General features: G+C 70.0%; 49 protein-coding genes (1 of these 49 running past the window's edge). 22 read left to right on the top strand and 27 right to left on the bottom strand.

Translation table 11 applies throughout. The features are described 5' to 3' along the window. Positions 1-845, top strand: the 3' portion of a protein-coding gene (locus JHE00_RS32990; protein WP_200325860.1) for a Gfo/Idh/MocA family protein. Its footprint begins 268 nt before the window's first position; the window shows 845 of its 1,113 coding nt (coding positions 269-1,113); its start codon lies off the left edge, out of view; the stop codon is at positions 843-845. 64 nt (positions 846-909) lie between these two features. Here JHE00_RS32990 and JHE00_RS32985 read toward each other — a convergent pair whose 3' ends face one another. Genes JHE00_RS32985 through JHE00_RS32975 form a run of 3 tightly spaced genes read right to left on the bottom strand, consistent with a single transcriptional unit; the run spans position 910 to position 3,815 of the window. Then, positions 910-1,326: a type II 3-dehydroquinate dehydratase gene (locus JHE00_RS32985; RefSeq protein ID WP_200325858.1), complete on the bottom strand. Its 417-nt coding sequence runs from the start codon at positions 1,324-1,326 to the stop codon at positions 910-912. Further along, entirely contained in the window at positions 1,323-2,039 is a 717-nt protein-coding gene (locus JHE00_RS32980; protein ID WP_200325856.1) for a hypothetical protein, read from the bottom strand. The genes JHE00_RS32985 and JHE00_RS32980 overlap by 4 nt, the downstream gene beginning before the upstream one ends. Positions 2,040-2,054: 15 nt before the next feature. Further along, entirely contained in the window at positions 2,055-3,815 is a 1,761-nt protein-coding gene (locus JHE00_RS32975) for a thiamine pyrophosphate-binding protein (RefSeq protein ID WP_200325853.1), read from the bottom strand. A 98-nt stretch (positions 3,816-3,913) separates the two neighbouring features. Here JHE00_RS32975 and JHE00_RS32970 point away from each other — a divergent pair, with 98 nt between their 5' ends. The 3 genes from JHE00_RS32970 to JHE00_RS32960 are packed head-to-tail and all read left to right on the top strand — an operon-like array spanning position 3,914 to position 7,909. Further along, a complete protein-coding gene (locus JHE00_RS32970; protein WP_200325851.1) occupies positions 3,914-5,368 on the top strand; it encodes an aldehyde dehydrogenase family protein in 1,455 nt (484 codons plus the stop codon). Then, positions 5,365-6,972 carry an FAD-dependent oxidoreductase gene (locus tag JHE00_RS32965; RefSeq protein ID WP_200325849.1) on the top strand — a complete coding sequence of 536 codons (1,608 nt, stop codon included), beginning with the start codon at positions 5,365-5,367 and terminating at the stop codon, positions 6,970-6,972. The genes JHE00_RS32970 and JHE00_RS32965 overlap by 4 nt, the downstream gene beginning before the upstream one ends. 7 nt (positions 6,973-6,979) lie before the next feature. Continuing rightward, positions 6,980-7,909: an IclR family transcriptional regulator gene (locus JHE00_RS32960; protein WP_200325847.1), complete on the top strand. Its 930-nt coding sequence runs from the start codon at positions 6,980-6,982 to the stop codon at positions 7,907-7,909. 240 nt (positions 7,910-8,149) lie between these two features. Here the strand turns inward: JHE00_RS32960 and JHE00_RS32955 are convergent, their stop codons facing one another. From JHE00_RS32955 to JHE00_RS32945, 3 genes are all read right to left on the bottom strand, one after another. Continuing rightward, a complete protein-coding gene (locus JHE00_RS32955; RefSeq protein ID WP_200325845.1) occupies positions 8,150-8,650 on the bottom strand; it encodes a polyketide cyclase in 501 nt (166 codons plus the stop codon). 84 nt (positions 8,651-8,734) lie between these two features. Beyond that, the gene (locus JHE00_RS32950) at positions 8,735-9,403 is read right to left on the bottom strand and encodes a DNA alkylation repair protein (RefSeq protein ID WP_307832216.1); all 669 of its coding nucleotides are present in this window, start codon (positions 9,401-9,403) and stop codon (positions 8,735-8,737) included. A 155-nt stretch (positions 9,404-9,558) separates the two neighbouring features. Beyond that, on the bottom strand, positions 9,559-10,158 hold the full coding sequence (locus JHE00_RS32945) for a TetR/AcrR family transcriptional regulator (RefSeq protein ID WP_200325843.1): 600 nt from the start codon (positions 10,156-10,158) through the stop codon (positions 9,559-9,561). Positions 10,159-10,263: 105 nt separating this feature from the next. On the opposite strand from JHE00_RS32945, the gene JHE00_RS32940 reads away from it, so the two are divergent. Next, positions 10,264-11,010 carry an SDR family NAD(P)-dependent oxidoreductase gene (locus JHE00_RS32940; RefSeq protein WP_200325841.1) on the top strand — a complete coding sequence of 249 codons (747 nt, stop codon included), beginning with the start codon at positions 10,264-10,266 and terminating at the stop codon, positions 11,008-11,010. A gap of 596 nt (positions 11,011-11,606) precedes the next feature. On the opposite strand, the gene JHE00_RS32935 is transcribed toward JHE00_RS32940, so the two are convergent. From JHE00_RS32935 to codB, 3 genes are all read right to left on the bottom strand, one after another. After that, on the bottom strand, positions 11,607-12,467 hold the full coding sequence (locus JHE00_RS32935) for a VOC family protein (protein WP_200325839.1): 861 nt from the start codon (positions 12,465-12,467) through the stop codon (positions 11,607-11,609). Between the two features lie 321 nt (positions 12,468-12,788). Further along, a complete protein-coding gene (locus tag JHE00_RS32930) occupies positions 12,789-14,303 on the bottom strand; it encodes an amidohydrolase family protein (RefSeq protein WP_200325837.1) in 1,515 nt (504 codons plus the stop codon). Positions 14,304-14,312: 9 nt separating this feature from the next. Then, positions 14,313-15,611 (bottom strand): cytosine permease, encoded by a 1,299-nt coding sequence (gene codB / locus JHE00_RS32925; RefSeq protein ID WP_200325835.1) that lies wholly within the window; start codon positions 15,609-15,611, stop codon positions 14,313-14,315. Between the two features lie 222 nt (positions 15,612-15,833). Between codB and JHE00_RS32920 the strand changes: the two genes are divergently transcribed. Beyond that, positions 15,834-16,994, top strand: coding sequence for a PucR family transcriptional regulator (locus JHE00_RS32920; RefSeq protein ID WP_200325832.1), 1,161 nt, complete (start codon positions 15,834-15,836; stop codon positions 16,992-16,994). Positions 16,995-17,077: 83 nt separating this feature from the next. Here the strand turns inward: JHE00_RS32920 and JHE00_RS32915 are convergent, their stop codons facing one another. The 11 genes from JHE00_RS32915 to JHE00_RS32865 all read right to left on the bottom strand — a co-directional run bounded on the left by JHE00_RS32915 (position 17,078) and on the right by JHE00_RS32865 (position 29,378). Next, positions 17,078-17,881 (bottom strand): alpha/beta fold hydrolase, encoded by an 804-nt coding sequence (locus JHE00_RS32915; RefSeq protein ID WP_200325830.1) that lies wholly within the window; start codon positions 17,879-17,881, stop codon positions 17,078-17,080. 89 nt (positions 17,882-17,970) lie between these two features. Continuing rightward, entirely contained in the window at positions 17,971-19,554 is a 1,584-nt protein-coding gene (locus JHE00_RS32910; RefSeq protein ID WP_200325828.1) for an amidohydrolase, read from the bottom strand. 28 nt (positions 19,555-19,582) lie between these two features. Then, on the bottom strand, positions 19,583-20,581 hold the full coding sequence (locus JHE00_RS32905) for a dipeptidase (protein ID WP_200325826.1): 999 nt from the start codon (positions 20,579-20,581) through the stop codon (positions 19,583-19,585). Further along, positions 20,574-21,386 (bottom strand): ABC transporter ATP-binding protein, encoded by an 813-nt coding sequence (locus JHE00_RS32900; protein WP_200325824.1) that lies wholly within the window; start codon positions 21,384-21,386, stop codon positions 20,574-20,576. The genes JHE00_RS32905 and JHE00_RS32900 overlap by 8 nt, the downstream gene beginning before the upstream one ends. After that, positions 21,383-23,059, bottom strand: a complete 1,677-nt coding sequence (locus tag JHE00_RS32895; protein WP_200325822.1) for a dipeptide/oligopeptide/nickel ABC transporter permease/ATP-binding protein — start codon at positions 23,057-23,059, stop codon at positions 21,383-21,385. The genes JHE00_RS32900 and JHE00_RS32895 overlap by 4 nt, the downstream gene beginning before the upstream one ends. Further along, a complete protein-coding gene (locus tag JHE00_RS32890) occupies positions 23,052-23,990 on the bottom strand; it encodes an ABC transporter permease (RefSeq protein WP_200325820.1) in 939 nt (312 codons plus the stop codon). The genes JHE00_RS32895 and JHE00_RS32890 overlap by 8 nt, the downstream gene beginning before the upstream one ends. 63 nt (positions 23,991-24,053) lie before the next feature. After that, entirely contained in the window at positions 24,054-25,604 is a 1,551-nt protein-coding gene (locus tag JHE00_RS32885) for an ABC transporter substrate-binding protein (RefSeq protein ID WP_200325818.1), read from the bottom strand. A gap of 204 nt (positions 25,605-25,808) precedes the next feature. Beyond that, positions 25,809-26,198 carry a cupin domain-containing protein gene (locus JHE00_RS32880; RefSeq protein WP_200325816.1) on the bottom strand — a complete coding sequence of 130 codons (390 nt, stop codon included), beginning with the start codon at positions 26,196-26,198 and terminating at the stop codon, positions 25,809-25,811. Between the two features lie 42 nt (positions 26,199-26,240). Beyond that, complete coding sequence (gene solA, locus JHE00_RS32875; protein ID WP_200325814.1) at positions 26,241-27,365, bottom strand: N-methyl-L-tryptophan oxidase; 1,125 nt, start codon at positions 27,363-27,365, stop codon at positions 26,241-26,243. Positions 27,366-27,404: 39 nt separating this feature from the next. After that, a complete protein-coding gene (locus JHE00_RS32870; RefSeq protein WP_200325812.1) occupies positions 27,405-28,469 on the bottom strand; it encodes a C45 family autoproteolytic acyltransferase/hydrolase in 1,065 nt (354 codons plus the stop codon). A gap of 93 nt (positions 28,470-28,562) precedes the next feature. Further along, on the bottom strand, positions 28,563-29,378 hold the full coding sequence (locus JHE00_RS32865) for an IclR family transcriptional regulator (RefSeq protein WP_200325810.1): 816 nt from the start codon (positions 29,376-29,378) through the stop codon (positions 28,563-28,565). 72 nt (positions 29,379-29,450) lie between these two features. On the opposite strand from JHE00_RS32865, the gene JHE00_RS32860 reads away from it, so the two are divergent. Further along, the gene (locus JHE00_RS32860) at positions 29,451-30,665 is read left to right on the top strand and encodes a CaiB/BaiF CoA transferase family protein (RefSeq protein ID WP_200325808.1); all 1,215 of its coding nucleotides are present in this window, start codon (positions 29,451-29,453) and stop codon (positions 30,663-30,665) included. Positions 30,666-30,752: 87 nt separating this feature from the next. Here JHE00_RS32860 and JHE00_RS32855 read toward each other — a convergent pair whose 3' ends face one another. The 4 genes from JHE00_RS32855 to JHE00_RS32840 form a co-directional block, all read right to left on the bottom strand. After that, complete coding sequence (locus JHE00_RS32855; protein ID WP_200325806.1) at positions 30,753-32,315, bottom strand: CoA-acylating methylmalonate-semialdehyde dehydrogenase; 1,563 nt, start codon at positions 32,313-32,315, stop codon at positions 30,753-30,755. Positions 32,316-32,337: 22 nt separating this feature from the next. Next, complete coding sequence (locus JHE00_RS32850; protein WP_200325805.1) at positions 32,338-33,729, bottom strand: aspartate aminotransferase family protein; 1,392 nt, start codon at positions 33,727-33,729, stop codon at positions 32,338-32,340. Between the two features lie 191 nt (positions 33,730-33,920). Continuing rightward, the gene (locus JHE00_RS35725) at positions 33,921-34,682 is read right to left on the bottom strand and encodes a FadR/GntR family transcriptional regulator (RefSeq protein ID WP_200325803.1); all 762 of its coding nucleotides are present in this window, start codon (positions 34,680-34,682) and stop codon (positions 33,921-33,923) included. Positions 34,683-34,777: 95 nt separating this feature from the next. Beyond that, on the bottom strand, positions 34,778-37,027 hold the full coding sequence (locus JHE00_RS32840) for a sulfatase family protein (protein WP_200325801.1): 2,250 nt from the start codon (positions 37,025-37,027) through the stop codon (positions 34,778-34,780). A gap of 307 nt (positions 37,028-37,334) precedes the next feature. Between JHE00_RS32840 and JHE00_RS32835 the strand changes: the two genes are divergently transcribed. The 5 genes from JHE00_RS32835 to JHE00_RS32815 are packed head-to-tail and all read left to right on the top strand — an operon-like array spanning position 37,335 to position 43,908. Beyond that, positions 37,335-38,807, top strand: a complete 1,473-nt coding sequence (locus tag JHE00_RS32835) for an ABC transporter substrate-binding protein (protein ID WP_200325799.1) — start codon at positions 37,335-37,337, stop codon at positions 38,805-38,807. 1 nt (position 38,808) lies between these two features. Further along, a complete protein-coding gene (locus JHE00_RS32830; RefSeq protein WP_200325797.1) occupies positions 38,809-39,759 on the top strand; it encodes an ABC transporter permease in 951 nt (316 codons plus the stop codon). Between the two features lie 47 nt (positions 39,760-39,806). After that, entirely contained in the window at positions 39,807-40,667 is an 861-nt protein-coding gene (locus tag JHE00_RS32825; protein WP_372440526.1) for an ABC transporter permease, read from the top strand. Continuing rightward, entirely contained in the window at positions 40,664-42,481 is a 1,818-nt protein-coding gene (locus JHE00_RS32820; protein WP_200325793.1) for a dipeptide ABC transporter ATP-binding protein, read from the top strand. Before JHE00_RS32825 ends, JHE00_RS32820 begins: the two co-directional genes overlap by 4 nt. Continuing rightward, positions 42,478-43,908: an amidase gene (locus tag JHE00_RS32815; protein ID WP_230425442.1), complete on the top strand. Its 1,431-nt coding sequence runs from the start codon at positions 42,478-42,480 to the stop codon at positions 43,906-43,908. Before JHE00_RS32820 ends, JHE00_RS32815 begins: the two co-directional genes overlap by 4 nt. Positions 43,909-43,945: 37 nt before the next feature. Here the strand turns inward: JHE00_RS32815 and JHE00_RS32810 are convergent, their stop codons facing one another. After that, positions 43,946-44,851 (bottom strand): Rossmann-like and DUF2520 domain-containing protein, encoded by a 906-nt coding sequence (locus JHE00_RS32810; protein ID WP_200325791.1) that lies wholly within the window; start codon positions 44,849-44,851, stop codon positions 43,946-43,948. A gap of 346 nt (positions 44,852-45,197) precedes the next feature. Between JHE00_RS32810 and JHE00_RS32805 the strand changes: the two genes are divergently transcribed. The 4 genes from JHE00_RS32805 (at position 45,198) to JHE00_RS32790 (ending at position 50,073) form a co-directional block, all read left to right on the top strand. Beyond that, a complete protein-coding gene (locus JHE00_RS32805) occupies positions 45,198-45,926 on the top strand; it encodes an ABC transporter ATP-binding protein (protein WP_200325788.1) in 729 nt (242 codons plus the stop codon). Then, positions 45,923-46,777, top strand: coding sequence for an ABC transporter permease (locus tag JHE00_RS32800; RefSeq protein ID WP_200325786.1), 855 nt, complete (start codon positions 45,923-45,925; stop codon positions 46,775-46,777). Before JHE00_RS32805 ends, JHE00_RS32800 begins: the two co-directional genes overlap by 4 nt. Positions 46,778-46,870: 93 nt before the next feature. Further along, the gene (locus tag JHE00_RS32795; protein WP_200325784.1) at positions 46,871-47,851 is read left to right on the top strand and encodes an ABC transporter substrate-binding protein; all 981 of its coding nucleotides are present in this window, start codon (positions 46,871-46,873) and stop codon (positions 47,849-47,851) included. Continuing rightward, a complete protein-coding gene (locus tag JHE00_RS32790) occupies positions 47,848-50,073 on the top strand; it encodes an arylsulfatase (RefSeq protein ID WP_200325782.1) in 2,226 nt (741 codons plus the stop codon). The genes JHE00_RS32795 and JHE00_RS32790 overlap by 4 nt, the downstream gene beginning before the upstream one ends. 28 nt (positions 50,074-50,101) lie before the next feature. On the opposite strand, the gene JHE00_RS32785 is transcribed toward JHE00_RS32790, so the two are convergent. Further along, entirely contained in the window at positions 50,102-50,788 is a 687-nt protein-coding gene (locus tag JHE00_RS32785; protein WP_200325780.1) for a GntR family transcriptional regulator, read from the bottom strand. A 242-nt stretch (positions 50,789-51,030) separates the two neighbouring features. Here JHE00_RS32785 and JHE00_RS32780 point away from each other — a divergent pair, with 242 nt between their 5' ends. From JHE00_RS32780 to JHE00_RS32760, 5 genes are read left to right on the top strand one after another with little or no spacing between them, the layout of a single operon-like run. Then, positions 51,031-52,494, top strand: a complete 1,464-nt coding sequence (locus JHE00_RS32780) for an aldehyde dehydrogenase family protein (RefSeq protein WP_200325778.1) — start codon at positions 51,031-51,033, stop codon at positions 52,492-52,494. 8 nt (positions 52,495-52,502) lie between these two features. Further along, on the top strand, positions 52,503-53,273 hold the full coding sequence (locus tag JHE00_RS32775; RefSeq protein ID WP_372440525.1) for an SDR family NAD(P)-dependent oxidoreductase: 771 nt from the start codon (positions 52,503-52,505) through the stop codon (positions 53,271-53,273). A gap of 34 nt (positions 53,274-53,307) precedes the next feature. Then, entirely contained in the window at positions 53,308-54,240 is a 933-nt protein-coding gene (locus tag JHE00_RS32770) for a ketopantoate reductase family protein (RefSeq protein WP_200325774.1), read from the top strand. Between the two features lie 17 nt (positions 54,241-54,257). Next, the gene (locus tag JHE00_RS32765) at positions 54,258-55,466 is read left to right on the top strand and encodes a CaiB/BaiF CoA transferase family protein (protein WP_230425441.1); all 1,209 of its coding nucleotides are present in this window, start codon (positions 54,258-54,260) and stop codon (positions 55,464-55,466) included. Between the two features lies 1 nt (position 55,467). Then, positions 55,468-56,388 carry an HpcH/HpaI aldolase/citrate lyase family protein gene (locus tag JHE00_RS32760; RefSeq protein ID WP_200325770.1) on the top strand — a complete coding sequence of 307 codons (921 nt, stop codon included), beginning with the start codon at positions 55,468-55,470 and terminating at the stop codon, positions 56,386-56,388. Positions 56,389-56,485: 97 nt separating this feature from the next. Here the strand turns inward: JHE00_RS32760 and JHE00_RS32755 are convergent, their stop codons facing one another. Further along, positions 56,486-57,226 carry a FadR/GntR family transcriptional regulator gene (locus tag JHE00_RS32755; RefSeq protein ID WP_307832215.1) on the bottom strand — a complete coding sequence of 247 codons (741 nt, stop codon included), beginning with the start codon at positions 57,224-57,226 and terminating at the stop codon, positions 56,486-56,488. A gap of 141 nt (positions 57,227-57,367) precedes the next feature. Here JHE00_RS32755 and JHE00_RS32750 point away from each other — a divergent pair. Then, positions 57,368-57,671: PucR family transcriptional regulator ligand-binding domain-containing protein (locus JHE00_RS32750; protein ID WP_200325766.1), on the top strand; the 304-nt coding region annotated here is incomplete at its 3' end.

Genomic DNA, 57,671 nt, shown 5'->3' with positions numbered 1-57,671 from the left:
TGACCCCGCCCTCGGCCAGGCCCGACGTGGTGCCCGTCGTGTTGGAGGCAGGGCTGCCGATCCTGGTCGAGAAGCCTTTCGGCAACTCGGCGATCGAGGCGCTCGGCTACACCGAACTCGCGCGGCGTCAGGGCGTTCCGCTCGCGGTGAACCAGAACTTCCGCTGGTTCCCCGAGATCGAGGCGACCAAGGCGGCGCTCGCGGACCCGGACTTCGGCTCGCTGCGCTATCTGCACCACAGCAACTTCCAGGACCGCGTGCTGCCCGAGGGGGACTGGCGGGCCAGGGACGAGCGCCTCGAACTGGCGATCTTCGGCGTGCACATCCTTGATCGGGTGCTCTGGCTCGCCGACCGGCCCCCGGTCGCCGTCAGCGCTGTGCTGCGCCGCAGCCCGAGTCTCGGTTACCAGGGTGAGCTGTTCACGGCGATCCAGCTCTTCTTCGCCGACGACCTGGTGGCGTCGATGACCTCCAGCTGGCTCTCCGCCGGGCTGCCGGAGGCGCGGCTGCGCGTCGACGGCGAGCACGCGAGCATCGAGGCCACCCGCTGGCACGCTGCCCGAGGGGACGCTCGATGGTCTCTCGGCTACCGCGGAGCGGACCCGGTGTCGCGCTACTACCGTGACACCGGGCATTTCGCACCCGCTTTCGGCACCAGTCTGGCCAGGTTGCTCGACGCGATCGAGACGGGCACCGAGCCGGTGCACAGCGGCCGGAACAACCTGCGCACCATCGGCGCGCTCGACGCGGCGTACCTCTCGGCCTCCCGTGGGGGCGCGATCACCACGCTCGAGGAGGTGGGGCTCGACCCGGCGGCCCTGCTGCCGGGCGTACCCGTGGGATGACCACGCGCCGCACGGGGCCGGGCCCGCGAGGTGACCCGGCCCCGTCGAGGTCAGGCGAGCGCGCTCATCGGCTCACCAGCTCCTGGAGAGCGACGACGTAGCCATGGGACTTCAGGCCGCACAGGTAGACGTCGGCGAGATCGGCGAACAGATCCACCGAGTCGTACTTGAAGTACGCGGACATGTGCACCACCGCGACCGGGAGGTCGGCGTCGGAGAGGGTGTCGTAGAGGGACTTGCCGTAGGTGGTCAGCCCGGCCGGATTGACGATCACCCCAGCGACCTCGTCCTGCACCGTGCGGAACCAGTCGATCAGCGCACCCTCGTGGTTGGACTGAACGTGCACCGCCTCGACGCCCAGCTCGTCCGCGGCCTTGTCGATCTCCGCGGTGACGTCGTCGAGGGTCCGCGTTCCGTAGCGCTCGGGCTTGCGCCGCCCGAGCCGGTCCAGGTTCGGTCCCTGGATCACGGCGATCTTCATGCGTGCTGCTCCTTCCCGCCCGAGGACGACGGATCGGCGTCGGTGAGTGCGAAGTGGAGGGTGTAGACGGAGCGCGCGGCGGAGCGCACGCCCGCGATCGCGCCGAACTCGGCCACCAGTGCGTCGGCGGCGGCGACGGCGTCCTCGCGGCGGAGGCTCTCGACCATGGCCACGGCGGCGAAGGGCTCCTGGCCCGCGCCCGCGTTCCCGCGCAACCTGCTCTCGGTGGTCTGCCTGCCGAGTCTGCTCGTGTCGTAGGTGCCGGTGTGCGCCCCGACGAGGCCCGCGGCGCCGTCCGCGGCTCCGGTCACCTTGCCGACGACCGCCTCGATGTCGGCGGGGTCGGGCTCGCCGTAGAGCCGCACGGTGGCCAGATGGCCGCCGGTGCCGGTCCCCGCGGTGCTGCGCAGGACGCACATCGATCGCAGGTAGTTCCGGAACGAGCCCATGTTCTGTGCGCTCCACCGGGTCGGGCTGTCGAGGTGGGCGAGGTACTCGGCGCCGTCGAGGACGGTGAGGTCGTCGATCTCGTAGAGGCAGAAGTAGGGGTGCTCGGGGTCGGTGGGATCGAGCCAGCGCCGGGCCCGGCGGAAGCCGGGGGTGGCGATGCGCTCGGGAATGTGCTCGGCCGAGTGCCAGTGGCTCCAGGCCTCGTGGGTGCCGTCGGCGAGGTCGTTCCAGATCGCGAGGAACGCGCGTCCGATGAGGGCCATGATCGTCCTTTCTGGTCAGTAGTCCGGCCAGCCGAAGGCCGGTTCGGGATGTGGCAGGGGCGGCAGCGCCCAGGTGGCGACGGCGGGCGGGTGAACGGCGTCGTCGACCCGCACGTCGACCACAACGGGAGCGGGGGAGGCGAGTGCGGTTTCCAGCGCCGGGCCGAGATCGGCGGGATGGGTCACGGTGATGCCCTCGCCGCCCATCGACCTGGCCATGGCAGCGAAGTCGGTGCGGTGCGGCTCGCCGGTCGCGGCGATGCGGAACGTGGTGGCGAGCTCGCGGTCGGCGCCGAAGTACGCGTGCTGCTGGTCGCGGATCGACATGTACCCGCCGTTGTTCCAGACCAGCCACACGGCCGGGATCGCGTACTGCACCGCGGTCGCGACCACGCTCGGCAACATGAGGAACCCGCCGTCCCCGACGACCGCCACGGCGGCGCGCTCGGGGGCGGCGAGGTGGGCACCGAGCACCCCGGCCGGGCCGAAGCCCATCGAGGCGAATCCCCAGCTCTGCAGGAGAGTTCCGTGCTCGACGGGCCACTCCTGCACGATCCAGTTGTGGTGCACGCCCACGTCGCTGACCAGGATCGCGTCGGCTGGCAGCACTCCGCGCAGGTCCGCGAGCACCCGCTCGGGCCGGATGGGTACGGCGTCGCTGCTGCGGTGCGGCGCGACGTGCGCTTCCCACTCCCGTCGCCACCGCGCTGTCCGGTCCAGCCAGGCGTGCCTGCTCGGCGGCACCTGCCGGGGAACAGCGGCGGCCAGCTGGCGCAGCACTTCGCGCGGGCTCGCCGGGATCCCCACGGTGGGCGGGAAGTTGCGGCCGATCTCCAGGGGATCGACATGCACGTGGACCAACCGGGACTTGGGGAACGAGTAGGTGTAGCCCGGCAGCCACGAGCTGGTGGACCGGTCGTCGAACCGGGTCCCGAACGCGAGGACGAGATCGGCGTTGCGGGTGGCGCGGTTAGCCTGCAGCGTCCCGTTGCGGCCAGCGGCGCCGAGCGCGAGGGCGTGGCCGGAGGGCAGCGCCGGCTTGCCCAGCGGCGAGGTGACCACCGGCGCCTGGACGAGTTCGGCGAACGCCGCGAGCTCGGCCCTGGCCTCGTCCGTCTCGACCCCCGAACCCGCCACGATCACCACCCGCTCCGACTCGGCGAGCAGCTCGAGCACGGCGTCGACCTGCTCTGCGGCGGCGCCGGTGCGGGCGGCCGTGGTACCCGCCCACCCGGAGGTGTCGGCATCGGTCCGTTCGACGAACACGTCCAGCGGGACGTCCAGGTGCACCGGCCCGGGCCTGCCACCGCGCATCGTGTCGAAGGCCTGGCGCAGCATGACCGGCAGCTGCTCCGGGCGGGTGGCCTGGAAGCTGCGCTTGACGTAGGGCTTCACCACGCTGGGGAAGTCGGCCTGGAAGTGCCGCCCGGACTCCTGGAACGGCCCTCGGCTGAACTGGCTCGTGGCCACGTTGCCGGTGATGGCGAGAAAGGCCGAGTCGTCCATCAGGGCCGATCCGAGCGCGACCGGCAGGTTCGCCGAGCCCGGCCCGCACGAGGTGAACGTGGCCAGCGGGCGGTGCCGGATGCGGTAGTAGGCGTCGGCGACGAACCCCGCCGCCGACTCGTGGTGCATCGAGATCGTCGCGATCTCGTCCTGGCGGTCGTGAAGTGCGTCGAGCAGCCCGAGGTCCCCGTGCCCGCACAGGCCGACCACGTAGGGGACGTTCTCCCGGACCAGGTGCTCGACGATGACCTCGGCTCCGCTACGGGACATCGGCGACTCCTTCATCGTCGTACGTTGCATATAAGCCAACCCCTTGTCTCATGCGAGACAATAGGTAGTCTCGGGGTGACGACGCAAGGAGGGCCTCGATGACGGTGACCCGACCGACAACCCGATCCGCCTCCGCGGAGACCGGGGTGCTGATCGACGGCGAATGGCAACGAACCCGCGCGACCTTCCCGGTCCGCGACAAGTTCACCGGCGAGGTGCTGGCCGAGCTCGCGCAGGCCGCGCCGGAGCAGGTCGCGGAAGCGGTCACGGTGGCATCCAGGGCGAGCCGAGTGCCGCTGCCGCCAGCCGACCGCGAACGGATCCTGCGCCGCGCCGCGGAACTGGTGGCCGACAGAGCCGTCGATCTGAGGGAGACCTACGTCGCCGAGACCGGGTTCACGCCCGCGGACGCGGACGGCGAGATCGCCCGCACCGCCGAGCTGTTCCGGCTCTGCTCCGGCGAGGCCGTGCGGGTCGCGGGGGAACAGGTACCGGTCGAGGCGACCCCCGGCAGCGAGCACCGGCTCGCGTTCACGATCCGCGTCCCGGTGGGTGTGGTGGGAGCCATCGCGCCGTTCAACGCTCCGCTCTCGACGGTCGTGCACAAGGTCGGCCCCGCGATCGCGGCCGGCAACGCCGTGGTGCTCAAACCCGCCGAGCAGACCCCGCTGTCCGCCCTCGCCGTCGCCCGGATCCTGCTCGACGCGGGCCTGCCTGCTGGACTGCTGCAGGTGGTCTGCGGGCCGGGAGAGACGACCGGTGACGCGCTGGTCAGGGACAGCCGGATCCGGTTCTTCACCTTCACCGGCTCCACGGCCGTCGGCAGGAGGATCAAGGCGGCGTCCGGGCTTGCTCGGCTGCACCTGGAGCTGGGGTCCAACAGCGCGTCGATTGTCGCCGCCGACGCCGACCTAGACCTGGTCGCGCGCCTGGTGCGGCGGGCGGGCTTTCGGAAGGCGGGCCAGGTGTGCACGAGCGTGCAGCGGCTGCTGGTGGACCGGCGGGTCGCGGACGAGCTCGCCGAGCGGCTGAGCCGCGCCGTCGCGGAACTGCGTGCCGGAGACCCACGGGACCCGGCGACGGACGTCGGCCCGCTCATCGACGCAGCCGAGGCACGGCGGGCGGGCGATTGGGTCGCCGAGGCGGGGGGCGCCGTCGTCGGCGGAGCGGTGGACGGTGCGGTGCTACGGCCCGCACTGGTGGTCGATCCCGCGCCCGGGTCGCGGCTGCTGGAACACGAGGCGTTCGCACCGGTCGTGGCGCTGGTCCCGGTCGACGGCCCCGACGAGGCGGCCCGGATCGTCGACGAGGGCCCTTACGGCCTGCAGACCGGCGTGTTCACCCGCGACCTCGACCGGGCCTTCCATCTGGCCCGCACGCTGCGGGTCGGCGGCGTGATCGTCAACGACACTTCCAGCTACCACGCCGACCTCATGCCCTACGGCGGTGTGAAGGACAGCGGCCTCGGCGTGGAGGGTCCGCGCTACGCCGTCCAGGACATGACCGATCCCAAGATCATCGTGCTCAACCTGCGCCGACCGGAGGACTCGTGACCAACGTCGAGGACCACTACGACTGCCTCGTCGCCGGTTCGGGCGCGGCGGGACTCATGGCCGCGATCACGGCCGCGAGTGCTGGGCTCCGCGTACTCGTCGCGGAGAGCGGTGCGGAACTCGGCGGCACCACCGCGCTGTCCGGCGGCCGGGTCTGGATCCCCGGCTACCGGTCCGCGGCGGACACCGTGGAAGCGGGCATTCGTTACCTGGCACAGGTTTACGACCCGGCGCACCCGGAGTTCGTCGAGGCGCTCGCGCACACCGCACCCGAGATGGCGGAGTTCGTTGAGCGGACCACCCCGCACCGGTGGCGAGTGTGCCCGAACTACCCGGACTACCTGCAGCACCTCGATGGCGCGACCGCGGGCGGGCGCTGCTTCGACATGGAGCCGATCACGCTCGGCAACCTGGTCCCACAGGCCGGGCAGATCCGCGTCGCCCCGGGATACCGCCCGATCACCCACGCCGAGTGGGAACGCTGGCGGCGCCCTGATCGGTTCGACCACGCCTTACTCGAGCGTCGGATGGCTGCGGGCATCCGCACCGGAGGCCCGGCGTTGGCGGCGGCGCTCATCGACGGCGCGGTGCGGGCCGGGGTGCGAATCGTCGCCTCCTGTGAGGTCACCGGCCTGCGTGAGGACAAAGAGGACCTGGTCGTGACGCTCGGCGGGGCCCGCCAAGTGCGCGCCGGCGCGGTAGTCCTCGCGACCGGCGGCTACGACCGCGACGACGCCCATCGCGGCCGCATGCCATCCGCCTTGGCCGTGTCCGCTTCGGCGCCGGGCTGCACCGGAGCCTCGCTGGAGCTTGCCGAGCGGCTCGGCGCCGCGATCGACGACACCGGCGAGGGCTGGTGGATGCCGATGACCCAGGTGCCGGGCGAGAGCGTCGACGGGGCCGCCTACCCACGTTCCCTGGTGCGGGAGCGTGGGGTGCCCCGGCAGATCGTGGTCGACGCCGACGGACGCCGGTTCCTCAACGAGGCACTGCCGTACAACGAGATCGGCAAGGCGCTGCATGCCCACGGCGGGACCGCCCACCTTGTGGTCGACGAGGGCTTCCGGCGGCGTTATCCCCTGCCGGGGCTGCCCGCCGACGGCCCCGTGCCACCGCACGTGGCCCAGGGCGCCGACCTGCGCGAGCTGGCACTGGCGGCGGGGATCGACCCGGACGGCCTCACCGAGACCGTGGCGAGGTGGAACGGTGTGTGCGCCGAGGGCCAGGACCACGACCACGGTCGCGGCGAGTCGATCTACGACCGTTACTACGGCGACCCGGACCTGGCGCACGCGCCGAACCTCGGACCGCTCGACCGCCCGCCGTTCTACGCCATCCGGCTGCTGCCCGGCACGATCGGCTCCAAGGGCGGTCCCCGGACCTCGGTGGACGGTGAGGTCCTGCGCCCGGACGGGACCTCCATCCCTGGCCTCTACGCTGCGGGCAACGCGGCGGCCGCCTGGACCGGTGACGGCTACCCCGGTCCTGGGGCGACGCTCGCCGTGGGGATGACCTTCGGGTACCGCGCGGGCCGGGCGATCGCGCGCCGGGCCGGCAGCAGTACGCTCGACGCCGTCGTGAAAAGCGGATCACCGTCATGGTGAGCCGCGGGTGAACAAGCCGGTGACCGGCCGGATGGGGCGGACAATGGTGACGGAATCGACGGCCTCGGAGGGGCGTACGGCCGATCGACGGCTGGTCGGCGCCCTCCTCCACGGGCTTGTCGTGCTCGACATGTTCCGCAGGGACCGCCCGACGGTCGGGATCGGCGAGATGGCACGCCATCTCGGGGTCCACAAGTCCAGCGCGTCGCGCATCGCGGCGACCCTGGCACACGCCGGGTTCCTCGAGCCGGGCGACACCGTGGGGACCTATCGGCTGGGCGGCAAGCTGGCCGCGCTCGGTACGCTGGCCAGTCAGGACCTCGACCTCGAACGGGTTGTCGTACCGCATCTCGCCCGCCTGACCTGGCAGACCGGTGAGACCGGGCACATGGCCGTGCTCGAGGGGGGCAACGCTCGTACGGTGTCCGTCACCGACGGCTGGCACACCGTACGGATGCATTCCTGGGCAGGCAAGATCGCTCCCGCCTACGTCAGCTCGATGGGCAAGGCCCTGCTTGCGGGCCTCGACCCGGCCGAACTTGACGGTCTCTACTCCGGTGGGGAACTGGAGGCGCGGACGGAGCGGACGGTCCGGTCCGTCGACGCGCTCGTCGCGGACCTCACCCGGCTGCGCGCCGACGGGTTCGGGCTCGACGACGAGGAACTCGAGGAGGGCCTGCGGTGCGTGTCCGCTCCGATCGTCGGCCCTGAGGGCACGGTCGTGGCGAGCATCAGCGTGTCCGGTCCCGTGCAGCGGCTGAGCCTCGAACGCGTTCCGGCGATCGCCGGCCACGTGCGGTGCGCCGCGGCCGCCGCGAGTCGTGCGCTGGGAGGCCCACCGGTTCCGGCCGGCTGGGCTTCCGTGGACGACGTGAGCCCGGAGGCTTTGCCGTGGGTCGAGACCGTCAGGCCCGAGGATCTTCCCGCTCCTGCGTAGCTCCGCGTGGCCCGATCCGGCCCAGCTCGCGGTGGAGCCGTCGTTCGTCCAGTTCGGTGCCGCCGGGTCCTAAGTCGAGCTGGGAACCTCCGGTGCCGGTTCAGCCGTGGCGATGGTAGAAACGCCGCGCGCGTTCGTTGGTGCCGAGCACCCACAAACCGGCGTGGGTGAAGCCGCGGGACCGGAGCGACAAGAGGTGTTCGGCGGCGTTGTTTTTGTGGCCGCACAGCGGCTTGCGACTCAGTGCTGGTGCTGCTCGGCGAGCAGCTTGAAGTTGAGCAACTGCCGTCGAGCCATGACGAGATCGCCGATGGACAGCCCGACGGCCACGCAGCGGTTGGTGCGCATGACCAGCTTCAGCAGCAGGCGCGATGTGTCGTGAGCTTGCGGGACGAGCACATAGGACATGACGGCGCCCATGATGACGCCCGTCAACTGTTCTCCCGGGGCGACCGAGACGATCCGGCCGAGTTTGCGCCCGCCGGCGGCGGTGAACTTCTCTCCGACCCGAGGTTCGGGAAGCGCGACCAGCTCGCGGGGTGAGCGGCGGCCGAGGTTGTCGATCCAGTCGTACGAGTACGGTGCGAGCCGCACTTGCGCGACCCACGGCCACACTGCGTCGGCGGGCGCCTCGACACTCACCCCTCGCCAGGCCTGCAGCGTGGGTGAGGTGACGAAGTCGTCGCACGGATAGGTTCGCGCGATCTCGCTGTCGCTCACACCCCAGCGATCACCGATCATGCATCCATCCTCCACTAACCATTCCGGGGCGAAGCGTCGGCGGCCAACACGACGAGGACGGGACCGCGGCGACGGCTCGCGGGGTCAGGCGTGCTGGCGTCGCACGATCTCGGCGATCCAGGTCGGGGCGAACGGGGACGTGCAGTTCGGTGGCGTCGGATAGTCCTTGAGCACTTCCAGGCGCTCACCGATGTCGATCGCGCGAGCGCGGTGCTCGGCGTGCTCGATGCCGATCTGGGCCAGGCAGTGGTTCATCGCCCACTGCAGCCGGTCCGGGGCGTCCTTCAGCTCCACCTCGATGACATCGAGCAGCCCCGCGAAGTCGAGGCCCTCGGGTCGCTTCGCCACGCGTTCGGTGGTCAGCGCCCAGCCCGCGCTCGCGACCACCGGATCCGGATCGGCGGACCAGGCCAGGCGCAGGTCCTCGGCGTGCGGGCTCTTCTTCACCACGTAGTTCACGACCCAGTCGTGCACCTTGGGTGTGCCCGCCTCGCGCACCATGACGTCCAGCTCGTCGCGGTCGAACGCCTTCGGACGGCAGATCAGCAGCGCCAGCAGCCGCGCGGCGGAGTCGGTCGTCGCCCAGAGCTCGCGCGCCAGATCCTGCTGCGTCTTCAGCTGTTTCGCCAGCGCGCGCAGCTTGCTGAGGTTGACGCCGTGGTCGTCACCGTGCCGCTCGTTCACCGCGCGTGCCTTCGGGTCCTCGAGCGCGGCCAGCTCGGACATCACCTCGGCCACCGTCGTCTCGGCCACTCGCCCTCCTCCGTCGTACGGCGGATTTCAGCCTACGTCAGCGTCTCCGACCTCGATCGCGTCATTCGAGGGCACGGCACGCAGTCCGGCCCTGCACCGCGGGTTCACCCAGGTTGGCAAGGCTCAGTGCGAACGGTCCGGGTGCGCCTGCGGGTTCAGCCGCCGGTGTGGTCCGGCAGGAGTTGAGCCGCGAGTGATCGTGCTGTGGCAGTGAGTGTGGCCGTGTCCAGCCCGGTCCGGCTCATGAACACGAGCCCTTGTTGCGCGGCCAGGAGGGCCCGCGCCAGAGCGATCGGATCCGCTTCTGCCGGTAGGTCTCCCTCGCGTTGGGCGCGGGCGGCGCAGTCGGCGATCAGCGCGGTGGACGCCTCGTAGGTGCGGTGGGCGTGGTCGAGGACGTCCGGATCGGCGTTACCGAGTTCGCAGGTGCTGTTGGCCATCAGGCAGCCACGCCGCGGGCCGGCGCCGGTCGAGTCGTCGATCGGCGCATCGAGGAGCGTGCGTAGTGCGTCCAGGGCGCGTGGAGCCTCGGCGAGGGCTTCGCGAAGGTGGCCGAGGAGTTCATCGGTGTAGCTGGTCAGGACCCGGAGAAAGAGCTGACGCTTGTCGCCGAACGCCGCATACAGGCTGCCTTTGCCCAGGCCGCTGACCCGCATCAGGTCTGCTAGCGAGGTCGCGGCGTAACCGGCGTCCCAGAACTGATCACGGACGGCGTTCAGGACCTGCTTCTCGTCGAACGCTCGCGGACGTGCCATGCGAACCAGGATACGGATTCTTGACCGTACGGTCCACCATGCTTATGGTGGACCGTACGGTCAAGAACTCCGTGACACGTTGCATCTAGGGGAAATGAGAAGCACATGGGAAAGCTGGACAACAAGGTGGCGATCGTGACCGGAGGCTCGCGGGGGATCGGGGCGGCGTCGGCTCTGGCGCTGGCCGACGAGGGAGCCGACGTCGCGATCAGCTACTCGTCCTCGGCGGATCAGGCCAAAGCCGTGGTCGCCGACCTGGAGGCGAAGGGTGTGCGTGCGGTGGCTTTCCGGGCCGACCAGGCGGACGCGACGCAGGCGGCGGGCTTGATCCGGAGCGTGGTCGAGCAGTTCGGGAAGCTGGACATTCTGGTCAACAACGCGGCCGCGAGTGGTGGCGGCCTGGTCAACAGTGAGCTCGTCGACCAGGCTGCGATCGATCGGCAGCTCGCCATCAACTACACCAGCGTGGTGGCCGGGATCCACGCGGCGGTGCCGGTGCTACCCGATGAGGGACGGATCGTCAGCATCAGCTCGGGTGTCGCTACTCGGGCGGGTTTCCAGGGGATGGCGTACTACACGGGCACGAAGTCGGCCCTCGAGGGCTTCAGCCGGGGCGCAGCCCGCGATCTGGCGCACCGGGGCATCACGGTCAACGTCATCCAGCCCGGGTTCATCGACACCGAAGGAAACCCCGCCGACAGCCCGGCCGCGGCCATGTTCCTTCCGACAACGGCGATGGGGCGGTACGGCAGGCCGGAGGAGATCGCCGCAGGCGTCGTGTTCCTCGCCAGCCCGCAGGCCTCCTACGTCACCGGTGCGGTGCTGAGGATCGACGGCGGCTACGGCGCATAGTCCGGCCTCGCGGCAGGCGGCCACGGACGGCGGTGGCGGCTGGGCGACGGCCCCTTCATGACAGATTCCCGGGCCACTTCTGTCACAGCCGTCCGTGGCCGGCGTCGCCCCGAATCTGGAACTGAGCGGATCCGGATTGCGCGCCGGAAGCCGCCACTTCGCAGCCCGGGGGGCTCCGCAACGAGGCGGTGCCACCCGAGTGATCGTGGCAGTGTGGCTCCGGCTTGATCAGGCGTATGTCGACGACCAAGGCCGGCACCGGCACGACCACCAAGGAGCAGCTCGTGAGCGACCTACGCGGCTTCGTGGCCGCCAGGTTGTCCGAACACCCCGCTAGTGACGCCCGTCCGCATCAGCGACCACATCCGTGCGGCCCTGGCCCGCACCTGGTGTGAGCACCGTGACTACGACGTCGCCTGGAACGACCTTGCCGCCGTCCCCGCGCCGGGGGCGGAGCAGTGAATGCGTCCCCAGCGCGCCGTTGCCTCGGTGAGTCGGCAGTGAACGCCACCTTCAGTGGCCCCATGTCGAATTTGTAGCTCCCGCCGACCAACTGCTCGGTCACAGCTGTCCTTTCTCCCGACGCCGGAAATCCGTTATCCGTGGTTCTCGGCGGTTCCGTCGGGGGCGTCGGCCACGGTGAGGCTGACCGCGTTCGCCCACGGATCTTCGAAGTTGACCGTTCGGCCGTCGTCCTGAACGGGGACCTGGTAGTGCCGCATGCGTTCGATCAGTTCGCCGACGTCATCGGCGGACGGCACTTCGATGTCCACTCGGCCGAGGCCGAGGGTCTGCTGACGCCGGCCCGCACCACGGCTCTTCCATACGTTCATCGCCATGTGGTGGTGATATCCGCCCGCGCTGACGAACACCGCCTGATCACCCAGGGTCAGCGTCACGTCGAAGCCCAGCTTGGTGGCGTAGAAGTCGCGCGCCATTCCTACGTCGCCGACGGAAAGATGGATGTGGCCGACCCGCGCATCCCCGATCGGCTCTCCTGCGAGCCCGCGCTCGTCGAGGTGGTCACGCAGGAACACGTTCGGATCCAGGAAGAGAGTTCCCATCTCGAGCTGCCCGTGGGTCCAGCTCCACTGGGTGCGATCGCGGTCCCAGTACAGTTCGACACCATTGCCCTCGGGATCGTCGAAGTAGAAGGCCTTGCTGACCAGGTGGTCGCTGGAGCCGGTGAACGATGCGGGGCGCCGACGCGCGACAGAGTAGACCGCCGCGGCCAGCGCGGCCTCCGTGTCGAAGAGGATGGCGGTGTGGAACAGGCCGGCATCGCGAGGCGAGGCGTGCCGCAGGCCCGGGGTGTGCACGAGTACGACGACCGGCTGGCCAGACCGCCCGAGGGTCACCTGCGACCCTGTGTGCGCCAGCACGGCCAGGCCGACCCCATCGCGGTAGTACGCGGTCATGCCGTCCAGGTCTGCGACGTTCAGGGTGACGGCGCCCATCGACGTGTCGGCCGCGAGGCGTGTGTTTGTGCTCATGCCATCGTCAACTTTATTGAATGCTCAACTATTCCGCTGGATGTGAGTTCGTCGAGCCGACGGGAAGATCGGCGCATGGCAGGAGAGGGCGACGTCAGCGGTCGGGGTGGGAGGGGGCCGGGTTCACGAGGGACAGTGGGCCCGTGCCGGTTCGGTGGGCGCGCAGCACCAGGCACGCACGGTCGGCTGAGCCCTGCCGACCGGAGCCGGGCAGCGCGCCCGGCCGCGGTCTGGTGCGTCGATCACCGCGGCCGCCACCACCCTCACCGCGGACGCGGTGTCCGATCAGCTCGCGCCCGGAGGGCCAGACCACCGGTGCACGCCGACGTCCTCGGCCGCGCAGGTCCGGTACATGCGCTCGAACGCCTCGTGGAACACGGTGTTGCGGCTCTCCACCCGGTCCTGCTCGGCCTGGATCCCGGGCAGGCGGTCGCGCAGCTCGGCCAGCAACGCCTCCTCGTCGACGGTGGTGACCCGACCGTCGTCCACCACGATCTCGCCACCGACCATGACCTGCCGCAGCGAGCTGCCGTTCTCGGAGTACACCAGCTGCAGGTCGAGCCTGTTGCGCGGCGTGAAGGCGAGCGTGTTGAGGTCGTAGACCAGCAGGTCGGCCTTCTTGCCCGGCTCCAGGGACCCGATGTCGGTGTGCAGCCGGGCGCTGCGGGCACCGCCGAGCGTCGCGGCCCGCAGCACCTCGTCGGCGGTCGACCAGGCCGTGTGGTCGGGCTCGGTCACCTTGTGCAGCAACGCGGCCGCCTTGAGCACCTCGGGCAGTCGCGGGGTGTCGCTGCTGGAGCAGCCGTCCGAGCCGAGGCCGAGCGTGACCCCGGCATCGTGGTAGCGGCGCCACGGCGCGATGCCCGACCCGAGCTTGAGGTTGGACACCGGGTTGTGCGAGACGCACACGTCGTACTCGGCGAGCGTCGCGATGTCGGAGTCGGTGGTCCAGATGCCGTGCGCCAGCGTGGTGTTGGCCGACAGCGCGCCGATCCGGCGCAGGTGCTCGACCAGCGTGGTGCCGTAGAACTCGCGGCCGGTCACCGCCTGCGTCTTGGTCTCCAGCACGTGCACGTGGCATTCGGCGTCGTGCGCCAGCGCCAGCTCGGTCGCGCCGGCGAGCAGGTCGTCGGTGCAGCGCTGCGGCCCCGACGGGGCGAGCATGTAGCGCAGCCTGCCGTCCGCCCTGCCCGCGTAGCGGCGGAAGGCCTCCTGGCTGAAGTCCAGGTAGTCGGCCGCGCTCAGCAACGGCGTGGCCCGCACCTGATCGACCACATCGGACGGAAGCCACTCCGCCGCGTACGGCACGGTGTCGATGAACGGCCGGTTGATGACGTGGCCCGAGATGTTGGCCCGCACCCCGACCGCGTCGTAGGCGTCGAACACGGCGTCCAGCTGGGCGAAGTCCTGGCTCGGTGTCTCCAGGACGTCGTCGACGAGCGTGGTGACGCCCGAGCGCACGGACTCCACCGCGAACAGCAGGCTGCGCAGCCGAACCAGGTCCGGCGGCAGTGGCTTCCCGCCGAGGATCGGGTAGGAGTACAGCATCCACAGCTCGAGCGGGAGGTTGTCGTAGCGGCCCTTCGCCAGGTACTCCCACGAGTGGGTGTGCGCGTTGACGAAACCGGGGCACACCAGCCGGTCGCGGCCGTTCACGACGGTGTCGCCGTCCTGGACCCGGACGGTGGCGCCGAGCTCGGCGACCACACCGTCCTCGATCCGGATGCTGCGCGTGACGGGCGTGCTGCCCGTCCGCACGTCCATCGTGATGACCTCGGCGTCGCGGATGACGATGGCCATGCTCGTGTCCTACCTGCCTTCCTGCGTGTGCTCGCCACGGCCGGCCAGTCCTCGCAGGGCGGGGGCCAGCAGCATGGCGACGACGATTCCCTGTACCGCGGGTATTCCGACGTCGAAGGTGGCTCCCGCAATCGCCACCGCGGTGCCGCCCAGATAGGACAGCAGTCCGGGCCACAGCACCAGCGGCACCGAACCCAGGTCCGTGCCGGGGTCCTTTCGCTTCCACACGAACACGAACGTGCCGATGATGACGCCGCCCAGCGGCGGGATGAGCACCCCGAGCACCGTGAGGAACGCCGTCAGCGCGTCGGCGATCCCGGTGATCGCCATGATGATCCCGATGATCACACCGCCGACGACGAAGGGCCGCTTGTCGGGCTTGCCGGTCAGCTCCGCACCGGCGACCCCGAACGCGTAGGCCGCGTTGTCGTTGGTGGTCCACAGGTTGGAGATGATCAGTAGGACCGCGATCCCCACCGAGCCCATGAGCAGCAGCACGTTCGCGAAGTCGGGCTCGCCGTAGCCGACCGCGCCGATGCCGCCGAAGAAGAACATGGCCGCCTGGACGACCAGGATCGTGCAGGCGGTGACGACGAAGGCCAGCCGGCCACCGCTGGCGAACCGGGTCCAGTTTCCGATCTGGGTGCCGCCGCTGATGAAGGTGCCGATCATCAGGGTCAGTGCGACACCGATGCTCGTGCCGCCCGTGCCCACGTGGTCGAACAGGCCCGCCCAGCCGCCCGCTTCGTTCACGGCGGAGAACGAGATCCACACGCACAGCGCCGTCATGAGCGGGACGGAGAGCCAGGAGAGCAACTCGATGCCCTTGAAACCGTGGTAGGCCGTGACGGCCATCGCGATGCCGCCGACCACCACGATGGGCCACGTGGTGTCCCAGCCGAACGCGCCGCCCAGCAGCGTCGCGAGCACGCCGATGGTGATGCCGTACCAGCCCACCTGGGTGCCGCCCAGCAGCACCGAGGCCCACTTGCCGCCCAGCTTGCCGAGTACGAGGCGGGCCAGCAGGACCGTGGTGAGGCCGGTGCGGGCGCTCGCGACACCCATGGTCGCGATGTAGCAGGCCAGCACGAGCGCGGCGACGAGGGCGAGGCCCAGGAACTGGGCGAAGGTGAAGCCGACGGCGACCTGGCCGCCGGTCACCATCGTCGGTGTGAAGAAGCCGAAGCCGGCGATGACCACCGCCACGGAGGCGACGCCCTTGCGCTCGGCGACGGGGACCCGGTCGAGCGGGTAGTCGCGGTCGACGGGCGGTGATGGCGGAGCGGGAGTGGAAGGCACTGCTGTCACGATGGTTCCTCGGAAGCGGTGGGGGACCTGGACCCGCGTCGGCGCGGGAGTGGATCTCCGGATTAAAGGGCCATGAGGGCCGCGCGGTGAAGCCCCGGGGCGCAGATGTAGCAGAGCTGTACCACGGCCGGGCCGCCCGGTGTCCGATCGCACACCGGCGCGCAACATCACCGACCTCGGGGTTAACGTGCGAGTCACAGGACGCTCGTAGCGTCGCGCCGTATGACAGCGGCCCTCGACGACAGCGCGGCACCGGCGATCCGCGTACTCGACGTACTCGGCTGGGCCGAGGGGCTCCGGCTGGTCGGCCGTCCCGTCGGGCTGGAACGGCGGGTGCGCTGGGCGCAGGCCTCCGACCTGCTCGATCCGTCGCCGTACCTGCGGGGCGGGGAGCTCGTGCTCGTCACGGGTCTGCTGCTGCGCGACGCCAGGGCGTGCGCCCAGTTCGTGACGGCGCTGGCGGCCACCGGCCCCGCCGCGATCGGCTACGCCGTGCATGTCGTGCACGACTGCGCTCCCGACGCGCTGGTGTCGGAAGCGAACCGGCTCGGCATCCCGGTGTTCGAGATCCCGCCCACGGCGCCGTTCATCCTCTTCACCGAGCGGCTGGCCAGGGAACGGGTGCTGTACCGCGAGCGCAGGGAGAACGGCTACCTCGTCGAGCTGGTCCGCACGGGCAGAGCGCGTCCTGACGCACTGCTCGCGCGTGCGCCGTTCCTCGACGGCGCCGACCTGGAGGTGACGGGGCTGCAGACCGGCGACCTGTCCGGTGTGGACCTTCCCGAACAGGCGCTGGTCGCCGACCTGGGAGACGAGGTGCTGGTGCTGCACCGAGGGACGCTGCGGTGCCCGGCGAGCCTGGTGCACGCCGTGAGCGGGCGCGGGGAACCCCAGGACGTGCCGAGGCTGATCCAGCAGGCCCTCGACGCGCTGGCGCTGGCGCGCACCCGGCAGCTCCCGGCCACCGCGGCCGATCTCGCCTCACTCGACTCGCTGAGCCGGTGTCTGCCGGCCGGGTACCTGCAGCCGTTCCGTGAGTTCCTCTACCAGCCGCTGGCGCGCTACGACCGGTTGCACGACGCGGACCTGGTGGTGACGCTCGAGGAGCTCCTCCACTGCGACGGTTCGGTGACCGCGTGCGGCAGGAGGATGTTCCTGCACGCCAACACCGTCCGAAAGCGCCTGCGCAGGATCCACGCGCTGACCGGCAAGAACCCGGCGGTGCCCACCGATCTGGCCGCGCTGGCGCTGGCGCTGCCGAGAACCGAGGTCGCCGGATCCGGTCAGGTCGTGGGCGCGACGACGAGAAGCCCGGCGAAGCCGGTGCCGTTGCCGGCCTGGCCGACCGGCGCGCCGTCGACCTCCACCCGGGCGTCGGCGTAGCACGGCGGCGTCACGCCGACGCCGGTGCTCGACGTGGGCCGGCGCGGCCGCGATCGAGCGGAGCGTGTGCGGTCTGGAATCGTTCACCCGGTGTAGAACCTGGTGAGCACGGATCCGAGAACGGCAGGGTCGGGGACGTGCCCGGGGAGTTCGAGCGTCGCGTGTCGCCCATTCGGCAGGCTGGCGGCGGTGGCCTCGGCGGCGGCCGCGAAGAAATCCGTGGGCAGTTCCGCGGAATGGGCGTCGACGGTCGCGCCAGTGGTCAGGAGCACGGGCTGGGTCACGGCGGCGAGTCGTGCGGTGGGAGGTCGGCCGTCGCCGAGGCACGCGGCGTCGTAGCGCAGTGTGGGCGCGAGTGTTCGCAGCTCCGACCAGACCGGTGCGGTTTCGGCGGCCGCGATCTCCTCGTCCGAGGAGCCGGCGAGGCGCATGAACAGTCGCAGTGCCTGGTCCCGGTGGTCGGCGTCGAGCGCCGTCGCGAGGTCGGCGAGGTAGTCGCGCCACGCGGCGACCATCGCGTCCCCGAGCAGGTAGGGAACTTCGTGGACGGCGATCCGGTCGACGGGCAGCCCGGCGGCGGCCGCTTCCAGGGCGAGCGCCCCGCCGGAGGACGCGCCGAACAGGTGCGCCCGCCCTCCGGCCGCCTCGATGACGACGGCGAGGTCCTCGATCTCGCGGTGCACCGAGTACGGCTGCGTGTCGCCGCTGTCGCCGCGTCCGCGCCGTCGGTAGGTGACCACGGCGAACGTGTCCGACAGGCGCTTCCCCACGGGGATGTTCTCGGTGCCGTCGTCCAGTCCGCCACCGACGAGGACCACCGGGGGGCCGTCGTCGCTGAGCCGGTCGTACCCGATCGCCGTGCCGTCGACCGATGTCACCTGCGGCATGATTCACCCCTCGGCTCAGTGCTCCTACCCTAGGACTGGAAGGTGGTGGGGGAGAAGGGGAACGAGCGGATGCGTACCTGTCGTGACCGTCAGCGGGCGTACACCTGCGCTCCCTCGATCCACGTCTGGTCGATCCGGACCTGGTCGATGTCCTCGTGCGCGACGGTGAAGACGTCGCGGTCCAGGACGACGAAACTGCCGTCGTAGCCCGGTGCGATCACCCCGACCTGGCCGAGCGGGGCGACGTGGCGTGCCCTGCCCGTGTAGAGCGAGAGCGCCTGCGGCACCGTGATCGCCTCGGCCTGTCCGATGTCGGCGCCGTTGTACGCCCGGCGCGCGACCGCGGCCTTGACCGAGACGAAGACGTTGTCGGCGTCGCTCCACGCCGTCGCGGGGCAGTCGGACGCGAGCGCGAGCGGCCGCACACCGTGGTACAGCGAACGGATCGGGTAGGCCACCCGCGCCTGCTCCGCACTGAGATTGGCGCGGTAGCTGTCGTGTTCGGCGTACAGGAAGATCGTGTGGGTCGCGATCCCGAAGGACATCCTCGCGCTGGTGATCCGCTCGATGAGCCCGGCGGAGACCAGCGTCGCGTGTTCCAGGCGGATGGAGGGCCTGCCAGCCAGCCACGGTTCGGCCTCGCCGAACAGCTCGACGACGTGCTCCAGTGCCTGGTCGCCCATCGCGTGCACCGCGACCTGGACCTGGTTGCGCCGGGCCCAGTCGACGGCGGCACGCGCGTCCTCGTCGGACACCGTGTGGATTCCGTGCTCACACGAGTCCGGATAGGGATCGTTCACCCAGGCCGTGCGGTTGGAGTACGCGCCGTCCATGAAGAGCTTGAGCCCGCCGATCCGCACCGGGCCCAGTCTGTCCTCATCGGACAAGTCGTCCGGTGGCCTGCCCGGATCCCATTCCAGGTACAGCGTGCAGCGTGGCCGGAGGCCGCGGGCTCGCGCGGCACGGAACGTCGCCAGTGGATCGGGCAGGGTCGACGCGCGCAGGTCGCAGACACCGACGATGCCGCGCGACAGAAAGCGCTCGTCGAGACCGGCGAGCCGGTCTGCCAGGTCGTCGCCGCCGAGCGCGGGGAGCAGCCGCTCCACGGCCCGCACCGCTTCCAGCTCGGTCAGGATCCCGTTGGGGCGGCCCTGTTCGTCGCGCTCGAAGCGCGCGCCGACCGGGTCGGGCGTGGCCGAGGTGATCCCGGCCAGCTCCAGCGCCCGGGTGTTGCAGACCGCCGTGTGGCCGTCACAGCGCTTGACGATGACGGGCTGCGTGAGCGACACCTGGTCGAGATCGTGTGCGGTGGGGGAGCGGCCCTCGGGGTAGCGCGCTTCGTCGTAACCCCTGCCGATGATCCACTGGTCGGCGCCGCCACCGAGGTTGCGGTGGGTGCGGAGCCGATCCAGCAGCTGAGCCAGCGAGACCACCTGCGGCGGCAGGCAGTCCACGGCGTCGGTGAGGGCGGCCAGCGCGGCCGGATGCGTGTGCACGTCCAGCAAACCGGGGAGCACGGTCCGGCCGCCGAGGTCGACGGCCTGCTCGCCGCGAACCTCCGAGTGATCGCCGACCCAGCTGAACGATCCGTCCGTGATCCGGAACGCGGACGCGAAGTCCGTCTCATCGCGGCCGGTGAACACCTTGGCATTGACGAACAGATGGCTGACCACCGTTCTCCTTTCCGCGTGTCGTCGTGCTTCAGGCGCCCCAGACCGTCTGGTAGAGGCGCAGCCAGTTGCCGCCCATGATCTTGGCGACCTCGTCGTCCCGGTAGCCCCGCTCCCGCAGGCCCTCGGCGACGTTCGGCAGATCAAAGCTCCCCTGCAGGCCCTTGATCACCGGGTTGGCCGCGGGAACGGAGATGTCGAAGTGCGGGGTGGTGCCGTGCAGCCTGCCGAGATATGGCCAGAAGTCCCACCCGCGCCCCTCGCAGAAGTCGGAGGCGATGCCGACGTGGTCGACCCCGGCGACGTCCACGAGCCGTTCGACGCCGTCGAGGTACTCGGCGAGGTCGGCGTCGAAGCCGCTCGGCAGGAACTGGGGGAAGGCGTTCGCGCCGACCACACCGCCCTTCGAGACCAGGGCACGGATCAGCTCGGCCGGCTTGTTGCGAGGGCTGTCGAAGAACTCACGGAGGTTGGTGTGCGTGAACGCCACCGGCTGCTCGGAGACCTCGATGGCGTGCAGGCTGCTGCGGTCGCCGACGTGCGAGAGGTCCACGAGGATCCCGAGTTCGTTGAGCTTGGTGACCGCCTTCACCCCGAAGAGGCTCAGCCCGTCGTCGTTCGGTTCGTAGCACCCGTTCGCGACGAGGTTTCTGATGTTGTAGGCGAGCTGGACGATGCGCACGCCGAGGACGTGGAACGCCTCGAGGCGTTCGAGGTCGTTGCCGATGGGCGAGATGTTCTGCCAGCCCAGGATGATCCCCGCCTTGTCCTGGCGGTGGGCCGCGCGGATGTCCTCGGCGCGGCGTACGTGCACGATCTTGTCGGCGTGCTCCCGGAACCGGCGGTGCCAGGCCGCGGTGGCGTCGACGGTCTCGGTGAACCCTTCCCAGATGGCGATGGTCGCGTTGGTGGCGCTCACCCCGCCCCGGCGGAGGTGGTCGAAGACCTCCGGTGAGTCCCAGTCGCTCGGGTTGCACCCGTCGATCGTCACGCCCGGCTGCGGAACCGGCGGGCCGTTGTCGTCAGTCAAGGCTGAAGCCCTCCGATCCGGGGACGGAGGCGAGCAGCCCCCGGGTGTAGTCGTGCCGGGGCTCGCGGTACACGTCGTCCACACTGCCCTGTTCGACGACGACACCCTGGTACAGCACGACGACGTACTCGCACAGCGCCTGGACGACGGCCAGGTTGTGGGAGATGAACAGCATCGACGCCTCCGTCGTGCTTTTCAGCGATCGCAGCAGGGTCAGGATCTCGGCCTGGACAGAGACGTCCAGTGCCGAGGTGATCTCGTCGGCGATGATCAACCGGGGCTGGAGGATCAGGGCGCGGGCGATCGCGATGCGCTGCCGTTGCCCGCCGGAGAACTGGTGCGGGTACTTGCCCATCGCGTCGGCGCCGAGGCGGACCTGCTCGAGCACCTCGGTGATCCGGTCCTGGTGCTGCGACGTCTTGGCCTTGCCCGGGTCGAGGGCCTCGGCGAGGGTCTGCCCGATGGTGCGCCGAGGACTCAGCGAGGAGAAGGGGTCCTGCGGAATGTACTGAACCTGGCGCCGCAGCTCGGCACGACGGCGCTTGCCCGCGGAGGCCACGTCCTCGCCGTCGACGAGGACCTGGCCCTGGCGTGGCCTGTTGATCCCCACCACGGTCTTGCCCAATGTGGACTTTCCGGATCCGGATTCGCCCACCAGGCCGACGGCGGTGTGGGACGGCACGACGAGGTTCACGTCCCGCAGTACCGGGTTGTGGCCGAACGACACGTGCAGCTCGCGGGTCTCGAGGGCCGGCCTCGTGCCGACCCTCGCGGGTACCTGGTTCGTGTTGTCCACCGTCGTCATGAGAACTCCTGCCGCACGGGCGAGGTGTCCACCACGAGAACCGCGTCCATGAGTGCTTGGGTGTAGGGGTGGTGCACGTCGCCCTCGCGCAGCTGGCCGGGCGTGAGCTGCTCCACGATCTCGCCGTGGCGCATCACCAGGATCCGGTCGCACAGTTCCTGGACGACGCCCAGATCGTGGGAGATGAACAGCATCGCGGCGCCCTGCTCGCGGTGGATCCTGCGGAACTGCCGCAGGACCTCGTGCTGGACGGTGACGTCGAGCGCCGTGGTCGGTTCGTCGGCCACGATCAGTTTCGGGGTCGTGACCAGGGTGGTGGCGATCATGCCGCGTTGTCGCATGCCGCCGGAGAGTTTGTGCGGATGCTGGCGCAGCCTGCGCTCGGGCTCGCTGATGTTCACCTGCGCCAGCGCGTCGGCGATGAGCTTGTTGGCCCGTCCTCGCCCCACTCCCAGGTGTGTGCGCAGCACCTCGGTGAGCTGCACACCCATCCGTAGTGACGGGTTGAACGTGGTGCCCGGGTCCTGGTAGATGATCGAGATCTCCCGGCCGAGCCGGCCCCGGTCCGGGTGCCCCAGCATGTTCAGGTCGTCCACGCGCAGGACGTCCGCCCGGACCTCGAGCTCCGCGGGCGGCAGCCCGGCCACCGACATGGCGGTGAGCGACTTGCCGGAGCCGGACTCGCCGACCAGCCCGACCACCTCGCCGGGCTCGATCGTCAGCGAGACCCCCTTGACGAGCTCCGCGCCGCCGGGAACCCGGACGCGCAGGTCCTCGACGCGGACCAGCGCGGTGTCCCCGTCCGGGATCTCGACGACCGGCGGGCCCGCGGGGTTGCGCACGGCCCGCCTGCCTTGTCTGGGGTTGGCCCTCGCGGCGAGCGCGTCCCCGAGCAGCATCACGGCCACTCCGGTGAGCACGATCATCACGGACGGACCGAGCACCGACGTCGGCTGGGTGTAGATCTGCGTGAGACTCTCGTTCAGCAGCAGGCCGAAGTCGTAGTCCGGGGACTGGACACCGAGTCCGATGAACGACAGCGCCGACAGCTCCACCAGCGACAGCGAGAAGACCGTGGTGGCCAGGATCAGCAGCGGCTCGGCCATGTTCGGCAGCACGTGGCGCAGGGCGACGGCCCTCGGCGAGACCCCGAGCAGCCTGGCCGTGGTGACGTAGTCGGTGGTGGAGATCTTCGCCGCGAGGTTCGCCGTCAGCCGCGCGAAGCTCGGGATGCCCGCCACTCCGATCGCGACGACGCTCGAGACGACCCCTGGCCGCAGGATGGCCGCGATGACCAGTGCGAAAATCAGGCTGGGATAGGCCACCGCCGTTTCCAGCAGCCGCAGTCCGACCTTGCGGACCCGCGGCCCCGACAGCCAGACCCCCACGCCCACGACGATGCCGCCCACGACGGCGATCGCCGTGGCGCCCGCCGTCATCAGCAGGGTGAGGCGGGTGGCCACCAGCGCCCTGGCCAGGTTGTCGCGTCCCAGGTTGTCCGTGCCCAGCCAGTGCTCGGCGCTGGGTGGTTGCCCGGCCGCGTCGGTCAGCTGCTCGGCGGGCTCCGCCAGCAGCACCGGTGCCAGGATCGCGGCCACGAGCAGGCCCAGGCCGAGCAGGAGGCCACCGGCCATGGACGGAGTCCACAGCCCTCGGCGCGCGAGCTTAGTCATGGTCGGCCTCCACCGTGCGGGGGTCGACGATCGCGAGGATGACGTCCACCACGATGATGATCAGGGTCGCCAGCAGGCCGAGGACGAGGATCGTGCCCCGGATGACGGGGTAGTCGCGCGCCAGGAAGGCGTCGACGATGCCCTGTCCCAGCCCCGGCCACGCGAACACCGTCTCGATGACCACCGCACCACCGAGTTGCGAGGCCAGGATGAGGCCGGACAGGGTGAGGGTGGTGGTGATGACGTTCGGCAGCACGTACCGGCCGAACATGCGGACCCTGCCGATCCGCCACCCCCGTGCGGTGCGGATGTAGTCCTGGTCCAGCACGACCGTGGTCTCGCGGCGTACCACCCGGGAGACGACGCAGATGGGCAGCAGCATGAGCGCCAGTGTCGGAAGTACCAATGACAGCAGGGTTTCCGCTCCGGCCGCCGGAAAGATCCGGAAGCCGACGGCGAAGACCGAGACGAGCAGCGTGGCCATCACGTACTGGGGCACCGAGTAGACCAGGCTCGTCACCGCGTTGAACACGTGGTCGAGCCAGGGCCTGCGCCCGCCGTGGGTGAGGACGGCGACCAGCATGCCCACCGGCACCGAGACGATCAGCGTCAGCAGGATGGCGAACAGCGCCAGCTGCCCGGTGAACGGCAGCCGGGCGAGGATCATGGCCGAGACGTCCTGTCCACTCGCGAACGACGTCCCGAGGTCCAGAGTCAGCAGCCCGCCGACGTAGTCGAAGAACTGGACGTGCAGGGGCTGGTCCAGTCCGAGCTCCCCGCGGATCCGCGCGATCTCCGCTCCGCTGGCCTCCGGGCCCGCGATGGCCGCCGCCGGGTCCCCCGGGATGAGCGGGATGATCACGAACGTCACCGTCACCAGCAGGACGAACGACACCAGCAGCCCGGTCAGCCGCTGGAGCCCGAACCGCAACCACGGACTGTCCCGCAGGGCCGTCCGCGGCACTGGGTGGGGTGACTGCGAGATGCTCACGGCTCAGCCCTCGCCGTCGATCTGCATCGTCGCCACGTCGACCTGGTCGTTGTGGACCTGAACCGAGAAGCCGGACCGGGTGGTGAGCTGAGCGGGGAGATAGGACAGGGGCATCACGTGCGCCCCCTCGATCAGCGTCTCCTGGACCCGTTGGTAGATACCGCATCTCGTGCGGTCGTCGGGCTCCCGCATCGCCTCGTCGACCATCGCCAGCACGTCCTTGTGCTCGGTGCCCGACCAGTTCGCTCCGCCCGCCTCGGTCGGTGGCCCCACCACGGGCGAGAGCGCGCCGTACATCGTGCCGCCCGCGTTGATCCCGGCGAAGACGGTGAGGTCCCACGCGTCGGGTTCGCCCGTACCGGTGGTCGACCACGTGGCGACGTCGACGTTGTCGATCTCCACCGTGGCCCCGGCCGCGCGCAGCGCCTCGGCGATGTAGGTGTTGCCCGCGCCCTGCGGCCCGATCACCTCCAGCCCGAGGATCCGGATCGTCTTGCCGCGCAACACCGGCTTGGCCGCCTCGACGTCCTGTTCGATGAGGACGGAGGAATCGGTGCTGGCGCAGGGGACCGCGTCGTGGCTGAACGTGGTCGCGAGATCTCCCAGACCCGCGGTCGCGGCACTGTTGAACGACTTGCGGCTCAACGTCTGGACCACCGCCCTGCGGACCTCCTCGTCGGCGAAGACGGTGCCCTCACGTTCGTTGAAGAGCACGAACAGGCTGCTGGAGGGCAGCCGTTGCGCGGTGTAGCCCTCGTCGCCGTCGAAGCGGGTCATGTCCTGCGTGCTGATCGTCCCGATGTCCATGCCGCCGGTGAGCAGAGCGTTCGCCCGCGAGGATCCGTTCGGCATCACGTCGACCTGGACGGTCTGTGCCGGCTTGCCCCGTGACGCCGTGTCACCGTAGTCCGGCCAGCCCGTGAAACCCTTGCGCAGTGCGAAGGTGTAGGACACACCGTGCGAGCTGGCGCTGAGCACGTACGGCCCGGAGAACGCGCCCTTGACCGAGCCCCGACGCAGTCCCTCGGGGTTCTCCAGGCCGGCGGGGCAGACGATGCCGGTGGCCACGAGGCTCATCCCCTGCACCAGGTCCTGCCACGGCTGTGCCAGCTCGACGGTCACGGTCTTCGCCGCGTTGTCGGCCGAGATCGTCGGCCGGCCCGGTCCGAACACGATCTTCCGGAACACGGAGCCCTCGGCCGTCGCCATCGCGTGCAGCGAGTTCTGGACCACCTCGGCCGTGATCGGAGTGCCGTCCGCACACGTGGCTCCGTCGCGGATGGTGAACGACGCCTCGGTCGGCGTCGATTCCCAGGAGGTCGCCAGCGCGGGCACGATCTTGTTGTCCGCGCCGCGCCGCACGAGTGTGTCGAACAGCAGGCGGCTGACGTCGTAGTCGTCCCGGGTCTCCGCCGTCCACGGGCTGAACGTCGTCGGAGCGGCGTTGATCGCGGTCTGGATCGTGCCCGTGCCGCCGGCGCCGCCCGTGGTGCACGCGGAGAGCCCGACGGTGACAGCGGCCGCGACGCCGAGCGCTCGAACCTTGTTCGTCATGAGAGTCCTCGAGGTAGATGGTGGTGGGGTCGGTGCCCCGGCTACCTGGGGTGTGGCTCTGCCGCGCGCGGTGCGGCCTGGTCACCGCGACCGCGCTGCGGCCCGTGCGGCGGCGTTGCCTCCGTTGACGTCACGGAAAACCGTGTCGCTACAAGCGAACATGCGTACGCTTAAACAGGTAGAGTAGCCCGGAATCCGTGTGCGTCAAGATCTTTGGCCGACGGGTTTCAGTCGTTCGACCACCAGCAACAGCCGGGCCGCGTGGTGCGACTCGTTGCGGACCTCCCGCACCGGCTGCCGCGGGATCGCGAGTGCGTCTCCCTCGCCGAGTTCGTGCCGGACTCCGTCCACGACGATCACGAGTGTCCCGCCAACGACGTGGTAGTGCTCGACGCCGATCCCGTCGGCACGGTGGTCGTGCGGCCCCTCGCTGGTGCCGGCGGGAAACTCCCAATCCACTGTGTAGAACGGCGATCCGGGAGTTCCGGCGACGCGGCGATACCGCGTCGTCCCGTGCCCGCCGTGCGCGCATCGGATGTCCCGGACCTCGCCCGGGGCGCGGTCGAGCACGGGATCGGCTGGTGCTGTGGGCATCAACGGCCTCCTGTCCTGGCTCGCGACGCGGAACCCGTGCCGCTACGCGGCCGGGGCCGGTTCGGTGAAGGTGGAGATGTCCTCGCTGGTGCTGCCGTCGGTCGCGAGCTCGGCCAGTACCCGGCCGATCGCCGGCGTGAACTTGAAGGCGTGCCCGGCTCCCAGCCCGACGATGATGTCCGGGTGCTTGCCCACGGGGCTGATGACGAACCGGCGGTTCGGGGTGAGCGCGTACTGACAGGTCACAGTGCGCAGCGACTGTCCACTGTGGGGAATGAGGCCGCGCACGAACGACGAGAGCTGCTCGAGCAGTTCCGGTGACGGCACAAAAGTACGCTCGTCCGGGCTCATCAGGTTGTAGGACGCATCGCGTGCGGCCTTGATCGTCGGTTCGCCGTAGGTCGGGAATCCGTAGAAACACTCGGCGTCCTCCCAGATCCACACGGGGAAGCGCTCGCGGTCGAACGCGTCCACCTCCGCCGGTTTGAAGTAGGTGACCTGCTCCTGCATGGTGACCAGCGGGATGGCGGCGCCGAGCGGCTCGAGCAAGGTGTTGGTCCACGCGTCCGTCGCGAGGACGACCTTTCTCGCGTGCACGTCGCCGTGCTCGGTGTGCAGGACGACGCCGGAGTCGCCGGGGGACAGGCGGTGCACCGGAGTGCGGGCCTTGATCACGGCGCCGTGTGCCCTCGCCTGCATCTGCAGTGCGGCGACCGAGCGGGACGCGTTGACGATGCCGGTGTCGGGGGTGTAGACCGTCTGCACGTTGTCCGGGATCCGGAACTGCGGCCAGCGGGCGTGCACGTCCTCCGGCCGCAGCAGTTCGTAGGAGACGTCCTCGGCGGTAAGGCTCGTCGCGAAGTCGTCGGCGGAGACGGTTCCGTCCACCGGGCAGAAGACGAGACCGCCGGTTGTGGTCACGAACCGTTCGCCCGCGACTTTCTCGAGGTCGGCCCAGTCCTCGTAGGCCGACTTCGCGAGGCGGACGTACTGTGGCGCCCCGTACGAGGTCCTGATGATGCGCGAGGTGTCGTGCGAGGCTCCGCGCACGTGGCCGAGTTCGAACTGCTCGAACGCGACGACCTCGACGCCCTTGCGCGCGAGGTGATAGGCGGCGGCGCTGCCCAGCGCGCCCATGCCGACGACGGCGACGTCGAATGACTCCATGCGGTGGTTCCCCTTCCGGTGGCGCTGGCGAGTCGCTGATCAGGGATCGAGGAGGTGCTCGTCGAACTCGTGGGTGTCCGGCGGCCCCGCGGTGACCGCGACCGACCTGCGTTCGAGGTCGATCAGGATGGCGTTGAGGGTCGCCGTGCTCCCGGGGGTGTCCGGGTCGGCCCTGGCACAGAGCAGCGGGTCGGCGAGGCATTCGTGGAGGTGCTTGCGGTCGAGCGTGGCGTGGCGGCGCAACAGCCGGTCCAGCCGAGGGCCGCGATACACCGTGCTCGGCCACTCGCGCAGCGCGTTGCTGTCGATGTCCAGCCGCGCGAAGTGGTTGGCGTGGGTGAGGATTCCGTCGGCGGGCAGCAGGCAGGCCGCCGTGTCCGGTCCCGCCTCGATGTCGACGATCTCGTCGAGCCGATGGCCGATCAGGAAGTTCATCGACACCGTCCGGTTGCTGCCGGACACGGCCTTGATCGCCTGGCCGAGCGTGGTCGCGCTGAGGATGTCGCGCACCCGGAGCCGGAACGGCCGCTGGTAGGGGTGGCGGGAGTCGCCTGCCGCCATGAGCGCGTTGATGACCACGCCGATGCCGTGCTCGTTGACTCCCTGCTGGGTCGCCGCTCCGGTTCCGGCCTCGGCGTGGCCGAGGAAGTCCGGCCCGCCTGTCCTGCGTACCCGCGCGACGTAGGTGCGCGCGCCGGGCATCCAGTCCCAGTTCTGGCCGAGCACCGGGGTTCCGGTGTCGCTGCGGTGGGCGAGCAGACCGAATGACGTGCACCCGTCGACACCGGCCGGTGCGCGGCCGCGACGCGCCAGCATGCCGATGATCAGCTCGTAGCGGACGTTGAGCATGACCACCTCGGCGAGCGGGCGGGCAGCCCCCTCGGCGATGCCCTCGACCTCCGCGCTGAACTCGGCGTCCTGGCGCCGCAGGTGGGGTAGCCAGCACAGGGCCTGCTCCGTGAGCTCCTCGATGTCCAGGCCGAGGCTCGCGAACACGTCGAGGTATAGCGCGATGTTGTGTTCGATGTCGGCGCGCAGCGCCTCGCCCTGCTGGCTGCCGCGCAGCGCCGGGTCGTTCGCGAGATCGAGTACGGGAACGCTCATCGGTCTCCCTCTCGGTGTGCGCGACCGGGACACGGCGGCCACGGTCAGGCCACCGCGCGCGCCAGTCCGCTCCTGTCTATTATGGACAAACGGTCAGCTTTCCGTTCCTTCGTGGGGCAACCCGAAAACCGGGTCACCGAGCCGTTGCGCGAGCTTCTCGGCCGCGTTGAGCACGCGAGCGGGCAGCTCGCGTTCCATCGCGGTGGTGAACCGTTGCTGCGGGACGATCAGCGCGAGACTGCTCGTCACGCCGGTGTGCGTCGTGATCGGCGCGGCGACCCCGACGGCGCCGAGATTGACCTCGTTGCGGCTGATTCGGTACCCGTCCGCGCGCACCTGGTCCAGTACCTGGTCGAGCTCCGCGCGGCTGGTGATCGTGGTCTCGGTGAACCTGCCGAGGCCGCGCCGTTGCAGTTCGTCGAGTTCGGTTTCGGGGCGGTGGGCCAGGATCGCGAGCCCGCCCGCTCCCGCGTGCGCGGGCAACCACTCGTAGAGCCGGGGAACGAAGCGGACGCTGTGCTTGCTCGCCGCGGTGGCGACCCACATCCTGGCCAGTCGCTTCGCGTCGTAGACGGCGAGCAGTGCCGATTCGCCGGTGCTCGTCGCGAGGTCGTCGAGGATGTCGGCCGCCGCGGCGCGGTACGGCGTCTTGCGGGCGGCCAGCGAGGCGATGCGGTGCAGCTCCCAGCCGAGTTCCCAGCGGTCGGCCGCGTTGGGCGAGACGAGGCTGACCTCCTGTGCGGCCGCGAGCGTGCGATGCACCGAACTGGGTGCGGAGTTGAGAATCCTGGCCAGTTCCCGGACACCCACACTGTCGTGTTCGGACTCGGCGAGCGCTGCGAGCACTCGGGACAGTGCCGCGATGGGGTTGCGTTCCCGCTGTCCCGCCCGAGCGCTCCGCTCCGTCATGCGACCCTCCAGACCGCTGAATTGGTGTACCGTAACAGCGTACAAATGTTCCTCACAAGAGGAGGATTGGCGATGAGTCTGGCGACGACGCTGCGCGGAATACGCGTACTGGACCTCACCCGCAACCTCGCCGGTCCCTTCTGCACCATGACCCTGGGGGACCTCGGCGCCGAGGTCACGAAGATCGAGCACCCCGCCGGTGGCGACGACACCAGGAGGTGGCGTCCACCGGAGTGGGACGGTCGCAGCGCCACCTACCTGGCGGCGAACAGGAACAAGCGAAGCGTCGCCGTGAACCTCGACGACCCGGGTGGCCGGGAGATCGTGCGTGCCCTCGCCGCCTCCGCCGACGTGGTCGTGGAGAGCTTCAAGCCAGGAGCGCTGTCCCGCCGCGGCCTCGGCTACGAGGAACTCGCCGAGACGAATCCACGCCTGGTCTACTGTTCCATCAGTGCCTACGGCGACCGGGGGCCCAAGAGCGAGCTGCCCGGCTACGACCCGATCCTGCAGGCGGACACCGGAATCATGGATCTCACCGGCGATCCGGACGCGGACCCGGTGCGCCTCGGCATCGGCGCGATCGACCTCGGGGCCGCGATCTGGAGCGTGGTCGGCATCCAGGCCGCACTCGCCGACCGGGAGCGGACCGGGCGGGGCGCTCACGTGCGGAGCAGTCTCTTCGAGACCGCCACGTGGTGGCTGTCCTACCACCTGGCCGGCTACCTCGGCACCGGAGTCGCCCCGCGCCGCCAGGGAACCGCGACCCCGTTCATCTCGCCCTACGAGGTCTTCGACACCGCGGACCACCGGCTCATGCTCGCCGCGCCCAACGACGAGCTCTTCCGCAGGCTCGCCGGTGAGCTCGGGCTGCCCGAGCTCGTCACGGATCCGCGGTTCACCACCAACCCCGACCGCGTCGCCCACCGTTTCGAGCTGTGCGGGCTGCTCGCTCCGGCGCTGCGGCGACGTCCGGCAGGGGAATGGGAGAAACGCCTGCAGGCCAGGAGCATTCCCTGCAGCCGGGTGCGCTCGATCGCCGACCTGGCCACGGATTCCCAGCTCGCCGCGCTGGATCTGCTGCGCGCCGTCCCCGGTTCACCGATCGACGGGTTGCGGCTCGTGGACACGCCGATCACCGTCGACGGCGCGCGCGGCGACCGCGGGCTGCCGCCGCCGGAACTCGGCGAGCACACGCTCGAAGTCCTGGAGGAGCTCGGTGTCCGGCCCGACCGGGTCGCCGAGCTCAGGGAGCGGGGTGTGATCACCTGTCCGGCCGGTTCGGACTGAGCGGACCGGCCCTTCGCGCCGGCGGGAGAGGGTTCGCGGCGACGTGCGTCGCCGCGAACCTGGCTCTGACTCGACGGTGACCCTGTCCTACTCGGCGTTCGCCTGGTGACTCTGCCACCGCGGCTTCGTCACGGACCTGGTGATCGCGGTGGTGCCCGGTACGGTGTTCTGCGGGAAGTTCAGGTTGATGCCGCCGTGCGATGGGGCGGGCCAGCGGGAGGTCACGACCTTGCCGTGGGTGAAGAAGTGGAATCCCTCGGTGCCGTGGGCGTGGGTGTCGCCGAACAGTGAGTTCTTCCAGCCCCCGAAGGAGTAGTAGGCCATCGGGACGGGCACCGGCACGTTGATGCCGATCATCCCGACCTGGACCTCGTTCTGGAACCTGCGCGCCGCACCACCGTCGTTGGTGAAGATCGCGGTCCCGTTGCCGTACGGGTTCGCGTTGATCAGCTCGACGGCGTCCTCGTAGCTGTCCACGCGGACCACCGAGAGCACCGGTCCGAAGATCTCGTCCGTGTAGATCGACATGCCGGTCTCGACGTGGTCGAACAGAGTCGGGCCCACGAAGAACCCGGACCCGGTGGCGTCGAACGATCCCTGACGCCCGTCGACCACCAGCGTGGCGCCCGCCGACTCGCCCGCGTCGATGTAGGCCGAAACACGCTGCTGCGCAACGGACGTCACCAGCGGCCCCATGTCACACCCGCGAGTTCCGTCCCCGGTGCGCAGTGCGACCGCGCGGTCCTTGATCTTCGAGACGAGAGTGTCCGCGATATCGCCCACGGCCACCAGTGCCGAGATCGCCATGCATCGCTCACCGGCCGAGCCGAAGCCCGCGTTGATCGCTTGGTCGGCCGCCAGGTCCAGGTCGGCGTCGGGCAGCACCACCATGTGGTTCTTCGCACCGCCCAGGGCCTGCACCCTTTTTCCGTGCGCGGTGCCGGTCTCGTAGACGTAGCGGGCGATCGGGGTCGATCCGACAAAGCTGATCGTTTTTACGTCGGACGAACTCAGCAGGGCGTCGACGGCGGTCTTGTCACCGTTGAGGACGTTGAACACGCCGTCGGGCAGACCCGCCTCCTTCCACAACTCGGCGATCCACAACGCGGCGGTCGGAACCTTCTCCGACGGTTTGAGCACCACGGTGTTTCCCGCGGCGATCGCGATCGGGAAGAACCACATCGGCACCATGGCAGGGAAGTTAAACGGGGAGATGATCCCGACGACGCCCAGCGGCTGCCGGATCGAGGCCACATCCACGTTCGTCGACGCGTTCTCCGTCGACGACCCCTTCAACAGATGCGGCGCGCCACACGCGAACTCCACGACCTCCTGGCCACGGGCGACCTCACCGGCGGCGTCGGAGAGGACCTTGCCGTGTTCGGAGGTGATGATGGCGGCCAGTTCGGCCGAGCGCGCGTTGAGCAGCTCGCGAAACCGGAACAGGATCTGCGACCGGCTGGCCAGCGAGGTGTCCCGCCACGCCGGGAACGCGGCCGCGGCCGCCGCGATCACCTCGTCGGCTTCCTCGGACGAGGCGAGCGGTAGCGACGCGGTGACCTCACCGGTCGCCGGGTTGGTGACGTCCGAGAACCGGCCGGACTTGCCGTCGACCTTCTGGCCGTCGGCCCAGTGGTACAAGGTGATCATCGACTCTCCTAGGTGAGCAGATTCAGAGAACGCCGGCGGCGTCGGTGAGCGTCTGGCGCAGGATCTGCTCCATTTCGGCGAACTCGGCCGGGCCGCAGATCAGCGGCGGCGCGAGCTGGATCACCACGTCGCCGCGGTCGTCCGGGCGGCAGTAGAGCCCATTGCCGAACAGTGCGGCCGGCAGGAAGCCCCGGACGAGGCGTTCCCGCTCCGCGGCGTCGAAGGTCTCCCTGGTGGACTTGTCCTTCACCAGTTCGATCGCCCAGAAGTACCCGTCGCCGCGAACATCACCGACGATCGGAAGGTCGAGCAGCTTCCGCAACGTGTCGCCGAGCGCCTGCTCGTTGTCGAGGACCCGCTGGTTGAGCCGTTCCCGCTCGATCAGGTCGAGGTTCGCCAACGCCACCGCGGCGGACACCGGGTGCCCGCCGAAGGTGTAGCCGTGGGCGAAGGAGACCTTGTCGGCGAGGAACGGCTCCATCACGCGCTCGCTCGCGATCATCGCGCCGATGGGGCTGTAGCCCGAGGTCATGCCCTTGGCGCAGGTGATGATGTCGGGCACGAAGCCGAACTTGGTGCAGGCGAACGTGTGGCCGTGCCGGCCGAAGGCGCAGATGACCTCATCGGACACGAGCAGAACGTCGTGCCGATCGCAGATCTCCCGGACTCGGGCGAGGTAGCCGGGGGGCGGAGTGAGGCAACCGCCTGAGTTCTGCACGGGCTCGAGGAACACCGCGGCCACCGTCTCGGGGCCCTCGAACAGGATGGCCTCCTCGATGCGGTCCGCCGCCCAGCGGCCGAACCCTTCCGGATCGCCGTCGAACTGCGGGTTGCGGTAGGCGTTGGTGTTCGCCGCACGGAACGCGCCCGGCGTCAGCGGCTCGAAGTCCTTCTTCATCTTCGGCACGCCGGTGATCGCGAGCGCGCCCTGTGGCGTGCCGTGGTAGGCGACGGCCCGGCTGATCACCTTGTGCTTGGCCGGTTCTCCGCGCAGTTTGAAGTACTGCTTGGCCACCTTCCACGCCGATTCGACGGCCTCGCCGCCGCCGGTGGTGAAGAAGACCCGGTTCAGGTCGCCGGGGGCGAGGTCGGCGAGCCGCTCGGCGAGCTCGGCCGCCGGCGGTGTGGCGAACCCCCAGACGGGGAAGTACGAGAGTGTCTCGGCCTGCGTCGCCGCGGCGTCGGCCAGTTCGCGCCGCCCGTGGCCGGCCTGGACCACGAACAGGCCGGAGAGGCCGTCGAGGATGCGGCGGTCGCGGTCGTCGTAGATGTAGGCGCCCTCGCCGCGGGTGATCACCGGCACCGGGCGGGCCGGGTGGTCGCCCATCCGCGCGAAGTGCATCCACAGGTTGCGTGCGGCGCTGTCCGCGGCCGGGCTCGGCGTGCTCGCGACGGACTGCTCGGTGGTCGTCATCTCGTCACCTCGGGTGAGTGTGGTCAGCCGAGTGCCTCAACGGGCTTCGGCGGGAAGGCTCGTCACTTGCGACGATCATGCGGTGGGCGGGCGCACACCCGGGACCGGCACTGTGTCGGGCGGTGTGCCGACCTCTGAACACAGTGTCGAAGGGTCGGCAGTGTCGCTGTCCAGACCCCGAGCCTGCTCGGCTACGCCGTGAGCACCGGCGCGATCGCAGCGCGTTCCTCGGCGCTGAGGTCGTCGTCGTAGTACGCCACGATGCCGGTCCTCACCGCGTGGGCGGCCCGGGCTCCGTCTTTCACCTCGATGGCCTGGAGGACCTGCCCCGCGTAATGGTCGGCCACCCGGATCCGCTCGGCACGATCCTGGGGCGCTGACTCGAGTCGCTGGTCGACGAGTTCGCCGATCACCCCGGCGAGGACTGCACCGGTGATCTCGATCAGCTGATTGCCGGAGGCGCGCCGGATCGTCGCCTGGTACGCCTCGATGATGCGGCCCGCCTCGGAACCTGGCTGGGCGATGCCGAGGATCGCTGTGCGCGCCGTCCGCATGTCGGCGAGATCCTGGTCGGTGCGGTTGTGCGCGGCGAGCAGGCAACCGGTGGACTCGAGGGAGAGCCGGAACTGCAGGAGCTCGACCCGTGAGGTCGAGCCGGTCCGCGCCAGCCGGCCGAGTGACTTGCGAAGGACCACGGGGGAGTAGCCGAGTACCTGGGGGCCTCGCGGATCCCCGGCACCCGAGGACAGCACGCCGGTGGCCTGGAGAACGCGCATCGCTTCGCGCACCGTGGGGCGGCTGACCCCGAACTGCTCCATCAGCCGCCGCTCGCTCGGCAGGCGGTCGCCCACCTGGAACTTGCGCTCATCGATCGCCTGCTCGATCTGCGCGACGATCGACTCGTAGGCGCTGCGCTTGGTGACCTCGGAGAACTCCACGACCCTGTCCTCCATGCTCACATGCTTCCCCGGCGGCGACGGCGCCGTTGGACCCAGGGTGGCGGCGTGACCGAGCTGCGATTTTACCAGTCGGCTCCTGGTCCCGGTGACTAGTCGAGGCGCTCGGGCAGCACTCCGGGCGGTCCTTCCGGCAGGTCGAACACGATCCGTGCCAGGTCGCCGGTGAAGGGGAACGGGCCCTGGTAGCGGGTGCTCACCGGTGACCCGGCGTCCTTGCCGACGTCGAGCCCTTCGAAACCGAGGAAGTCGGGCAGCACCGCCGGGAACGGCAGCTCGTCGCGGACCGCGCCGTCGATCAGCAGCTGGCCGACCCCCTCGCGCGGTCCGGTCCGCCGGAAACGGAACCCCAGCTCACTGGGCCCGGCCGGCACCGGCCGGTCGGAACGCAGCTCGTATCGGGTGCCGACGTGGTTGTACTCGTACAGGAGGTGACCCGACTGGAGGTACAGGACGTAGCCGCTGCTCACCCCGCCGAGCGCGACCAGCACACCGTCATCGGTGACCTCCCGGTGCCGGACGACAGCGGTGATGTCGTGGCTGACGTCCATCGTCGGCGGGGCGACCATGACCGGGACGTGGCTCATCCCGGCGTGGTAGACGAACCGACGGCGCATCCGCGGTGAGCCCGCGTGCGGAACCTTGGCGCGCACGGCGAAGCGTTGGTCGTCGAGCGGTAGGACCTCGTACCGCTCGGCCTGCTGCCAGAACACCCGCTCCAGCTCCGCGACGCGTTCGGGATGCCGGCCCGCCAGGTCGTGGAGCTCGGTGGGATCGGCGGCGGTGTCATAGAGCTCCCAGACGTCGTCCTCGTACGGCGCCCCGCGCGTGTGGCGGGCGACGGCCTTCCAGCCCTCGTGCCAGATCGCCCGGTGGCCGAACATCTCGAAGTGCTGGGTGCGGCGCTCGCCCGGGGCGTCCGCGCGACGCAGCACGCCGGCCATGTCGGCACCGTGGACGGGCATCTGATCCACTCCGCCCAGTGTCGTGGGCACCGGGACGCCGACGAACCCCAGCACGGTCGGCAGGACGTCCACGACGTGCTGGAACTGATGCCGCACTCCGCCGCGGTCGAACCCGCCGTCGGGCCAGTGCACGATGAGCGGCGTCCGTACACCGCCCTCGTGGGTGTACTGCTTGTACCACTTGAACGGGGTGTTGCTGACCTGTGCCCAGCCCCAGGGATAGTTGGTCTGCGACAGTGCGGTCCCGATCGTCGGGATGCGCCGGATGTTCTCCTCGACGTCCTCCGGGATCCCGTTCTGGAAGGCGGTCGTGTTCAGGCAGCCGTGAGCGCCGCCCTCGGGGCTGGCGCCGTTGTCGGACAGCAGGACGAGGACGGTGTTGTCGAGCCTTCCGAGCTCACGCAGGTGCTCGATGAAGCGACCGAGCTGGTGATCGGTGTGCTCGACCATCGCCGCGTAGGCCTCCTGCAGCGCGCAGGCGAGCCGACGCTCGTCGTCGCCGAGCTCGTCCCACGGCCGGACACCCTCGTTGCGCGGGGCCGCTTCGGTGCCCTCGGGCAGCAGGCCGAGCTCGATCTGGCGGCGGAGCCGGCGGGCCCGCTCGGCATCCCAGCCCTCGTCGAAGCGGCCGCGCTGCGCCTCCAGGAACTCCTGTGGTGCCTGGTGGGGAGCGTGCGCGGCCCCGAAAGCCAGGTGCAGGTAGAACGGCTTCTCGGGAGTGATCGACGTCTGGTCGGTGACGAAGGTGATCGCGTTGTCCACGATGTCGGCGGACAGGTGATAGCCCTCGGCCGGTGTCCGAGGCTGGTCGACGTGAGTGTTGTCCCTGGTCAGTTCCGGGTAGAAGCTGTCGGTCTCCGCGTCGATGAAGCCGTAGTAGCGCTCGAAACCGCGCCCGAGCGGCCACTGGTCGAAGGGGCCTGCCGCGGAGGTCTGCTCACCTGGCGTGAGGTGCCACTTGCCGGCGCACATCGTGCTGAAGCCCGCGGGCCGCAGCATCTCGGCGAGGGTGGCGGCCGATGTGGAGACACGGCCGCGGCCGCTGGGAAAGCCTGTATCCAAGTTGGACAGCATCCGCATGCCGACGCTGTGGTGGTGGCGTCCGGTGAGCAGCGATGCGCGGGTCGGCGAGCACAGCGGGGTGGTGTGGAAGTTCGTGAAGCGCACGCCGTTCGCGGCGAGCCCGTCCATCACGGGGGTCCGGAGCGCGGAACCGAAGCAGCCCAGGTCCGAGTAGCCCACGTCGTCGAGAACCACGAACACGACGTTCGGCGTGCCCTCGGGCAGCGCTTTCGGCGCCGGCCAGTCCGGGCGAGAGTCGTAATGGGTCCGCCCGATGACCCCGGCGAATGACGGTTCCAGTCGGCTGGCGTTCATCGCCCACCTCTCCACATCGACGCTTCTCGACGTCCGGCGCACGAGCCCCCGACGGGGTCTGGCTATCCGCATCGGTCGGCAGTTTTTTCTGTACAGCCCGGACGGTGTGGGCTAGCTTACGGGGCAGCTGGTAAGACCAGTAACCAGGATGACGCACGACACATCCGCCCCCCACGAGGTCCGACCGACGCAGTCCCAGCGAAGGAGCCGCGCTATGAACCGAGCGCCTGCGCGCCCCACGTCTGCGCGGGGACGCCGCGCCCCCGGGTCGATCAGGGGAAAACGGCGGCGGAACATCGTCCTTCTCGTGCTCACGCTCATGCTGCCGTTGGCGGGATGCGCCGTGGGTCCCGCACCGTCGGCGTCCGCGCCCGGCGAGGTGACGATCGCGCTGAGCCGGGCGCCCGCGCACCTCGACTACACCCGCGACGCCGGCGCCTCGATCGCTCAGGCGTTGCTCTACAACGTCTACGAGACGCTCGTGAAGGTCGACGACGAGGGTCGTATCCAACCGTTGCTCGCCGAGTCCTGGACGGTGAGCGCGGACCGGACCGCGTACACCTTCGAACTCCGGGACGGTGTTCGGTTCTCGGACGGGCGGCCCATGACCGCCGACGACGTGAAGTTCAGCTTCGACCGGTTGCCGGAGTGGACCAACGGTGTCGCCAAGAACCTGTCCGGAATCACGGCGACCGAGGTCGTGGCACCCGATGTCGTGCGCATCCGGATCGCTGAGCCGGACAACGCTCTGCTCACCACCCTGGCGACGCGGCCGGGCACGATCTACCCCGAGAACGACGTGGACCGGCTGACCACGCGGACCAACGGCACCGGCCCCTACGTCGTGGAGAGCTACGATCCCGGCGCCACCATGCGGCTGGTCGCCAACGACGACTACTGGGGCGGCCCGCCGCCGCTGCGCCGGATCACATTGGACTACTACACCGACCCCACGGCGCAGACGAACGCACTGATGACCGGTGGGGCGGACGCGGCGCTGGGTGTCGACGCCCCTCAGTTGCTGCCCCAGTTCGACGACACACCCGCCTTCCGGGTCACCACGGGGACGACGAACGGCGAGATGGTCCTGTCGATGAACAACCGAACCGCGCCCTTCGACGACAAGCGGGTCCGGCAGGCGGTGATCCACGCGATCGACGCGAACGGCGTGCGGGCCGTCGCGGCCGAAGGGCGCGGGACCATGATCTCGTCGATGGTACCGCCGACCGACCCCTGGTACGAGGATCGGCCCGAGCCGTACCCCTACGATCCGGAACGAGCCCGCCAGCTGCTCGCGGAGGCCGGGACGCCGCATCCCACCATTTCGTTCAAGGTGCCGAATCTGCCGCAGTACGTTCGAACCGGGCAGACCGTCCAGTCCTATCTGGAGGCTGCCGGCTTCCGGGTGGACATGCGAATCCTGGAGTTCCCCGCGGTGTGGCTCGGTGAGGTGCTGACCTCACACGACTATCAACTGGCCGTGATCATTCACGCCGAGCCACAGGACATTCGGCAGTTCTCGAACCCGAACTACTACTTCGGCTACCAGAATGCACAGGCCGACGCCGTACTGGCGGAGGCGCGCTCCGGGCCGCCGGAGGACTACGCCGCGGGCATGAGGCGGTACGCGCGGATCATCGCCGACGACGCGGCCGCGGGCTTTCTCTACCTGACCGACTGGATCGACATTCTCTCGGACCGGGTGACGGGAGTGCCGACCAATGCGTCGTCGGAGTCCATCGACCTCACCCGACTTTCCCGTACCGACGGCGGGAGCTGACATGATCCTCTCCATCGGACGCCGCATCGGCGTCTTCCTGCTCACCGTGTTCGTCGCGTCCCTGATCATTTTCCTGTTGCTGTCCGTGGTCCCGGGTGATCCCGCCCAGGTCGCCCTCGGTGTCACGGCTACTCCCGAGGCGCTCGCCGCGCAGCGGGCGGCGATGGGACTGGACCAGTCCTTGCTCGTGCAGTACCTGGACTGGATCGGTGGCTTGCTGGCCGGTGACTTCGGGACGTCGCCGGTGACGAACGCCCCCATCGGGGCAGAGCTGCTCAGCAGGCTCGGGATCACGACCGTGCTGGTCCTGTGTGGAATGGCGGTGGCGCTCATCATCGCCGTACCGCTCGGTGTGGTGGCGGCTGTGCGGCGCAAGCGGCCGGACGGGGTCCTGCTCAGCGCGCTCAGCCAGGTCGGCATCGCGGTTCCCGCGTTCCTCGCGGGACTGCTGCTCATCACCGTGTTCGCGGTGCAGTTGCGCTGGCTCCCGGCGGGTGGCTGGGCACGACCGGACGAGGGTCTCGGATCCACGCTGGCGCACCTGTTGCTGCCGGTGGTGGCCCTCGGGTTCGTGCAGGCCGCGGTGATCTCGCGCTATGTGCGGTCCTCGGTGCTCGACGTCATGCAGGAGGACTACCTCCGCACGGCCCGCGGCAAGGGATTCACCGCGCCCGAGGCCCTGGTCCGTCACGGTCTTCGCAACGCGGCCATCCCGGTGCTCACCATCTCCGGGGTGCAGCTGGGTCACATGCTGATCGGCGCCGTCGTCGTCGAGAAAGTCTTCGTGATCAACGGACTCGGTTCCATGTTGCTCGAGAAGGCAGCCAACCGGGACATGCTGGCCGTGCAGGGGATCGTCATGGTCGTCGTCACCGCCGTGCTCCTGATCAACCTGGTCGTCGACGTGCTCTACACAGTCGTCGACCCTCGACTCAGAGAGGCCTCGTCATGACTGGAAGCGCACCCCCGCACGCACGTGCTGAGGAGCGTCGGCCCGCGGTGTCGTCCGAATCCGGCGCGACCGGCCGCCGACGGCGCTCGTGGCGCGGCGGCAGCGGCAATCTGGTGACGGGCGGGACGATCGTCGTACTGGTGGTCCTGCTCGCGCTGGTGTCGCTGGTGTGGACTCCGTACGACCCCATCCCGGTGAACCCGGCCGGGCGGTTGCTCGGAATGACCTCCGCGCACCCGCTCGGCACCGACCTGTACGGGCGGGACGTGGTGAGCCTGCTGATGTACGGCGCGCGGATCAGCCTCCTCGTGGGTGTCGCGGCCGTTGTCATCGCCATGGTGATCGGTGTGCCCGTCGGGGTGCTGGCCGGCATGCGGGGCGGCTGGGTCGACCAGGTCCTCATGCGAGCGACCGACGTCGCGCTCGCCTTTCCCGCGCTGTTGCTGACGATCGTGTTCGGCGCGGTGTGGGGCGCGGGCACGACGACCGCGGTGATCGCGCTGGGGATCAGCGCCGCGCCCTCGTTCGCCCGCGTGTCCCGCAGCGGCACTCTTCAGATCATGTCCCGCGAGTACGTGGTCGCAGCCCGTGCGGCGAACCGTGGTCCATTCTGGATCGCCACCCGGCACGTGCTGCCCAATATCGCCGGCCTCGTGATCGTCCAGTCGTCGGTGGCGTTCGGGATCGCTGTGCTGGCCGAGGCGGCGCTGTCCTATCTCGGGTTCGGCACCACGCCGCCCACACCGTCCTGGGGCCGGATGCTGCAGGAAGGCCAGAGTTACCTCTTCGACCACCCCATGCTCGTGCTGTGGCCGGGCATCGCGATCGCGCTGACCGTGCTCGGCCTGAACCTGCTGGGCGACGGATTGCGTGACCGCCTTGACCCGCGAGCGGGGGGAGCCCGATGACCGCCACACCGACAGCGCCCCCGCCGCAGGCGGCCGCGCCCACCGTGCGGATCCGTGATCTGCGCATCGACGCGGCCACCGGCACCCTCGTCCATGGAATCGACCTCGACATCGCCCCGGGGGAGCGCGTCGGGCTCATCGGCGAGTCGGGCAGTGGCAAGTCGATCAGCTCCTACGCGCTTCTCGGGCTGCTGGACGAGCAGCTGAGCGCCCGGGGCGATGTGCGCATCGCGGGTGTCGACGGGAACGTGCTCGACTGCTCGGACTCCACGTTGAGCGCGGCGCGCGGGCGGATCGCGTCCATCGTCTTCCAGGAGCCGATGACCGCCCTGAACCCGCTGATGCGGATCGAGGCGCAGATCGCCGAGACCATGCTGAGGCACCGGACCGTTCCGGACCGGCGGTCGGCGAGGAGGGCGGTGCTCGAGTTGCTGGCGCAGGTCAAGGTCCCGGACCCCGACCGCGTGGCACGCGCCTTCCCTCACCAGCTCTCCGGCGGGCAGCGGCAGCGCGTCGTGATCGCCATGGCGCTGGCCAACGATCCCGCCCTCTTGATCTGCGACGAGCCCACCACCGCGCTCGATGTCACCGTGCAGGCCCAGGTACTGGACATCATCTCCGACCTGGTCCGAGACCGGGACACTGCGTTGCTGTTCATCAGTCACGACCTGGCCGTCGTGTCGTCGGTGGCGGACCGGGTCGCCGTCATGCGGCACGGCCACATCGTCGAGCACGGCGCCACCGAGACGGTCTTCGCCGCTCCGCAGCATTCCTACACCAAGGCGCTGCTCGCGGCGTCCGACCTGAATGCGGCCGACGGTCGCGGCCGGTTGGTCACGGTGGACTCCGCGCCGGACTCCGAGCCTGGCTCTGCGCCCGGTGGGTCCGAGGAACGCCCCTCGGCGGGGCAGCGTCCCGTTGTGGCCGCCTCACCGCACCTCGTGCTCGATCCGGGGGAGGGCGGGTCGCCATCCGCTCAGGTCTTCAACCCCGCGCCGTCCGACACGGTGCCGTTGATCAGGGCGCGGGGCCTGAGCCGCGTGTACCCCGGGTCGCGCGGCGGGCACCGCGGGGAGGGCGTGCATGGGCTGCGGGCGGTCTCGTTCGACGTCGTCGAAGGGCAGAAGCTGGGGATCGTCGGCGAGTCCGGATCCGGCAAGTCGACGCTGTTGCGGATCGTGGCCGCGCTGGACAAGGCGACCGCGGGCGGGATCGAGGTGGGCGGCACCGACCTGGGCCGTGCCTCACGGGCCGAGCTGCGCCGGCTCCGCGAGGACGTCGCGGTGGTCTTTCAGGACCCGATGAGCTCGCTCGACCCGCGGATGAAGGTGTCGGCCATCGTGTCCGAGCCGCTGCGCGGGGTCGGGCGGGCGGAAGCGGCCGAGCGGACGCGCGAGGTGCTCGCGGCCGTCGGGCTCGACGACGATGCGCTGACCCGTTTCCCGCACCAGTTCTCCGGCGGGCAGCGCCAGCGCATCTCCATCGCGCGTGCGCTGATCACGCGGCCGCGGATCCTCATCGCGGACGAGCCGGTCTCCGCGCTCGACGTGTCGGTGCGGGCCCAGGTGCTCAACCTCATCGCGGATCTGTCGGACCAGTACGACCTGACGCTGCTGTTCATCTCCCACGATCTGGGCGTGGTGAGGCACGTCTGCGATGCGCTGCTGGTCATGTCGTCCGGCGAGATCGTGGAGTCCAGGGGGACCGCGGACCTCTATGCGGCGCCCCGGCACCGGTTCACCGCCGACCTCGTGTCGGCCACGCCCACACTGAAGTACGCCCGCACCACCGTTGTGACAGGAGAGGATCGTTGACCTCGATCACCGGGACCGAACTCGTCGATCTGTCCGCGGCGCAGCTGCGCGCCGGCTATGCCGAGCGCCGCTTCTCACCGGTCGAGGTGCTCGACGCGGTACTGCGGCGCGTCGAACAGCACGAACCGGATCTGAACGCCTTCTCCCACCGGGAGACGGACACCGCGCGGCGGCAGGCGATCGCGAGTGCGCGGCGCTGGGCCGCCGGTGAGCCGCTCGGGGAGCTCGACGGCGTGCCGTTGACGCTCAAGGAGAACATCGCCACGGTGGGCGCTCCCCTCACCTCGGGTACGGCGGCCTATGAGGATGCGCCGCCGCAGACCGTGGCCGGTCCGACGGCACTGACCACCGACGCGGCCAACGCCGTGAGGCTCGGCAAGACGGTCATGCCGGACTACGGGATGCTCTCGTCCGGGGTGTCGAGCCTGCACGGCATCAGCCGCAGCCCGTGGAATCCGGGCTGGACCGTCGGTGGTTCCAGCGGAGGCGCCGCCGCGGCCGCGGCGGCGCGGTTCGGCCCCATCCACGTGGGCAGCGACATCGGTGGCTCGATCCGGCTGCCGGCCGGCTGGCTGGGCCTGGCTTCGCTCAAGCCGACCTTCGGCATCGTTCCGGTCGACCCGCCCTACCTCGGGAGAGTGGTCGGCCCGCTGGCCCGGACCGTGGACGACGTCGCCACGGCGATGCAGGTGCTGGCCCGGCCGGATCCACTCGACCGCGACCACACGAGGGTTCCGCTCGGGGCCGACGCCTGGCACCTCGTCGCCGGCTCGCCGCTGACCGAGAAGACGGTGGCCGGGCTGCGCGTCGCGGTGCACACCGACGCGGGCGCCGGAATCCCCACCGATCCCGCCGTCGCCGCGATCGTGCGGGAGGTGGCCCGGACGTTCGAGCGGGCGGGCGCCGATGTCGAGGAGCTCCCGCCCTTCGTCACCCCGGACCTGTTGCGCCAGCTGGATCTTTTCCTGCGAATTCGGTCCTCGAGCGACCTGCGTGCGCTGTCGGCCGAGCGCCGGGCCCGGGTGCTGCCCTACATCCGAGAATGGGCGCTCGGGGGTGCCGACCGGAGCGGGGCCGAAGCGTTCGCCGCCTTCTCCGCCGTGCAGGAACTGCGGGCTGTCACCGCGGCGGCAACCCGTGCTTTCGACGTCGTACTCTCGCCGATCGCGGCGGTGGCGGCCTTTCCGGCGCACCACCACTCGCCGACGAACGACCCGATCACGGCCCTCGATCACATCGCGTTCACCGCGCCGTACAACTTCGCTGACATGCCGGCCGCGACCGTGAACGCGGGCTTTCTCGAGGACGGACGTCCCGTGGGTGTTCAGCTCGCGGGCCGCCGATTCGCCGATGTGGAGCTGCTGCGCGTCGCGCGCTGGTACGAGCAGGCCCGACCGCCGGCCGCCGTGCCCGAGTGGCCGCTCTGAGGGCGTCGTCGCATCAGCGCCGGAGCCCGGGAACCGGTCAAGGCCGGTCCTCGGGTCCGTCGAGTATCCGTTGGAGCGCCCGGCGATCCGCCGGGCGCTCGACGACGGCGTCGACGGCGTCGAGGGCATAGCCGGACAGCGCACGGTAGGTCGGTACCAGCTCCGGCGCCGCCTGCTCGAGGACAGCGACGTGCTCGCCGACGGTCCCGACGTCCCCGCGCACGAGCGGGCCGGTCGCCGCGCCGAGGCCGAGCTCGATCGAGTTCTCCAGCGCCGTCCTGAGTAGCGGCGCCAGCACCGGGGCGGGATCGGGGACCCCCGCCCGCAGGAGCGCGACCGTCGCCTGGTGGACCAGGTAGACGAGCAGGTTGCTGCCGTGCGCCAGTGCCGCGTGGTACAGAGCGCGATCCTGTTCCGCCACGGCGAGCACGCGGTCGCCGATCCCCGAGACCAGCTCGCGGGCCCGCCTGGTTCCCTCCGGCCGCCCGGTGACGGCGAACGTCGCCCTGCCCAGAGCCGCGACGTCGGTCGCGACGTCACCCACGAACGCGGACACGGGGTGCAGTGCGGCCGTCGCCAGGCCGGCCGCGGCGAGCGGAGCCAGCATCCCGGCGCCGTGGCGCCCACAGACGTGGACGGCGAACACGGTGCGCCCGGTGAGCACCGCGGCGGCCGCATCGACCGTCGCCGCCAATGCGTCGTCGGGGACGGCGAAGACCAGCGTGTCCGACGACGAGACGAGCGCCGCCAGGTCCGGAGCCGCGACGGCGCCGAGCGAGTCCGCGGCCGATCGGGCCGATCCGGCGTCGACGTCCCACGTCCGGCTGATGGTCCGGCCCGCGGCGGCGAAGGCGGTGCCGAGTGCCCGGCCCACCCGTCCCGTCCCGATGAGGCCGATCGGCCGGACGTCACTGGTCACCGGGCTGTGGTCTCGATCGGGCATGCGGACCTCGCAGTCGGTCGCTCGTCGCCCGGCGACCGGGCGGGGCGAGCAGCGAAAACGGAGCTCCCCGCCAAGCAACCGCGCTTGGGAGCGCAACTGTATCCAATCGTCGTAACCGCGTCTATGAATGCCCAGGCGCAGGTGTGGTGGCGGTGGCCGTCAGGCGTCTGTGGAGCCAGCGAATTGCTTGACGTGGTCTCTGTCCTGGCTATACATTCCGCGCTCATGGCGAGCATCACACCGTTGTGGTGCGGAGACGGGAGATGTTATGTCTGCTACCTGGTCTGACCAAAAGAAGGTCGGTCACGTAGGCGAGACCACGTTGCTCGAGGTGGCTGGGGTTGCCATGGCTTACGGCGAGTCCGCCGAGCCGGTGCTCCGCGACGTCGATTTCAGTCTCACCAAGGGAGAGCGGTGCATGCTCCTCGGCCCGTCGGGCTGCGGGAAGTCCACGCTCCTGCGGGCCGTGGGTGGCTTTCATGCCCCCGCGGCCGGGCACATCAGCCTCGGTGGCGTCGAGGTGGTCAGACCTGGACCGGATCGCGCGTTCGTGTTCCAGGAGTTCGATCAGCTCCTGCCGTGGAAACGAGTCCTGGCCAACGTCGCCTATCCACTGACGATCAACGGCCACCGAAAGGCCGACGCGAGCGAGCGGGCCCGGTCCTACCTGTCGATGATGGGGCTCGACGCGGCGACCGAGAAGTTCCCGCACCAGCTCTCGGGCGGGATGAAGCAGCGCGTGGCCATCGCGAGGGCGATGGCCCTCGAGCCCAAGGTCCTGCTGATGGACGAGCCGTTCGGCGCGCTCGACGCGCAGACCCGCAGCCGGCTCCAGGAGCAGTTCCGGGAGGTCACGTCCGCTCTGGGCACGACGGTCATCTTCGTGACCCACAGCATCCACGAGGCCGCCTTTCTCGGCGACACCGTGATCGTGCTCGGGGGAAAGCCGGCACGGGTCATCGGCCGGGTGCCGATCGAGCGCGTCGACGGGCGCAACGAGAACCAGCAGCAGGTCGAGGCGCGGCTTCAGGAGCTGTTGACCGACGCCCACGAGGACGGTGGGAGCACGCCATGACACAGGCCACGATCAGCCGGCGCGGCGGTGGGCACACCCGGCCGCGGCGAAGCGGCGCCCGCAAGGGCTTCTGGGCAGCGCTGCCCACTCCCGCGAGGCTCGGTATCCTGACCGTCGTCGCCATCGCGGCCTGGCAGCTCTACGTCTCCCTCTCCGGTGTCGACGCGCTGCTGTTCGTCGGCCCCGTCGATGTCGCCGAGCACCTCGTGGCGGGACTGGCCGACGGGACCCTCACGCAAGCCACACTTACCACCCTGCGCATCCTCGGGCTCAGCTTCGTCATCGGTGCGTTCGTCGCGGTCGCGCTGACGATGTGGGCGATGTGGACGCAGTTCGGGTCCGATGTGCTCACACTCCTCGGCGCCACTCTCAGCCCGATTCCGGGGCTGGCGATCCTCCCTCTGGCGATGCTGTGGTTCGGCATCTCGACGACCTCGCTCGTCGTCGTGCTGCTCAACGCCATCGTCTGGCCGATCGCCTACAACCTGCGCACCGGTATCGAGACGATCAGCCCCACCATTCGAGCCGTCAGCCGCAACATCGGCCTGCGCGGGGTACGGGAGGCCGTGGCGGTGCTGCTTCCCGGCTCGCTGCCCTACATCCTGGCGGGCCTGCGGTCAGCCTGGGCGTTCGGCTGGCGCACCATCGTGGGCGCCGAGCTGATCTTCGGCGCCTCCGGCCAGGGTGGCGGCATCGGCTACTACCTCAACCAGCAGCGCTTCTTCCTCGAGGTCGCGAACCTCTTCGCGGGCCTGGTCCTCATCGCGGTCGTCGGGGTCCTTCTCGAGTGGCTCTTCGCCGTTGTCGAGCGCGTCACCGTCCGCCGCTGGGGAATGCAGGCCTCGGCGTAGTCGCCGGGCACGACGAAACGGAGAACAACGATGTCCATCCTTCCTCGTCGGCGACGGTCCAGGGGCCGGCGCCCGCTCGCAATGCTCGGTGCCGTGCTCGCGAGCCTGGCCCTGCTCTCCGGCTGCGCGGACAGCGGCGGCGCCAGCGGTCCGTCGACCGTGAAGATCGGATACCAGCAGTCGGTTCTGTACGTCCCGCTTCTCGTCATGAAGGAGAAAGGCTGGCTGTCCGAGCAAGTTCCCGAGGTCGATCTGCAGTGGACACAGCTGGCGAGCGGTGCCGCGCTGCGTGATGCCATGGTCACGGGAGACCTCCAGATCGGGATGATCGGCATCGGTGCCTTCAACGTCGGGCTCTCCAAGGGCCTGGACTGGAAGTACATGATGTCGAACGCGGACCTCGACGCGGCCGTGATGGTGTCGGACCCCGGCATCAAGACATTCGAGGACCTCGCCAGGAGCAAACCCCGGATCAGCACGATCGCGCCGGACTCGCCGCAGGCGTTCATGCTCAAGATCGCGGCTCGGCAGTATCTCGGCGACCCCAATGCCTTGGACGAGTCACTGGTGACCCTGGACGCGCCGAGCGCGGTGCAGGCGCTGCAGGCCGGTCAGATCGACGCCGACACGGCCACCTCGCCCAGCCGCTACCTGGAGGAGGGCGCGGGCGCGCACGCGGTGCTGACGTCGAACGACGTGTTCGCGGGTGGCCTGCTGGGTGTCGGCCCCGTCGCGCGGGAGGGCTTCAAGGAGGACAACCAGGCCTTCTCCGAGGCGTTCGTGCGTCAGCTCGGCCGGGCGGTTCGCTGGGTACAGGACAACCCGGAGCAGGCGCTGGATCTGGTGAGCGCCGAGCTGTTCGGTCCGAACTCGAACCGGGACCTGCTGCTCAAGTCGGTCAAGAACATCAACTGGACCGTCGAGCCGAAGAACGTGCTCGACTACAGCACGAAATCGGCGGAACTCGGTGTCACCGACAGGGCCGCCTCGTCCGAGGACGACATGATCTTCGCCGATCTCGTGGAGATCGCGAAGAATTCCTTCGACAGCCCCGCCCAGGAGGACTCGAAATGACGCACGCGAACGGATGCGGCTCGTCGGCGGGGGCCCGGCGACCCAACGTCGTCCTGGTGCTCCTGGACGACATGGGCTTCGGAGCGTCGAGCGCGTTCGGCGGGCCCTGCCGGATGCCCTGTGCCGAGACGTTGGCGTCGAACGGGCTGGCCTACAACCAGTTCCACTCGACGGCGCTCTGCTCGCCGACCCGCCAGGCGCTGCTGACGGGCCGGAATCACCACGCGGTCAACATGGGCACGATCACCGACCGCGCCGTGTCCGTGCCCGGGTACTCCTCGGTCCGTCCGGACGGGGCGACGCCGCTGGCTCAGCTGATGCGGCGGGGCGGCTACCGCACGGCGGCCTTCGGCAAGTGGCACCAGACCCCGGACTGGGAGACGAACCCGCTCACCGGGCCGTTCGACCGATGGCCCACCGGTGAGGGTTTCGACGAGTTCTACGGATTCTGCGCCGCGGACACCGACCAGTTCCAGCCGACGCTGATCCACGGGACGCGGCCGGTCGATCCCCCGGCGCGTCCCGACTATCACCTCAGTGAGGACCTGGTCGACCGAGCGGTGGAGTGGATGTCGCCGGAGCGCGACGATCCCGCGTTCGTCTATCTCTCCTTCGGGGCCACCCACGCACCGCATCAGGTGCCCGACTCGTGGCTGCACCGCTACCGTGGCGAGTTCGACGACGGCTGGGACGTGGCCCGTGAGCGCACTTTCGAGCGGCAGAAGGCGGCCGGAGTCATCCCGGCGAGCGCCCAGCTGACCCCGCGACCCGCTGACATCCCGGCCTGGAGCAGTCTGTCGCCCGACGAGCGGCGACTGTCAGCCAGGTTCATGGAGGTCTATGCGGCCTTCGCCGAGCACACCGACGCTCAGGTGGGCAGGCTCGTCGAGCATCTGCGTACCACCGGTCAGCTGGAGAACACGCTGATCTTCTACATCCTCGGCGACAACGGTGCCGCGTTCGCCGGCGGCGTGGACGGAGCCGTGAACGAGAACGCCGCTCTCAACGGCGAGCGCCCGACCCCCGCCGAGATGCTGCCGCGGATCGACACACTCGGCACCCGCTACGCCTACAACGACTACCCGGTCGGCTGGGCACACGCCATGAACACGCCGTTCCAGTGGACGAAGATGGTCGCGTCCCACCTGGGCGGGACCAGGCAGGGGCTGGTCGTGCACTGGCCTCGCGGCATCGAGGCGGCAGGCCAGCTGCGGACCCAGTGGCACCACGTCGTCGACGTCGCGCCGACGCTGGCCGAGATCCTCGACCTGCCGGCAGGCGACCAGGAGTTCGACGGATTCAGCATGGCGCGCACGCTCGAGCGCGACGGCGACGACGACCACCCGCCGCAGTACTTCGAGATGCACGGCAACCGGGCTGTGTGGTCGGACGGTTGGTGGGCCTGCGCCAAACACGCGACCCCCTGGAAGGCGCGCCTTGGCTCGGGCGGGAACTTCGACGCCGACGTGTGGGAGCTCTACGCGCCGGGGGACTGGAGCCAGTGCGACGACGTGGCCGGGCAGCATCCGGAGAAGCTCGCCGAGCTACGCGAACTGTTCGACGACCAGGCGAAGCGGAACAACGTCTACCCGCTCGACGACCGTCATCTGGAACGGTTTCTCCCCGAGCTCGCCGGGCGCCCCGACGACCTGCTGAGCGCAGGCTCCGTACAGCTTCCCGCCACCGCGTGGGGCCTCGGTGAGGGTGCGGCGCCCAACGTGAAGAACCGGTCGTTCCGGCTCACGGTCGAGATCGAGGGAGGCGGCACACCCGAGTCGACCGGCGACGGGGTCCTGGTCGCCCAGGGTGGCCGATTCGGCGGCTGGGTGCTCTATGTCGAGGATGGCTTCGTGACCTACTGCCACAACTACCTCGGCCTCGACCGGACCTTCGTGCGGTCCGCGTCGAGGCTCAGTGGCGCGCGCCAGCTCGTCGAACTCGATGTCGGCTACTCCGGTGAGGGATACGGCGGGCCCGCCGACGTGGCGATCCGGATCGACGGGAGCACATCGGCGGAAGGCCACCTGGCGCGGACCGTGCCGTTCCTCTACTCACTGTCCGACGGCATGGACGTCGGCGGCGACCACGGGACGCCAGTCGTCGACACCTACCGGCGGCCCTACGGCGAATTCAGCGGCACGATCCTGTCGGTGCGGTTCGACCTGGGGGACGGGCACGCGCCGCCTCCTGCGGCGGTCGAGGCCGTCGAGGCCGTGGAGTAGCGGGGACGAGCGCTGCGGTCCTTCGCGATCACTCAGCGGGCGGAGCCGCGTCCTCGCGGCTGCGCAGCTGGGTGATCGTCGCCTCGATGTGGGCCCTGGCGAGCCGCTCGGCGGCGGGGCCGTCGCCGGCGTCGATCGCGTCGACCACGGCGCGGTGCTCACCGATGGCCCGCCGGGCGGCGTCGGGGCCGACCAGTGCGACCGGTGCGAAAACCTGAGCGGTGAGCCGTATGATCGCGCTCTGTTTGACGAGGAACTCGTTCTCGGACAAGTGCAGCACGTGTTCGTGAAAGTCCACATTAGACTGTGTGTACTCCCGCGGCTCCCACGGATCGAGAGTGCCGAGCTGGGCCTCGATGGCGCGGCCGAGCAGGCGGCCACTGGCGGGGTCGTTGCGCTCGGCCACGAGCCTGGCGGCCAAACCGTCGATCACGGCCCGCAGCTCATAGGCCTTGAGCAGGGTCGGGAGGTCGCCGGTGATCACCCGCGCGCCCTGGCTCGGGTGTACCTGGATCAGCCCTTCGCGGTCGAGGATGCGCAGAGCCTCTCGCAGCGGGGTCCGGCTGACGCCGAGCTCGGCCGAGAGCTGCTCCTGCCGCAGCCAGGAGCCGGTCGCGTAGCGCTGGGTGTAGATGCGCTCCCGGATGACCGCGGCGAGCTCCTCGACGAGGGGCACGCTCGTCGCCGGTGAGGCCTGTGTGCGTTCGGAGGACATCGCCCGCCTTCATCTTTGGATACAGTCGATTCAACTGGGTCGGTGGCCGCGCTGGCGCCAGGTCGATGCCACGTCGTGCTTGCGTCCCATCCAGAATAATTCCTGCTAGGGCAAGTTCACAACAATCGTGGCTTGACCAGCTCGCGCGGGAATGTGCACTCTAGTGTCGCGGAAGCTGGTCCGACCAGAAGCGCCGATCATGACCACCAGCACTCGCGACGATACCGTCCGGAGGAAAGTTGATGAGCTCGAGAACGAGTCTCGTACCGCCCGGCCTGCCCGCCGGGCTGCCGATCGGTCCCGGCTGGGTGACCGACGTCGAGACCGAGCCGGTGGTGTTCCCCTACGACGGCACCGTCGTGGGCGCGGGGCCAGTCGGCACCACCGTCCATGCGGAAGCGGCCGTGGAGGCCGGGCTCGCCGCGGTCAGGCCGGCCGGGAAGCTGAGCTCTGCGGTTCGCCGGGCCGTCCTGCTCGACGTCGAGGCGGAGCTGGCCGCCCACCGCGACGAGATGGTCGACCTGCTGGTCGGTGAGACCGGCAAGACCAGGGCGGACTGCGCCGTCGAGTTCGCGCGAACCGTGTTCACCTGGTCGGCGACAGCCGAGGAGGTGGCGCACCTGCACGGCGAGACCGTGCCACTGGACCTCCAGGAGGCCGGAGCGGGCATGATCGGCTTCTGGCAGCGCAAGCCGATCGGCCTGGTGATCGGCATCGCCGGGTTCAACGCCCCGCTGCTGCTCGCCAGCCACAAGATCGCGCCCGCGATCGCGGCGGGCTGCCCCGTGATCTGCAAGCCCGCCCCCGCAACGCCGTTGAGCACCCTGTGGCTCGCCGACATCGTGCGCCGCGCCGCGGTACGGCACGGGGCGCCGAGCGAGATGGTGCAGGTCGTCACCGGAGCCCCCGAGGTCGGTGCCCGCCTGACCACCGACCCTCGGATCGGCGCGGTCTCGTTCACCGGGTCGGCAGGGGTCGGCCACGCCATCGCCAGGGACGCGGCGCCCCGCAAGGTGCTGCTGGAGCTCGGTTCCAATGCCGCACTGGTGGTCGACGTGGACGCCGATCTCGACAAGGCGGCGGATGCCGTGCTGCGAGGCGGCTTCTACTTCAACGGCCAGGCCTGCATCGCGGTACAGCGCGTCATCGTGTGCGCGCCCGTCCTCGACGAGTTCGTGGCCAGGCTGAGCGGCCGGATAGGGGAGCTCACGGTCGGCGATCCGCGCGATCCCGGCACCCGGGTCGCGCCGTTGATCAACGGTGCCGCGACCGAGCGGGTGCTCCGGTGGGTGGCCGAGGCCGAGTCCGGCGGTGCCAAGGTCCTGCACGGCGGCAGGGTCGTCGACCGCACGATCGAGCCGACGATCCTGCTCGACGTGCCTGAGGACGCGAACGCGTGGTGCGAGGAGATCTTCGCGCCGGTCGTCGCGATCCGCTCCGCTCCCGATCTCCGCAGTGCCCTCGACGCGGTGAACCGCTCGCGGTACGGACTGCACGCGAGCGTGTTCACGCGCTCACTGGCGACCGCCTTCGCCGCGATCGAGGACCTGGAGGTGGGCGGTGTCGTGATCAACGAGGTTCCCGGATTTCGCTCCGACATCATGCCCTACGGCGGTGTGAAGGACTCGGGAATCGGCCGCGAGGGCCCCAGGTTCGCGATCGAGGAACTGACTGTCACCCGGATGGCCATCATCCGACCGGAATGAGGAACGACATGACCGAGAACCCCTACCGCACCCTGTTCCGGCTCGACGGGAAGCGAGCCGTCCTGATCGGGGCGGGCGGCATCGGCCGTGAGGTCGCGCTCGCTCTCGCCGCGCACGGCGCGTTCGTCGTCTGCGCCGACAAGGACCCCGAGGTCGCCAAACAGACCGCGGCCGCCGTGTCCGGTGAGGCGGTCAGCCTGGACGTGACCGACGGAGCCGCCGTGCGCGACGCGGCCCGCAGCCTCGGCGACGTGGACATCCTGGTCCTCACCGCGGCGACGAACGTCCGCAAGCGGATGCTCGACTACACCGAGGAGGAGTTCGACCGCGTCACCGGCCTCAACCTCAAGGCCACGTTCACGGTGCTGCAGTCCTTCGGCCGCGCGATGGTCGAGCGCGGTTCGGGAAGCATCGTCGTCTTCTCCTCGGTCCGCGGTTTCGTGGTGGAGCCCGGCCAGTCGGTGTACGCGGCGACCAAGGCCGGCGCGATCCAACTGGTCAAGACCGCCGCCGTGGAGTTCGGCGAGGCCGGTGTCCGCGTCAACGCCGTCGCGCCCGGCGTGGTGGAAACCCCGCTGACCAACCAGATCAAGGCCAACAAGGAGTGGTACGACGCCTACGCCACCAAGGGGGCGCTCGGCCGCTGGTCCCAGCCCTCGGAGCTGACCGGCGCCGTCGTGTTCCTCGCGTCGGAGGCCGCCAGCTTCGTCACCGGCTCGACCGTCGCGGTCGACGGGGGCTGGACCGCCGTCGACGGCCGCTTCACCCCGCCGACCTGATCCGACCCACACCTGACGATGAGAGAGGACAGGCATGAGCAAGATCGCGATCCTGGGCACCGGTGCGATGGGCTCGGTCTACGCCGGCCTGCTGGCCGACGCCGGCAACGAGGTCTGGGCGGTCGACACCTGGGCGGAGCACATCGAGGCGATCCGCCGTAACGGTCTCCGAGTGGAGGGCGCCAGCGGTGACCGTGTCGCCCACCCGCACGCGACCACCGACGTGTCCGACATCGGCGACTGCGAACTGGTCGTCATCGCCACGAAGGCGCGCGACGTCGTCGAGGCCGCGGCCTCGGCGAAGCACCTCGTCGGTGACAACACCACCGTGCTGACCATTCAGAACGGACTCGGCAGCGCCGAGCGCATCGCCGGGGTGCTCGGACGCACGGGCGTGGCCGTCGGAATCGTCGGCGGGTTCGGCGCGTCCATCCCCGAACCCGGCCACGTACGGCACGAGGGCTGGGAGATGCTGCACATGGGCGAGCTGGACGGCCCGGTGAGCCCGACGCTCGCCGGGATCGCGTCGGTCTGGTCAGACGCCGGCTTCCGGGTGTCGACCTACGACGACATCGAGCTGATGGTCTGGGAGAAGTTCATCTGCAATGTGTGCTTCTCCGGCACCTGCGCCGTCACCGGGCTGACGATCGGCGAGGTGATCGCCGACGAGCAGGCCTGGAAGATCGCCTCCGGTTGTGCCACCGAGGCGTGGAACGCCGCCCGCGCCCAGGGAATCGGGCTGACGATGGACGATCCCGTCGAATACGTGCGGACCTTCGGTTCGGCCATTCCCGACGCCCGCCCGTCCATGCTGCTCGACGTCCTGGCCGGCCGACCCACGGAGATCGACGTCATCAACGGCGCGGTTCCCGAGCAGGCTGAGCGCGCCGGGCTCCGGGCTCCCTACAACGAGGTCGTCGCGGCGCTGGTCCGCCGCCTGGACGCCCGCCTGCCGAGATCGGCCTGACCATGAGGAGCATGACCATGTCCCCATCCGCCACACCACATTCGCTCGCCGGCCTACGCGTCATCGACGCGGCCTCGCTGGCCGCCGGACCACTCGTCGCGACCTGGCTCGGCGAGCTCGGCGCCGAGGTGATCAAGATCGAGCAGCCGGAGGGCGGTGACGCCGTCCGGCAATGGGGGACGCAGAAGGACGGCGTCGGGCTCATGTGGAAGAGCTTGGGGCGCAACAAGAAGTCGGTCACACTGAACCTGCGCACCGAACGCGGTCGCGACATCCTGCGCGAGCTCGCCGGGGGCGCCGACGTCCTGATCATGAACCTGCGACCGTCCACGATGGAGCGCTGGGGCATCGACTACGCGTCGCTGTCGGCTGCCAACGAGCGACTGGTCATGGTGCACATCACCGGTTTCGGTGCCGGGGGCCCCAAGTCCGACCGCCCCGGTTTCGGCACCCTCGGCGAGGCGATGAGCGGGTTCGCGCACATGACGGGGCAGCCCGACGGCCCGCCCACGCTGCCGTCGTTCATGCTCGGCGACGGGGTGGCCGCGCTGAACGCCACCTACGCCGTGCTGGCCGCGCTGTATCACCGCGACGTCCACGACGGGTCCGGCCAGCTCATCGACGTCAATCTCATCGAGCCGCTCGCGCGCCTGCTCGAGCAGCCCGTCCTCACCTACGACCAGCTCGGCACGATCCCGGCCCGAAGCGGGAACCGGTGGGACATCTCGGCTCCGCGCAACACCTACCGCACCAAGGACGACCGCTGGCTGGCGATGTCGGGCAGCGCTCCGTCCATCGCCATGCGCGCACTGCGGGCCGTGGGGCGGGAGGACCTCACCACCGACCCACGGTTCGCCGAGGCGCAGCAGCGACTCCGCAACGCCGCCGAGATCGACAAGGTGATCGCGGACTGGGTCGCCGAGCGCACGCTCGACGACGCCATGTCGGTGTTCGAAGAGGCCGGCGTCGCGGCCGCACCCGTCTACGACGCGGAGCAGCTTCTGGCCGATCCGCAGCTGCGGGCCCGCAACGTCTACCGGCGGATGGCCGACCCCGAACTGGGGGAGATGACCGTGCAGGGGCCGGTCCCGATGCTCTCCGCGACCCCGGGCCGCGTCGACCACCTCGGCCCAGAGCTGGGCGCGCACACCGATGAAGTGCTGGGTCAGCTGCTCGACCTGACCGCCGAGGATCTGACGTCGCTGCGGACCGAAGGAGTGATCTGACATGGCATCCACGCCCAGGCCTCGCCGTTCGGAGCTGGCCACCCCCGCGTCGAACGACGGGATGTTCGCCAAGGCCGCGGCCTCGGACGCCGACCTGGTCTTCCTCGACCTGGAGGACGCCTGCGCGCCCGCGGAGCGCGAAAGTGCCCGGGGCAAGGCCGCCGACGCGCTGCGCGACCTCGACTGGGGCCGCACCCTGCGCGCCATCAGAATGAACGCGATCGACACCCGCTGGGCCTACGGCGACGTCATCGAGACGGTGACCCGCGCCCGTGAGGCTCTCGACGTGATCATCGTCCCCAAGGTGCGCCGTGCCCGCGATGTCTGGTGGGTCGACACTCTGCTCACCCAGCTCGAGGACACCCTCGGTCTGCGGAAGCGGATCGCGCTGGAGGTGCTGATCGAGGAGACCGAGGGACTCGAGAACGTCGGGGAGATCGTCCGGTCGTCCGACCGCCTCGAGGCCGTCATCTTCGGGGCGGGGGACTTCTCGGCCTCCCAGGGAGCCCGGGTGAACACCAACTTCGACCCGGTCGTCGACTACCCGGGGGACATGTGGCACTACGCCCGTGCCCGGGTCATCGTCGCCGCGCGCTCGGCGGGGATCGCCGCGATCGACGCCCCGTTCCCGAACTTCCGTGATCCGGACGCCTACCGCGTCGCGTGCGAGCGGGCGGCGGCCATGGGCTACGTCGGGAAGTGGGCGATCCACCCGAGCCAGGTCGAGCTGGCGAACACCGCTTTCGCGCCCACGACAGCGGAGATCGAGCACGCGCGACGGGTCGTCGCCGCGTATCGCGAGGCGGAGGCGGCAGGCAAGGGAGCCACCAGCGTGGACGGCATGCTCGTCGATGCCGCCCACCTGCGCCACGCCGAGACCGTCTCGACGATGGCGCGGTTGCTGGAGAACACCGCGAGCTGAGTGCGGTGCGGCGGCAACGATGCCGATCGCCGGGCCCGAGGTGGCTGATCGTCAGCTCTCCGCGTTCCCGCGGTGCGCGGGAACGCGGAGCCGCGGACTAGGCGGAGGGGAGCCGTCCTCCGCATTCCCGGACGAGTTCGGCCATGATCTCCCGGTCCTCGGCGTCGACATGGTCGGCGTAGTAGGCGTAGAGGGTCTCGCGGGCCAACCGGGAAGCCCGCGGCCCGTCTTGATCGCAGATGGCGTCGAACACCGCGCGATGGTGCTGGATGGTCTGCAGCATGTGGGCGGTCTGGTCGGAGGCGTCGCGCACCGCCGCCTGGATCAGCGACACGATCGCCTCGCGGGTGACGCCGCCGTACAGCTGGACCAGCTGGTTGCCGCCGATGTCGGCGATGAGCTCGTGGAACTCCATGTCGGCCCGGCCGAACGCCTCGTAACCGCGCGGCATGGCCTGCCGCATCCGCGCCATGTTGCGCTCGAGCGCGACGATCTGCTCCGGGGTGCGGCGACTGGCCGCGAGCAGGTTGGCTGAGGCGTCGGCGATCATGCGGAACTGGACGAGCTCCGCGAGGGAGAAGACCTTCGCCGCGGCCAGCATCGAGATGCCCCGGCGCACCGGACCGACGGAGACAGGCAAGATGAGCGGACCGCGGTGGTCTCGTGGCTGAGAGCGGACGAGTTCCATGTTCTCGAGGACACGGAGCGCCTCGCGCACGGAGGTGCGCCCGATCGAGAACTTCTCCACCAGCTCGCGTTCGCTCGGAAGGCGGTCACCCGGCCGCAGCTCGCCACTCGCGACGGCGTTCTGCACGTAGTCGACGACGCGCTGAAACACTCGTTCGTTCGGGGTGGATCCCGCCTCTGACACCTGGCTCCCCTCGTCCGTCGCCCGTTGCGGCGGATCGTCCTTCGCACGATACCTGCCGCTCGGGACTACGGATTCCCGCCAGTCACCACGCGGTCATAGGCTGAGATCGTGCGGCTGACGGTGCGGGAGGTCCTGGAGCTCCCCGAGGTATCGCGGGGCAGGCCCCGGGTGCGGGCGGGATCGGACGCGCTCGATGGCGAGGTCCGGTGGGTGCACGTGAGCGAGCTGGCCGACGTCGCGGGCACGCTCAGCGGTGGTGAGCTCGTGCTCTCGATCGGAGTGGTGCTGGCCGAACCGGACACCGATTTTCGCGCCTACGTCGCGTCGCTGCACGCGAGCGGCGCCGCCGCGCTGCTCGTCGAGCTCGGCCGGCATGTGTCGGAGCTGCCGGAAGGACTGGTGCAGGCCGCTC

The sequence above is a fragment of the Prauserella cavernicola genome (assembly GCF_016595675.1).
Taxonomy (GTDB): domain Bacteria; phylum Actinomycetota; class Actinomycetes; order Mycobacteriales; family Pseudonocardiaceae; genus Prauserella_A; species Prauserella_A cavernicola.
The sequence above is the reverse complement of the archived record's forward strand: the minus strand, read 5'-3'. Positions and strand labels throughout refer to the sequence as shown.

Coding starts and splice junctions, on each gene's coding strand:
- JHE00_RS32985 (WP_200325858.1), bottom strand. CDS start 1,326: ATGAAGATCGCCGTGATCCAGGGACCGAACCTGGACCGGCTCGGGCGG.
- JHE00_RS32980 (WP_200325856.1), bottom strand. CDS start 2,039: ATGGCCCTCATCGGACGCGCGTTCCTCGCGATCTGGAACGACCTCGCC.
- JHE00_RS32975 (WP_200325853.1), bottom strand. CDS start 3,815: ATGTCCCGTAGCGGAGCCGAGGTCATCGTCGAGCACCTGGTCCGGGAG.
- JHE00_RS32970 (WP_200325851.1), top strand. CDS start 3,914: ATGACGGTGACCCGACCGACAACCCGATCCGCCTCCGCGGAGACCGGG.
- JHE00_RS32955 (WP_200325845.1), bottom strand. CDS start 8,650: ATGATCGGTGATCGCTGGGGTGTGAGCGACAGCGAGATCGCGCGAACC.
- JHE00_RS32945 (WP_200325843.1), bottom strand. CDS start 10,158: ATGGCACGTCCGCGAGCGTTCGACGAGAAGCAGGTCCTGAACGCCGTC.
- JHE00_RS32940 (WP_200325841.1), top strand. CDS start 10,264: ATGGGAAAGCTGGACAACAAGGTGGCGATCGTGACCGGAGGCTCGCGG.
- JHE00_RS32935 (WP_200325839.1), bottom strand. CDS start 12,467: ATGGGCGCCGTCACCCTGAACGTCGCAGACCTGGACGGCATGACCGCG.
- JHE00_RS32930 (WP_200325837.1), bottom strand. CDS start 14,303: ATGGCCATCGTCATCCGCGACGCCGAGGTCATCACGATGGACGTGCGG.
- JHE00_RS32920 (WP_200325832.1), top strand. CDS start 15,834: ATGACAGCGGCCCTCGACGACAGCGCGGCACCGGCGATCCGCGTACTC.
- JHE00_RS32915 (WP_200325830.1), bottom strand. CDS start 17,881: ATGCCGCAGGTGACATCGGTCGACGGCACGGCGATCGGGTACGACCGG.
- JHE00_RS32900 (WP_200325824.1), bottom strand. CDS start 21,386: ATGACGACGGTGGACAACACGAACCAGGTACCCGCGAGGGTCGGCACG.
- JHE00_RS32895 (WP_200325822.1), bottom strand. CDS start 23,059: ATGACTAAGCTCGCGCGCCGAGGGCTGTGGACTCCGTCCATGGCCGGT.
- JHE00_RS32885 (WP_200325818.1), bottom strand. CDS start 25,604: ATGACGAACAAGGTTCGAGCGCTCGGCGTCGCGGCCGCTGTCACCGTC.
- JHE00_RS32880 (WP_200325816.1), bottom strand. CDS start 26,198: ATGCCCACAGCACCAGCCGATCCCGTGCTCGACCGCGCCCCGGGCGAG.
- solA (WP_200325814.1), bottom strand. CDS start 27,365: ATGGAGTCATTCGACGTCGCCGTCGTCGGCATGGGCGCGCTGGGCAGC.
- JHE00_RS32870 (WP_200325812.1), bottom strand. CDS start 28,469: ATGAGCGTTCCCGTACTCGATCTCGCGAACGACCCGGCGCTGCGCGGC.
- JHE00_RS32865 (WP_200325810.1), bottom strand. CDS start 29,378: ATGACGGAGCGGAGCGCTCGGGCGGGACAGCGGGAACGCAACCCCATC.
- JHE00_RS32860 (WP_200325808.1), top strand. CDS start 29,451: ATGAGTCTGGCGACGACGCTGCGCGGAATACGCGTACTGGACCTCACC.
- JHE00_RS32855 (WP_200325806.1), bottom strand. CDS start 32,315: ATGATCACCTTGTACCACTGGGCCGACGGCCAGAAGGTCGACGGCAAG.
- JHE00_RS32850 (WP_200325805.1), bottom strand. CDS start 33,729: ATGACGACCACCGAGCAGTCCGTCGCGAGCACGCCGAGCCCGGCCGCG.
- JHE00_RS35725 (WP_200325803.1), bottom strand. CDS start 34,682: ATGGAGGACAGGGTCGTGGAGTTCTCCGAGGTCACCAAGCGCAGCGCC.
- JHE00_RS32840 (WP_200325801.1), bottom strand. CDS start 37,027: ATGAACGCCAGCCGACTGGAACCGTCATTCGCCGGGGTCATCGGGCGG.
- JHE00_RS32830 (WP_200325797.1), top strand. CDS start 38,809: ATGATCCTCTCCATCGGACGCCGCATCGGCGTCTTCCTGCTCACCGTG.
- JHE00_RS32820 (WP_200325793.1), top strand. CDS start 40,664: ATGACCGCCACACCGACAGCGCCCCCGCCGCAGGCGGCCGCGCCCACC.
- JHE00_RS32810 (WP_200325791.1), bottom strand. CDS start 44,851: ATGCCCGATCGAGACCACAGCCCGGTGACCAGTGACGTCCGGCCGATC.
- JHE00_RS32805 (WP_200325788.1), top strand. CDS start 45,198: ATGGCTTACGGCGAGTCCGCCGAGCCGGTGCTCCGCGACGTCGATTTC.
- JHE00_RS32800 (WP_200325786.1), top strand. CDS start 45,923: ATGACACAGGCCACGATCAGCCGGCGCGGCGGTGGGCACACCCGGCCG.
- JHE00_RS32790 (WP_200325782.1), top strand. CDS start 47,848: ATGACGCACGCGAACGGATGCGGCTCGTCGGCGGGGGCCCGGCGACCC.
- JHE00_RS32785 (WP_200325780.1), bottom strand. CDS start 50,788: ATGTCCTCCGAACGCACACAGGCCTCACCGGCGACGAGCGTGCCCCTC.
- JHE00_RS32780 (WP_200325778.1), top strand. CDS start 51,031: ATGAGCTCGAGAACGAGTCTCGTACCGCCCGGCCTGCCCGCCGGGCTG.
- JHE00_RS32775 (WP_372440525.1), top strand. CDS start 52,503: ATGACCGAGAACCCCTACCGCACCCTGTTCCGGCTCGACGGGAAGCGA.
- JHE00_RS32770 (WP_200325774.1), top strand. CDS start 53,308: ATGAGCAAGATCGCGATCCTGGGCACCGGTGCGATGGGCTCGGTCTAC.
- JHE00_RS32765 (WP_230425441.1), top strand. CDS start 54,258: ATGTCCCCATCCGCCACACCACATTCGCTCGCCGGCCTACGCGTCATC.
- JHE00_RS32760 (WP_200325770.1), top strand. CDS start 55,468: ATGGCATCCACGCCCAGGCCTCGCCGTTCGGAGCTGGCCACCCCCGCG.